Below are 57,201 nucleotides of genomic sequence, written 5' to 3'. Positions count from 1 at the left end.
GCTCGCCCGACAGGACGCCGCCCCGCTCGCGGCCGCGCTCGCGGACCGGCCCGCTCTGGCCCGGGGCAACCAGTGGGGCAACTTCGTCCGCAACCACGACGAGCTGACCCTCGACCAGCTGAGCGAGTCCGAGCGGGCAGAGGTGTTCGAGGCGTTCGCCCCGCTCGAGTCCCAGCGCATCCACGGCCGCGGCATCGTGCGCCGACTGCCGCCGATGCTGGACGGCGACCCCCGCCGTGTCCGCATGGTCTACAGCCTGATGTTCTCGACGCCCGGGGCGCCCGTGCTGTTCTACGGCGAAGAGATCGGGATGGGCGAGAACCCGGAGGTGTCGGGTCGCGGGGCGGTGCGCACTCCCATGCAGTGGACCGACGAGCCCGGTGGCGGGTTCTCTCGCGCCGACGCCGACGACCTGGTCGCGCCCGTCGCCGCCGAAGGGTGGGCGCCCGAGCACGTCAACGTCTCGCGGCAGCGACACGAACCCGATTCGATGTTGCGCTTCGTGCAGAACCTGATCCGGCACTACCGGGCCTCGCCCGAGATCGGCTGGGGCGAGCTTGTCGTGCTCGAGTCCGGGCACAGCTGTGTACTGGCCCACGCCGTCTCGGGCAGCACGGGGACGCTGGTCGCGGTGCACAACTTCGCCCCCGACGGCCGATCGGTCGATCTCGACCTCGAGGTGTTGGGTCTCGACGACACCGTGCGCACCGTCGACCTGCTCGCCGACCTGGCCACGCCCGAGCCGGTGACCGCCGACGGTCACGTGCGCATCGAGCTCGAGGGCTACGGGTTCCGCTGGCTGCGCGTGCTGCGGTCGGGCGAGAAACGGCTCGTCTAGGCCTGCGGGTCGCTCCGCTCGGCCTCGGCGATGGCGTCACTCGGTACCGGCTTCCCCCGGCGCGACAGGAACGTCACGAGCCAGAGGACGATGCCGATCGCGAGCAGCCCGCCGGCGATCGTGTACTGCTCGGCGCCGCGACCGGAGGACACCGGCAGCACTAGCCACAGGCACGCCACCACGCCGATGATCGGCAGCACGGTTCCCGCTCGGAAGTGCCCGTGCGACACCGTGTCGCGGCGCAGCACGAGGACGACCACGTTCACCAACGCGAACACCGTCAACAGCAGCAGCGAGGTCGTGCCACCGAGCACCGCGACGATCGGCGACTCGGGCGACAGCGAGACGTAGCCGATCAACACGAGGCTGAGTGCGGTGGTGAAGACGATCGACGCCCAGGGGGTCCGACGCTTCGGGTGCACCCTGCCGAGGAATCCGGGCAGCACACCCTGCTTGCTCATGCCGTATAGCAGCCGGCTGGCCATCATCATGTTGATCAGGGCGCTGTTGGCGACGGCGAACATCGAGATGTAGGGCAGCAGCTGTCCGATCGGGAAGTCCGGGGCGGCCGTGTTCACCACCGTGACCAGCGGCGTCTCGTTGTCGGCCAGCTCGCCGATCGGGACGATCGCCACGGCGCAGATCGAGACGAGCACGTAGATCACCGCGGTGATGCCGAGGCCGGTCAACATGACCTTCGGGAAGATCCGGCTCGGGTCCTTCGTCTCCTCCGCCATGTTGACCGAGTCCTCGAAGCCCACCATCGCGAAGAACGCGAGGGACGTCGCCGTGCTGACGCTCAGCAGCAGCGACTTGTCGCCCGGTGTCTCGAACAGCACGACCTGCCCCCAGTCGGCGTTCCCGCCGGCGATGAACCAGAAGCCGATCAGGATCACCATGACGAGGCCCGACAGCTCGATCAACGTCAACACGACGTTCGCCTTGACGCTCTCGCTCACGCCACGGAAGTTGACGGCCATCACGAGCAGCATGAACGCCATCGCGATCAGCATCACGACCGAGTTCGACAATTCCACGCCGAGGCCTGCCGCCAGGTTGGCGGCGAACGCCCGCGACGCCGTCGACGCGCTCGTGATGCCCGAGCACATCACCACGAAACAGACGATGAACGTCACGAAGTGGATGCCGAACGCCTTGTGCACGTAGAGGGCCGCACCGGCGGTCTGCGGGTACTTCGTCACCAACTCGAGGTACGAGAACGCCGTCACGAGTGCCACGGCGAACGCAATCGTGAACGGCAGCCACGCGGCCCCGCCGACCTCGGCCGCGACCTGCCCGGTCAGGGCGTAGACACCCGTGCCGAGGATGTCGCCGACGATGAAGAGCAACAGCAGCTTCGGTCCGATCGCCCTCTTCAGCTCGGTCGGATTCTCACCCGTGTCGGTCGTGGGCTGCTGGTTCGTCGTCGACATGCTGACCTCCGGGGCGCATCGGTGTGTCTCGGGCGTTCCGGTCATCCTGCCCCCGTCGCGGCCGGGGCGGAAGAGCCGGGAGCACATCGTCACGGCCCGGACGCACCGGCCCCGGCCCGCCCCGAGGACGCAGGCGGTTCACGAACACCGCGACGTACCCTGGGCCCATGTCGGTCCGTCTGTCCCCACCCCCGTCGTCGACGCCCGGTCCCGCCCCGACTCCCGGTGCCACCGACCCGATGACCCCGCGGGCCGCCGGCCTCTGGGCCGCCCTCGCCGGCATCGTGTCGATGGCCGCGTTCCTCGCCGCCGCCGAGGTCGTCGCCCTGGCCACCGGCCCCACCGGCAGCCCGCTCTTCGCCGTCGGCTCGGCCGTCATCGACCTCGCCCCCGCCGGGGTGAAGGACACCATGGTGTCGCTGTTCGGCACCGGCGACAAGGTCGCACTCTTCGTGCTGATGGGCGTGCTGCTCGTGGTCATCACCGGCGCCGCCGGCTACGGCGAGTACCGCCGCCAGCCGATCGGCAAGGTCGCCTTCGTCGCGGGCGGGGCGCTCGCCGTGGTGGCGGTCCTGACCCGAGCGGATGCCGGCCAGGTGGACGCCATCCCGAGCCTCGTCGGCACCTTCGCAGCCGTCGTCCTGGTCGACAAGCTGGCCTCGCGCCTCCGTCGGTGGGCCCGCTCGACCTCGCCGGGGTGGGCCGAGCAGACGCAGCCCGTGCCGCCGTTGCGCGGGTCCGGCCTCGAGCGCCGGTCGTTCTTGACCTACACGGTGGTCGCCGGTGTCGCGGCGGTCGTCGTGGGCACGGGGGCCCGGGTCGTCAACGCGGGCCGAGCGAACGCGGCGGCGCTGCGGCGTGCCCTGACGCTGCCGCGGGCGAGCGTGACCGAGGCCGCGGTGCCGGCGGGCGCCTCCCTGGACGTCGAGGGCATCACCCCGTACGTGACGCCCAACGCCGACTTCTACCGGATCGACACGGCCTTGCAGGTGCCGTCGATCGACCCGGCCGACTGGAGCCTGCGCATCCACGGCCTGGTCGACCGTGAGGTCACGATCTCGTTCGACGAGTTGCTCGCGCTGCCGCTCGAAGAGCACATGGCGACCCTCAGCTGCGTCTCGAACGACGTGGGCGGTGACCTCATCGGCAACGCGCTGTGGCTCGGCTACCCGATCAGGTCGCTGCTCGAACGCGCGGGGCCCAACGGCGGGGCCGACATGGTGCTCTCGCGCAGCATCGACGGCTTCTCGGCGGGAACGCCGCTCGACGTGCTGCAGGACGACGGCACCGACGCCCTGCTCGCGGTCGGCATGAACGGGCAGCCGCTGCCGATCGAGCACGGGTTCCCGGTGCGGATTGTCGTGCCGGGCCTGTTCGGCTACGTCTCGGCGACGAAGTGGGTCGTCGAGATGGAGGTCACGCGCTTCGCCGACGCCCAGGGGTACTGGACGCCGCGCGGCTGGGACGCCCTCGGTCCGGTCAAGCTCGAGTCGCGCATCGACGTGCCCCGCGACGGCGGTTCGGTCGACGCGACGACGGTGTCGATCGCCGGCGTGGCCTGGCAGCCGCACACCGGGGTCGAGGCCGTGCAGGTGCGCATCGACGGCGGGTCGTGGCTCGACGCGACGCTCGCCGACTCGGTCTCGGCCGACACCTGGCGCCAGTGGGTCTACCGGTGGGATGCCGCGGCCGCCGGGTCGGGGTCGCACACGATCGACGTCCGGGCCCGGGGCGCGGACGGCACCTGGCAGGCCGAGGAGTACGTCCAGCCGGCACCGAACGGCGCCGAGGGCTGGCACCGGGTGACGGTCGACGTCGCCTGACCCGTCGGCTGACGGGTCGGCTGAGCCGCCAGGCTGTGGGGACGTCAGGAGGCGCGGGTGCCAGGGTGGGAGGGCGCGGCCCGTCCGCCGCGCGGCCCGCCCCCCCCAGGGCCGCCGCCCGATCGAAGGAACCCCCATGCCCACCACCGTCCACCTCGAACTGCACGTCGACCCCGCCCGCCTCGACCTCGCCCACGAGATCGCCCGCGAGACCCTCGTCGCCACGCGCGCCTGGCCCGGCTGCGAGGGGCTCGAGGTGCTGATCGACGACGCCGACCCCTCGGTCATGATCGTCGTCGAGAGCTGGGCCACCTCGGCCGACCACGACGCCTACGTGGCGTGGCGCGCGACGCCCGAGGGAGCCAACCGCCTGCCCGAAGTGCTGCTCGCCCCGCCCACCACCCGCACGTTCGCCGAGACGGTGCCGCTGGGCTGACGCCAGGGGCGCCGGCGCCTGCCGCCTGCCGTCAGGCGCCCGCCGCCTGCCGTCAGGCGTCGAGCAGACCTCGGATGTCGTCGGCCGTCAGGGCCGCGCTGAACACGGCGTCGTCGTCCATCACGGCGTCGAAGAGCTGTGACTTCTGCGCCTGGAGGGCGAGCACCTTTTCTTCGATGGTGTCGTTGGCGATCATCCGGTAGACCATGACGTTGTCGGTCTGGCCGATGCGGTGTGTGCGGTCGACGGCCTGGGCCTCGGTCGCGGGATTCCACCAGGGGTCGAGGATGAACACGTAGTCCGCCTCGGTGAGGTTGAGCCCGAAGCCGCCCGCTTTCAGACTGATCAAGAACGCCGGGGCGTCGCCCGTCTTGAAGCGGTCGATGACGTCGCCGCGCCTCCGGGTCGAGCCGTCGAGGTACTCGAAGGCGACGCCGCGTTGCTCGAGCCGGGCGGCGACCTTGTGCAAGAACGTCGTGAACTGGCTGAAGATCAGGGCGCGGTGCCCTTCGGCGACCACGTCGTCGAGTTCGTCGAGCAGCTGGTCGAGCTTCGCCGACGGGATGTCGGCGTAGGCCTCGTCGACGAGCGAGGCATCGAGCGAGAGCAGCCGCAGCAGCGTCAACGACCGGAACACGATGAACCGGTTGCGGTCGAGGTCGTCCATGAGCCCGAGCAGCTTCTGCCGCTCGCGCTGCAGGAAGGCGTCGTAGAGGTCGCGGTGCGCGGGGTCGAGGTCGACGCGGAGCACCTGCTCTTGCTTGGCGGGCAGGTCGGAGGCGACCTGTTCTTTGGTCCGTCGCATCATCAGCGGGCGGATGCGGCGGCGCAACCGCTGCAGCAGCTCGGGCGCCTCGCCCGTGGCGATCGGTTTGACGTAGTCGTCGGCGAAGCGGACGCTGCTGCCGAGCAGGCCGGGGGCCACCACGTGCAGCAGCGACCACAGGTCGGTGAGGCTGTTCTCGAGCGGCGTGCCCGTGATCGCGAGCTTGAACGGCACGTCGAGGTCGACCGCGCAGCGGTGCGCCTGCGAGGAGCGGTTCTTGACGAACTGGGCCTCGTCGAGGATCAGCCCGGCCCAGCGTTCGGTCTGGTAGGCAGCGAAGTCGAGGCGGAACAGTGCGTACGAGGTGACCACGACGTCGGCCCCCTGGGCGAGGTCGTGCACCGACCCGCGACCGCTCTTCGCCTGCGTCGTGGTCACGGCGCGGACGGTCAGACCCGGGGTGAACCGGGCGGCCTCGGCGACCCAGTTCGACACGACCGACGTCGGGGCGACGACGAGGAAGGGTGCGGGACGGGTGCTCGCACCCTCGGAGCTCGCCGGGGCGTGGGCCGTGGCGTCACCGGCCCGGGCCCCGTCGACCTCGCGCACGTGCGCGACGAGCGCGAGCGTCTGCAGCGTCTTGCCGAGCCCCATGTCGTCGGCGAGGACGCCGCCGAGCCCGTGCTCGTGCAGGAAGGCCAACCAGGCGAAGCCCTCGTGCTGGTACGGGCGGAGGGTCGCGTCGACCGTGGCCGGCACCGGGGTGGCCGTGGCGGCCTCGAGCCCGTCGGCGTCGGCGAGGGCCAGCAGCCCGCCGACGGCCCGCTGCCACTCGGCCGAGGGGACGGTCTCGTCGGCGAGATCGTCGAGCTCGGACCACAGGCTCGCCTGGTAGCGGTTGATGCGCGGGGCGACCTGCCACTCGTCGAGTGCCGAGGCCTCGTCGATGAGCCTCTTGAGTTCGTCGAAGGCGGGGTGGTCGAGGGACAGGTACGAGTGGTCGACGAGCAGCAGCTTCTTGCGCCCCTTCGCGAGGGCGGTGATGAGGGGTGTGAAGGGGACCGTCCGTCCCTCGACCGTCACGAGCACGCCCAGGTCGAACCAGTCGCGCTTGTCGGTCGGCATCGTGGTGATGGTCAGCCGCGGTTCGTCGGTCAGCTCGCGGTAGTCGGGTCGCGTGCCGACGAGGTCGAGCAGGAGGTCGGGTCGTGCCTCGAGGGTCGGGAGCGTGCCGGTCGCGAATTCGGCCGCCGTCACGCCCTTCAGCACCTGGTCGCGGGGAACGACGTCGAGCTCGCCCAGGTCGGGCAGGGGGGAGTGCGCCGTCAGCGGTCGCTTCACCCCGTCGATGGTCCACCCCCACGACAGGCGGATCGTCTGCCCCTTCTCGAAACCGACCGTGAGGGTCAGCACGGGAGGCACGATCGTCGGGAACTCGATCGAGGAGTCCGAGCTGACCACGTCGACGCTCCGACGCAAGGTCGGGTAGTAGTCGCGCAGGAACTCGTCGGAATCGGCGGCCGGGACGACCACCTCGGGTGTGACGGTCAGCAGCCGTCGCTGCTCGTCGTCGAGAGGAGCAACGGTCGGCGCGAGGGTGAACGTCAGCACCGGTTCGCGGGCGATGCACCACACTCCGTGGTCGGCGATCACGCCGGTCGACTCGGCTCGACGGGCCACGCCGTCGACGGTCACCCCTGCGGTCAACACCACCGAGCCGTCGTCGGCGCGCACGGCGTCGACCGTGACGCGGGCCTCGTCACCGACGACGACGTCGGTCGAGCGCTTGCCGGTCACGAGCGAGATGCCGAGACGCTCGGCCTCGGCCAGCAGGGGCCAGAGGAGCGGACTGGCGAAGTCGTCGACGATGAGCCAGTCGGCGTCACCGGGCGTGTAGGTCGAGACCGCCGACCGGTGCAGGGCCGCGAACTGGCCGAACCACGCGTGCTGGTCGGGCTCGATGGCGAGCCGGTTGAGCTGGTACGGCAGCGACGACCAGGTCAGGTTGCCCCGCACCCAGTTGCCCGTACCGCTCAGGGTCACCGGCCGCACGCCGAGTCGCTGGACCGTCGGCCCGCCCTGTCGACGAGCGGAGGGGGCGACCGCGCGCCCCCGGGTCGAGTGTGCCCGGTCGCGCAGTTCGAACAGCAGGCCCATGCGCGTCGTCCGAGCGGAGGAGGCGCGGGTCGGCCGCCCGATCGCCCCCACCGATGACCGCCAGTCGCCCCCACCCGGGCCGGGACGTGCAGCGCCCAGCGCGGTCACGCCCCCGGCCGTCAGGTCGTCGATGGTGGGCGAGAGGTCGCTGCGTTCCGCCACGGCCCGGGAATTGCTCTGCAGCAGCGTGGCCGCCACGTGCTTGCAGTCACCGCCGATCGGGCAGCTGCACCGGCTGTGGACCGGTCGGCTGTACTCGCCGCGGGTCGCCCGCAGGTCGACGACGACCTGGTACGGCGCCGACTCGGCGCCCTGGACGGTGCCCTCGAGTCGCTCGTCGGCCGGGTGCCACACGGTACCGAGCACCGCGCCGTCGCGGACGTACTCTTTGGCGCGGTTGAAGGCGCGGGGCCCGACGAGCCGGATGACGTCGACGGCGTCGACCAGCGGCACGGCCGTGGAGTGGACGGGGCCGTCGTCGGCGTCGCGCGTCGCGGCACCGTCACCGGGGACGAATCCGCCGTGCACGTCGAACTCGTCTCCCAGGTCCATGCCGTTCATGATGTCAGCCGTCACCGACACCTCGGGCCTCGTCCACAGGGGGCGGGACCGTCCACCACGCCGGGTGGCCCGTCCGGTCGTCTCCTCCCCAGGGGTCGGCTGCTCCACACCGCGGACGCGTGGCTAGGTGTGGGGGCGGAGCGGTGCCACACTTGACCCGTGCGGTTCACCCCGCACCACCTCGTCGAAGCAGCAGCTGGCTCGCATCACCCCCGCTCGTCCCGTCGCCCCGCTTCATCGCCCTGCCCCGAAACGTCACCGCCTCACCGGCATCGGGCCGCCGTCGCCCCGATGCCGCTCACCCTGCCCCCACGCTCGAAGGGATCGGCACCCCGTGTCCTCCGCCACGCCCCGCGACGCCTCGCGACTCGCCCACCTCGACGCCCTCCTGTTCGACCTCGACGGCGTGCTGACGCCGACCGCCGAGGTCCACATGCGCGCGTGGTCCCGACTCTTCGGCGAGTACTTCGCGGCGCACGACCTCGCGCCCTACACCGAGGCCGACTACTTCGAGCACGTCGACGGCCGCCCCCGCTACGACGGCGTCCGCGCCATGCTCGCCGCCCGCGACGTGGTCCTCCCCGAGGGCTCGCCCGACGACGGTCCCGACGTCGAGACCGTCTGCGGCCTCGGCAACCGCAAGAACGCGGCGTTCGCCGCCGAGCTCGCCGAGAACGGCGTGACGCCGTACCCGGGGTCGGTGGCCTTCCTCGACCGGGCCGTCGCCGAGGGCGTCCGCGTCGCCGTGGTCTCCAGCTCGCGCAACGCCGTACCGGTGCTCGAGGCGGCCGGACTGCGTGACCGCTTCGAGGTGATCGTCGACGGTGTCGTCGCCGCCGCCGAGGGCATAGCCGGCAAGCCCGCGCCCGACACCTACCTCGAGGGCGCCCGACGCCTGGGGCTCACGGCCGCCGACTGCGTCGTCGTCGAAGACGCCCAGTCCGGCGTCGAGGCCGGCCGCCGTGGCGCCTTCGGCCTCGTGCTCGGGGTCGACCGCGGCACGGGCGCGCAGGCCCTGCTCGATTTCGGCGCCGACCTCGTGGTCGACGACCTCGGCACGCTGGTCGGTGCACTCGACCGAACCCACGCCTCCTCGGCTCCGAACCCCGGCCAGGAGACACCGGGCACACCCACGAACACCAGCACCGGCACCACGGAGGCACACTCGTGAACCACATCACGTCCGACCCGCTCGACCGCTCGCGGTTCCCCGTCGACGAGTGGGCGCTCGTCGAGGACGAGTACATCCAGGGCGACGAGGGCCTGACCGAGACCGTGTTCGCGGTCGGCAACGGCTACCTCGGCCTGCGCGGCAACCCCGACGAGGGTCGAGGCGGCCACGCGTTCGGCACCTTCGTCAACGGCTTCCACGAGACCTGGCCCATCCGCCACGCCGAAGAGGCCTTCGGCTTCGCCCGCGTCGGTCAGACGATCGTCAACGTGCCCGACGCGAAGGTGATCCGGCTCTACGTCGACGACGAGCCGTTCGTGCTGTTCGAGGCCGACATCCTGCGCCACACCCGACGCCTGGACTTCCGCGACGGCGTGCTGGTCCGCGAGATCGACTGGCGCACGCCCTCGGGCAAGCGGGTCCTCGTGACGAGCCGTCGCCTGGTCAGCTTCGAGGACCGTCACCTCGTCGTGATCGAGTACGAGGTCACGATGCTCGACTCGTCGGCGTCGTTGCTGATCTCGAGCCAGATCCTCAACCGACAAGACCTCGGCGACCAGTACCACGCCGGCATGCGAGCCGCGGCCGAGGCGTTCGACCCGCGCAAGGCCGAGTCGTTCGACGACCGCGTCCTGCAGCCCGTGCTCAAGCGCAACGGTGGCACGCGTGCCGTGCTCGGCTACCGCACGACGAACTCGGGCATGACCATCGCCGTCGGTGCCGAGCACCGCATCGAGACCGACGCCGAGTGGGACCAGTCCTCGCAGATCGACGACGACATCGCCAAGCACGTCTACCGGGTCAAGGCACAGGCCGGTCAGAAGGTCCGCGTGGTCAAGACCATCACCTACCACACGAGCCGTGGCGTGCCTCCGCGTGAGCTGGCCGATCGCTGCGACCGCACCCTCGATCGGGCGGCCGAGACGCCGACGGCCGAGATCTTCGAGCACCAGCGCGCCTGGCTCGCCGACTTCTGGCAGCGCAGCGACGTCCAGGTCGCCGGACAGCCCGAGATCCAGCAGGCCGTCCGCTGGAATCTCTTCCAGCTCGCGCAGGCCACCGCCCGCACCGACGGCCAAGGCGTCGCGGCCAAGGGCGTGACGGGGTCGGGTTACGGCGGCCACTACTTCTGGGACACCGAGATCTACGTCCTGCCGTTCCTCACGTACACGTCGCCCAACGTGGCGCGCAACGCCCTGCGCTTCCGGCTCGGCATGCTCGACGCCGCCCGTGACCGCGCCGTCGAGCTGAACCAGAGGGGCGCGCTCTTCCCGTGGCGCACGATCAACGGGCTCGAGTCGAGCGCCTACTACGCGGCCGGCACGGCGCAGTACCACATCGACGCCGACATCAGCCACGCGCTCAGCCAGTACGTCCAGGCGACGGGTGACGAGGACTTCCTGCAGCGCGGGGCGGTCGACATCCTCGTCGAGACCGCCCGCCTCTGGGCCGACCTCGGCTTCTGGCGCTCGAACGGCGACCAGCGGTTCCACATCGACGGGGTCACCGGGCCCGACGAGTACACGACCGTCGTCGACGACAACCTCTACACGAACGTCATGGCACGGGCGAACCTGCGTGCGGCCGTTCGGGCGGTCACCCGGCTGAAGGACGACTCGCCGGTCGCGTTCGACCGCATGGTGGCCCGCCTCGGTCTCGAGGAGCACGAGATCACCGGCTGGCAGCTCGCCGCCGAGGCCATGCACATCCCGTACGACGACCACCGGGGCATCCACCCGCAGGACGCCCAGTTCCTCGACAAAGAGCTCTGGGACCTCGAGGCGACCCCGGCGAACAAGCGGCCGCTGCTGTTGCACTACCACCCCCTGGTGATCTACCGCTTCCAGGTGCTCAAGCAGGCCGACGTCGTGCTCGCGCTGTACCTGCAGGGCGACGAGTTCACGCCCGAGCAGAAGCTGCGCAACTTCGAGTACTACGACGCGCTGACGACGGGGGACTCCACCCTCTCGGGCGTGGTGCAGTCGATCATCGCGGCCGAGGTCGGCCACCACCAGCTCTCGCAGCAGTACTTCCTGTCCTCGCTGTACGTCGACCTGGCCGACCTGCACAAGAACACCTCCGACGGCGTGCACGTCGCGTCGACCGGCGGCATCTGGAGCGCGCTCGTCAACGGCTACGGCGGCATGCGGGACTGGCTCGGCTCGTTCAGCTTCGACCCGCGCCTGCCCGCCGACTGGGACGAGCTTTCGTTCCGCGTGTCCATCAAGGGCAGTCGGGTGCGGGTCGATCTCGCCCAGCACGAGATCGTCTTCACGATCGAGACGGGCGACGCGGTGACGCTGTCCGTCCGCGGCGACGAGGTCGACGTGTCGCCCGACGCCCCGGTCCGCGTCGCCCTCGACGGTCAAGGCCCGCGCATCACGACGCGCGTCCCCACGACGAGCGACCTGCGCGGTCTCATGCGCGCCGACGGATCGGTCATCACGGCGTCGATCCCGACGATCAGTGTGGACCGCTACGACGAAGACGAAGCCGCGTCCTGACCGACGCGAGGCCCGTCACCCGGACGACCCGCGCCTCCCCGTCCCCGAGGGGCAGAGGAGGCGCGGGTCGTCTGCGCGAGGGGGCGCGTCAGCGCACCGCGACGGGCGTCTCGGGGGTCGAGGCCGGGCCCACCGGCTCGACCTGGTCGGCCTGCGGGACGCGGCGGCGGAACAGCAGGGCGGCCACGACCGCACCCACGGCGAAGAACCAGGCTCCCCACCAGTAGGCCGTGGCGTAACCGGTGACGGCCGCCTCGGCTGCGACGGCTCCGGTCGCGGGCAGGTGGTCGGCGACGTAGTTCGCCGCGGCGGTCGCGGCCAGCGTGTTGAGCAGGGCCGTGCCGATCGACCCGCCGACCTGCTGGCTCGTGTTCACCATGGCCGAGGCGACGCCCGCGTGTCCGCGGTCGACGCCGAGCGTGGCGGTCTGGATCGACGCGGGCATGATCGAGCCCATGCCGAAGCCGAGCACCATCAGTGCCGGCAGCACGTTCGCGGCGTAGGTGCTCTCGAGGTCGAGTCGGGTGAGCAGCAGCATGCCGATCACGCCGAGGGTCATGCCGAAGGGCACCATGATCTTCGGGCCGAAGCGCGGCACGAAGAGGTTGGTCGACAGCTGGGCCGCGAGAACGAGCATGGCGATCATCGGCAGGAAGGCGAGGCCGGTCTTCGTCGGCGTGTAGCCGAGAGAGGTCTGCAGGTAGTAGGTCACGAACAGGAAGATGCCGAACATGCCGGCCCCGGCGATCGTCACGGACGCGTAGGCGGCCCCGCGGTTGCGGTCGAGCACGATGGACAGCGGCAGCAACGGGTGTTCGGCACGACGTTGCCAGGCGACGAACGAGCTGAGCAGGACGACGGCCGCCGCGAGGAAGCCCCAGGTCAAGGGCGAGTCCCACCCCTGGGTCTCGGCGTTAGAGAACCCGTAGACCAGCGAGAACAGGGCGCCGGACACGAGCAGTGTTCCGGGCACGTCGAGCTTCGGGCGCGGGCCGGTGCGGGTCACGTGCGACACGAAGATCGCGGCCCCGACGATCGCGACGGCGGCGATGACGACGTTGATGTAGAGGTTCCAGCGCCAGGAGGCGTACTGGGTCAGGAACCCGCCGAGCAGCAGGCCGATCGCGCCGCCGGCCCCGGCGATCGCGCCGAAGACGCCGAACGCGCGGGCACGCTCTCTCGGGATCGTGAAGGTCGTGGTCAGCACGGCGAGGGCGGTCGGGGCGAGCAGTGCGCCGAACGCCCCCTGCAGGGCGCGGGCGAAGACGAGCAGCCCGAAGGTACCCGCCGCGCCGCCGAGGGCCGAGGCCAGGGCGAAACCGATCAGGCCGATGATGAACGTGCGCTTGCGGCCGATCAGGTCGCTCACGCGGCCGCCGACGAGCAGCAGGCTGCCGAAGGCGAGCGAGTAGGCGGTGATGATCCACTGCCGGTCGCCGTCCGAGAAGCCGAGGTCGGTCTGGGCGGCCGGCAGGGCGATGTTGACGACGGTGGAGTCGAGCACGACCATCAGCTGCGCGAGCGCGACCGTGGTGAGGGTCCACCAACGCCGTGACGACGGCGGGGTGGGCGATGACGAGGAGGCGCGGGTCGCGCCGTCACGGGAGGTGGAGGCCTGAGACATGAGCGCGAGCATATACGAGTCTTGCCAGTTTCGGATACAAGCGGTTTCGTAAACATCCGAGGTAGAGTCACCCCATGATCGACAGGGAAGGCACGGCGACGACGCCCGCCGAGACGGGTCCCGCGACGCCCGGGCGTCCCGGTCGGAAGCGCGACCACAGTCGCGACCCCGAGATCCTCCGCTGCACCATCGACGTGCTGGCCGAGACGGGTTTCGAGGGCATGACCATCGAGATGGTCGCCGCCCGGGCCAAGGCCGGCAAGGCCACGCTGTACCGACGGTGGGCCTCGAAGGGCGAGCTCGTCGTCGACGCGGTGGCCTGCCTCAAGCAGGGGGCCGTCGACCTCGACGGCCTGCCCGACACCGGCACGCTGCGCGGCGACCTCGTGGCGATGATCAAACCCCACAGCATCGAAGACGCCGAGAAGAAGATGCGGGTCATGGCGGGCGTCGTGACGATGCTCTCGACCACTCCCGAGCTGGCCGAGGCCGTCGACGCCGCGATCGTCCAGCCCCGCGCCGAGGCCAATCGACTGCTGCTGCGGCGAGCCCTCGAGCGAGGCGAGATCGCGGCGGACACCGATATCGAGACGCTCGCGCTCGTCACCCCGTCGATGGTGTCCTACCGTGTTCTCGTCCTGCGCAAGCCGGTCGACCGCGACTACCTCGTCGGGTTGATCGACGGCGTGCTGCTGCCCGCCGCGGGGGTGCGTCAGACCGCTCGGGTCTGACTCGGCGGGGGACCGGGGTCGCGCCTCCCGTGTTCCGATCGTGTGAATTCCTCATGAAGGGGGCGGCGGGGGCGGGGCGCGCCCGTACTGTGCAGGCATGAGCGCAGAGCTGACGCTGGGGGCAGAAGAAGAGCTGCACCTGATCGACCTCGAGACGAAGCGGCTGTCGGCCCGGGCGCCCCACCTGCTGGCCCGGCTGCCCGCCGACCGCTACGGCGCCGAACTGCAGCGCACGACGATCGAGACGAACGTGCCGGTCGTGACCACGCTCGGCGACCTGCGCCGCGAGATCCTGACGCTGCGCCGGGACCTGGTCGAGGTGACCACCGCCGAGGGGCTCGCGATCGGTGCGGTCGGCACGGCCCCGCGCAGCGAGTTCGCCGACTTCGAGCTCACCACGACGGGTCGCTACGGTCGCATGCACGAGCAGTACCGGTTGCTCGTCGACGAGCAGCTGATCTGCGGCCTGCAGATCCACGTGGGGGTGGCCGACCGCGACCTCGCCGTGCAGATCGCCGGCCGCGTCGCCCCCGTGCTGCCGGCCCTGCTCGCGCTGAGCGCCAGCTCGCCCTACTGGAACGGCCAGGACACCGGCTACGCGAGCATCCGCTCGATCATCTGGCAGCGCTGGCCGAGTGCCGGGGCGACCGGGCCGATGGCCGACGCCGCCGAGTACGACCGGCTGCTCGCCGATCTCATCGACACCGGCGTGATCGCCGACAGCAAGATGGCCTATTTCGACGTCCGACCGTCGAGCCACGCGCCCACCCTCGAGCTCCGCACCTGCGACGCCTGCCCGCTGGTCGACGACGCCGTGCTGATCGCCGGCCTCTTCCGTGCGGCCGTCCGTCGGGCGGAGACCGACATCGAGGCCGGCCGCCCGGCCGAGCACCGGGCGGCTCCGCTGCACCGTGCCGCGATGTGGCAGGCGGCACGTGGCGGACTCGGGGGCGAACTGCTCGACCTCGAGCAGCACCCGTCGCGACTGCCGGCGGCCGAGGCGGTCCGGCAGCTCGTGGCCCGGCTGCGCCCCCAGCTCGAAGAACTCGGTGACTGGCAGACCGTGACCGACCTCGCCGAGGCCACGCTCGCCCGGGGCAACTCGGCCGATCGCCAGCGAGCCGCCTTCGCCGAGCGAGGGCGGCTCGACGACGTGGTCGACCTCGTCGTCCACGAGACCCACGGCCCCGCCGCCGGCCTGGACGCACCGTCGCCGACCCTCGTGGGGTACCGGTTCCGCGCCGGTGACGAAGCGATCGGCCCCGGCCTGAACCCGCGCCCGGCGTACCGCGACGTCGCCCGGTTCTTCCGCGAGCTCGACGCGACCGAGGCCCGCGCCCGGGGCATCGCCCGGGACACCTGGTGCGAGGGGGACGGACTGGGGTTCGGCGTGGGCGGCGACCACCGGGTCCTGCACTGCGACCTCGTGCCTCGCATCGTGACCCACCACGAGTGGAGCCGGCTCGCGGCCGGTCTCACGCAACGGGCCCGGGCCGTCGAGTCGTTCTTGCGCGACGCGTACGGCGAGCGTCGCATCGTCGCGGACGGTGTGCTCGGTCACGAGCAGGTCGTGGGTGCGGCGGGCTGGCGGGAGGAGGCCACGCGGTTGCCGGCGGACGCCGTGCGGGCCGCGGTGCAGGGCTTCGACCTCGTCCGCGACGAGCTGGGCGGCTGGCGCGTGCTCGAGGACAACCTGAGGTCGCCCAGCGGCGCCGCGTACTCGATCGCGGCCCGGCGGGTGCTCGACGAGGTGGTGCCGGATGCTCCGCGGCCGGCGGGGTTGCTCGACCCGACCAGCGTGTTCGCGGTGCTGCGGGCGACCCTGCTGGCCCACGCCGCGCCTCCTCGGGTCGGCGGCGCCGTGGCACGCGAGTCCGTCGGCGCGGTCCTCACCGAGGGGCCGACGAGCCCGGCCTGGTACGAGCACCGCACCCTGGCCGAGGGGGCAGGGCTCTCGTTGCTGCAGGCCGAGGACGTCGAGGTGCGGGAGGCGCGGGTCGTCGACCGCAGGACCGGAACCGTCGTCGACGCCCTCTACCTGCGCCTCGACCGCGAGCTGGTCGAGGTGCACGCGCCGCACGATCCCTTGCTCGGGGAGCACCTGATGGACGTGGCCGCGGCGGGCGGCGTCGTGCTGGTCAACGCCCCGGGAAACGGGCTCGTCGACGACAAGGCGATGTACTGCGCCGTGCCCGACCTGATCTGGTACTACCTGGGCGAGCGTCCGTTGCTCGAGTCGGTGCCGACCTACCGGGCGGGCGATCCGGCAGAGCGGCTCGCGGTGCTGGACCGGGTGGGCGAGCTCGTCACGAAGCCGGTCGGCGGCGAGGGCGGTCGGGGTGTGCTGATCGGACCGTCGGCGAGTGCGGCGGTCGTGGCCGAGAGGCGGGCCGAGATCGCCCACGACCCGGCCGGCTGGGTCGCGCAGGAGGTGGTGACGTTGTCGTCGCACCCGACCCTGACCTCGACCGGGCTGCAGCCGCGCCACGTCGACCTGCGCTGTTTCGTCTACCTGACCGGCACGGGAGAGGGCGAGAGCGTGCTGGCGGACCTCGGCCTGACCCGTGTGGCACCCGAGGGCAGCATGATCGTCAACTCGTCGCAGGGCGGGGGTGCGAAGGACACCTGGATAATGGGCGAGCCGCCCGCGGCGTCCGAGCCGCTCGAGCCGTCCGACCCGCCCGAGCCGCGGTGACGGTGTCGGTCAGAAGGGGCCGGCGGCCCTGGCGACGGCCTCGAACAGCGCGGTCGTGTCGTCGTCGCGGCGCTTGACCGACGTGCCGATCGTGCCCCCGGGGGAGTGGATCTCGGCCGAGACACGGCTGCCCCGGTCGGACGCGGTGAAGTCGAGCCGGACGGCGTCCCCGTCGCCCGCCGAGGCCGAGCGGCGCCGCAGCGTGGCACCCGTCTCGTCGGCGTCAGCCAGCGAGAACGTCGGGCTCGCCTGCAGAGCCCGGCGCACCAGGCCGGGCAGCATGGCCACCGGCAGCTTGAGGTCGAGCGTCGCCCGGGTCACCTCGGGGTCTCCTCGGACGATCTGGGGTCCCTGCGTGTCGGCCATGGTCGGAGCGTAACGCCCCCGGGGGCTCCGTCGATCCAGAAGAGGCGCCTCCAGGAGGATCTCTCGCCCGAGCTCGTCGTCCTCCTACGCTGTGGCCACGAGTGAACCGGCCCCTCTGCCTGCTTCGAGCGCCCCCGTCCTGCCTCCGCCTCCCTCCGCCGACGAGATGCGGGCGACGAGCGAGCGCATCGACGAGCTGACCCCGACCCTCGCGACGCCCTCGCTGCCGGCGGACGCCGCGCACGCCTACGTCGTCCTCACCGACGTCCTCGGGTCGAAGGACTTCGCCGCCATGACCGAGGTGCTGCATCGCCTGGTCGAGGCCCGCGGGCTCGGCTGGTCCCGCGCGGCCGAGTAGCCCGCACACCCACGGCAGGCACCGCCCGGGCACCCGGACGACGCCCGGGCGGCCGCCCTACGCTGGGGCGATGCCGCGCTCCGACCCGTCCGACCCCCGCCGCCCGTCCGGCACCGCCGCGCTCACCTGGGGCATCGTGCTGCTCGCGATCGCCGTGGTCGGGTCGCCCATCGGTGCGTCGGTGCTGCTCGTCGGACTCGTGGCCCCCGGTCGCCAGTCGTCCGTCGACGTCGTCGTCGCCCTCGTCGTGGTGGCCGTGCTCGTCGCCGGCGGTGTTCTGCTCGTCCGCAGAGGACTGGGCCGACGGAGGCGCTCGCGCCTCGAGGAGGTCGTCGACCGGGCCGCCTCGCCGGCGGGACCGACACCGTCGACGCGCCCCGCGCCTCCTCGGGTCGCTCCCGGCACCGGGTCGCCGGTCGTGGTGCCGCCGACTCCGGTCGACGCGGCTCCGGTACGGACCACGGCCGTCGTGGTCGACGATCCGGTCGCCCTCTGGCGCTCGGCCTTCCGGCTCGAGGCCTGGTGGTTCGTCGACCGTGGCACGGCAGGGGCCTCGAAGCCCTTCGCCGTCGTCGACGACGGCACACCGACCCTGCTCGCCTTCACCTCACCCGACCGCGCCCGGGACGCCGCTCTCGCCCGGGGTCTCGACGCGTCCTCCGCCGACCGGCTGGTCTGGCGCGCACCCGCCGACTTCGTGGCCGACGTCGGCACCTACACCCGCGCCGGGCTGAGGCGCCTCGCGCTCGACCCCGACCAGCACGGAGCCTCGGGCACCCTCGTGGCGCTGCCCGAGATCGCCCGGCTCGTCCGACGCTGAGGGAGGGGCGACCGGTCAGTTCCAGCGATAGCCGTGCTCGGGTCGACCCGGGCTGCCGTACCGGGGTTCGCGGGTCGCCGCGCCCGTGTCGGCGAGGTGTTCGAGGTACCGACGTGCGGTCACCCGCGACACCCCGGCGGCGTCGGCCACCTCGCCCGCGGACGGGGACCCGCCGAGGCGGAGCACCGCCACGACCTGCTCGAGCGTGGCCGGGGCGAGGCCCTTCGCCAACCGGGGCGCCGGCGCCCGACGCAGGGTGGCGAACCCCGAGTCGACGTCGGACTGGGTCACCTGGCCCTGTCCGGCGGCGAGCGACTCACGGAACGACCGGTAGGCCTCGAGCCGGTCGGCGAACGTCGCGAACGTGAACGGCTTGATCAGGTACTGGACGATGCCGAGCGACACCGCCGTCCGCACGACCGAGGCGTCGCGCACGGCCGTGATCGCGATGACGTCCACGGTCGAGCCCGCCGCACGCAGGGCCCGGCAGAGCTGCAGGCCGTGCGTGTCGGGCAGGTTCATGTCGAGCAGCACGAGGTCGAGTCCTGTTCCGTCGGGACCGCCGGCCCCCCGGACCGCATCGAGCGTCTCGCGTCCGTCGCGGGCCCGACCGACCACCTCGAAGCCGCCCAAGCGCTCGAGGTAGGCGACGTGCGCCTCCGCGGTGAGGGGCTCGTCCTCGACGACGAGCACGCGGACCCTGTCGCCGGACGAGGAGGCGCGGGTCACGACCGCACCCCGCCCGGATGCCGGGTGGGGGGATCGGCGTCGTCCGGCCGCCGGTCGGGCAGCAGCACCGAGAAGGTGGTCCCGTCCGGCCCCGTGGTGACGTCGAGCCGGCCCCCGACCCGACCCACGGCCTGACGCACGAGCGCCAGGCCGATGCCGCGCCCGCCCGCCCGCGCCGGTTTCGTGCTGAACCCTCGGCGGAAGGCGAGCTCGACGTCGTCGAGCCCCGGACCGTCGTCCTCGACGTCCAGCTGCACGCCGTCCTCGACCCGGGCGACGGTGACCTCGACCCGAGGCGGTCGCGCCGGGCGTGCGGCGGGGTCGAGGGTCGGTGCGACCGCGTCGAAGGCGTTGTCGACCAGGTTGCCCACGATCGTCACGAGGTCGCCGGGCTCGAGGTCGATCGGCCCGAGCCCCGGCTCGACGTCGACGCGCAGGTCGATCGACCGTTCGCGGGCCTGGGCCGCCTTGCCGAGCAGCAGGGCGGCGAGTGTCGGCTCGTCGATCGAGGCGACCACCCGGTCGGCGAAGCTCTGACCGAGATCCAGTTCGTCGGCCGCGAACCGGAGCGCCTCGTCGCCACGACCGAGCTCGATCAACGACACGATCGTGTGCAACCGGTTCGAGAACTCGTGGGTCTGCGACCGCAACGCGTCCGACAGCGTGCGCATGGTCTCGACCTCTCCTGTCAGGTGGGTGAGCTCGGTGTGGTCGCGCAGGGTCGTCACCGTCCCGAGGGTGCGCCCGGCACGGGGGTGGACCGCACCGGGCGCCGCCGGGGCGGCTCCCGCCGCCGCGCCTCCCCTCGCCGCGCCTCCTCGTCCGGCCGCCGACGTCGAGCGCCCCGGACCGCCGGTGGGCTCCGTGGCCTCCTGGTTGACGACGAGCACGCGATCGTCGGTCACGTGCATCTCGTCCGAGGCGCGGCGCCCCGAGGCCAACAGCTCGCGCAGGGACGCGGGCAGCTGCAGCTCGGCCAACGGGACAGGCGCCGCGATGCCCCCGGGGGGCAGATCGAGCAGTTCGGCGGCCTGGTCGTTGTAGAGCGTCAGGCGTCCCCGCTCGTCGACGAGCACGAGCCCCTCGCGCACCGAGTGCAGGACCCCCTCGTAGTAGGCGAACATCCGGGCGAGCTCTTCGGGGCCTCGACCCCAGGTCACCCGGCGCAGGTACCGGCTGAGCAGCCACGAGACCACGCCACCGAGCAGCACGGTCGCTCCCGCGGCCGCGAACACGAGCGGAAGGCGCTCGCCGAGGGACTGCGTGATGTTGTCGACCGTGACCCCGGCCGAGACGAGGGCGACGACCTGGCCGTCGCTCTCGATCGGCACGACCGCCCGTACGGACGGGCCGAGAGTGCCGGCGTAGGTCTCGGTGAACGACTCCCCGGCGAGCGCCGGGGCGATCGTGCCGACGAAGGGGCGGCCGATCTCGTCGGGGTCGGGGTGGGTCAGGCGGGTGCGGTCGGGGCGCATGACGGTGACGAAGTCGGTCGAGGTGTCGCTCATCAGGGCGACCGCGTAGGGCTGCAGCAGGCTGCTCGGGTCGGACGTCTCGAGGGCGTCGAGGACGTACGGGTTGTCGGCGATCGAAGTGGCGAGGGCCAGGCAGGCCCGCGCCGCCGAGCGGTCGGCGTCCTCGCGGGCCGAGCGGAGGGTCCAGGCCGTCCCGAGCACGGTCACGGCCACGACGAAGACCACGAGCAAGGCGAACAGCCGGGTGGCGATGCTCCACCGGGTGGGATCGACGGTCATCTCGGACGTGCTCCTCGCTGCGCGGCGGCCGGGGTCCATCATGACGTACGACCGGCGCGACCGGCGCGATCGACGACCGGCGCGACCAGTATGACCACAACGTCGACGCCCGTCGGGCGAGCGGCCAGAGTCGCCGCAACGAACCCCGCACGACCGTCGACGACGACGCCGCCGGTCACGAGCTCGAGGAAGACCCCCATGGCAAAGACGCACAAGGGCCGGCAGACCCCCACCCCCGGCGGAACGACGATGACGAACGGCGTCCGCGCCCGGCGTCGCATCGACCGCTCGCACTGGCTCTACATCGCGGTGATCGTCGCCGTCGCGGCCGGCATCGTCGTCGGCCTCACGGCACCCGAGGTCGCGGTGCAGCTGAAACCGATCGGCACCGCCTTCGTGTCGCTGATCTCGATGATGATCGCGCCGGTGATCTTCTGCACGATCGTGCTCGGCGTCGGATCGATCGCCAAGGCCGCGACCGTCGGCAAGGTCGGCGGGCTCGCGCTCGGCTACTTCATCGCGATGTCGACCTTCGCCCTGGCGATCGGCCTGGTCGTCGGCAACCTGATCCACCCCGGCGAGGGCCTCATGGTCGGCTCGACCGGCTACGAGGCACCCGCCGCCGCCGAGGAGGCCGGCGGCACGGCGGGGTTCCTGCTCGGCATCATCCCCGAGACTCTCGTGTCCTCGCTGACCAGCGGCTCGATCCTGCAGACCCTGTTCGTGGCCCTGCTCGTCGGATTCGCCCTGCAGCGCATGGGTGACCGCGGCAAGACGATCCTCGAGGGAGTCCGCAACCTGCAAGTGCTCGTGTTCCGCATCCTCGCGATGATCATGTGGGTCGCCCCGATCGGCGCGTTCGGCGCCATCGCCGCGGTCGTCGGCGAGACCGGCGTGGCCGCCATCGTCGCGCTCGGCACCCTGATGGTCGCGTTCTACATCACCTGCATCCTGTTCGTCGCCGTGGTGCTCGGCACCATCCTCAAGCTCGTGACGGGTGTCAACATCTTCCGGGTGATGAGGTACCTCGGCCGTGAGTACCTGCTGATCGTCTCGACCTCGTCGAGCGAGGTCGCCCTGCCCCGTCTGATCGCCAAGATGGAGCACCTCGGCGTCTCGAAGCCCGTGGTCGGCATCACGGTGCCCACCGGATACTCGTTCAACCTCGACGGCACGGCGATCTACCTGACGATGGCGTCGCTGTTCATCGCCAACGCCATGGGCACGCCGCTCAGCGTCGGCGAGCAGGTGTCGTTGCTGCTGTTCATGATGATCGCGTCCAAGGGCGCCGCGGGCGTCACCGGTGCGGGCATCGCGACGCTGGCCGGTGGCCTGCAGGCCCATCGCCCCGACCTCGTGGACGGCGTCGGCGTCATCGTCGGCATCGACCGGTTCATGTCCGAGGCCCGCGCCCTGACGAACTTCACCGGCAACGCCGTCGCCACGATCCTCGTCGGCACCTGGACCAAGCAGATCGACAAGGACCGCGTCGAGACCGTGCTCTCGGGTCGCGCGCCGTTCGACGAGGCGACCATGAACGCGGACGGGCACGGCGCCTCCTCGGACTCCGGCGCCCGTCTGCTCGACGGCCGCACGGGTGGGCTGGGTTCGCTCGAGGGCACCTCGCCCGACCGCATCTCGACGGGCTCGCTGCACGCCATGGTCGGCACCGACGGGCGCCGGGCCGACGAGCACCTGGCGGACGCGCCCGCCGGTGACGCTCGCACGGACGACGAACCGCGCCTCCGGTAGCGCCGCGCCGCGACCCCAGGACGTCGCCGAGACACCCGTCCGCACGCGGGTGTCCCGGTGACTTCCTGGGGTCTCGCCGTGTCCGGGCGGTGCAGCGTGCAACATCGTCGGGGGCGGCGTAGCGTCGCACCGGATGTGCGGTCTCGCCCCGCGGTCAGAGCCGACCGACCGGGCCCCGCAGGACGGAGCCACCATGCTCGCCGGACGCCTCGACGTCAGCACTCGCCGCTTCTCGGTCACCGAGGTGCCCACCCCCGACGCCGGGCCGGGTCAGGTCCGCATCGCCGTCGCCGCGGCCGGCGTGTGCCTGAGCGACGTGCACCTCATCCAGGGCTCGCTCACGCCGCTGCACCTGCCGGGAGACACCGTCACCCTCGGCCACGAGGTCGCGGGCACGATCGATCAGGTCGGCGAGGGCGTCACACGCCTCGCCGTCGGCGACCGCGTGCTGCTGCAGGCCGGCGAGGAGCGCGACGGCCAGGTCTTCACCCGGGGTGTCGACTACGACGGCGGCTGGGCCGAATACGCCGTGGCCCGCGCCGACACGGTCGTGCCGATCCCCGACTCGCTGCCGTTCGAGCAGGCCTGCTTCATCCCCGACGCGGTGTCCACGCCGTGGGCGGCGCTCACCACGACCGCCGACACCCGGCCGGGCACGGCCGTCGGCGTCTGGGGGGTCGGGGGTCTCGGCGCGCACGCCGTCCAGCTGCTCGCCCTCCTCGGGGCCGCTCCGATCGTCGCCGTCGATCCCTTACCCGGTGCTCGGGCCCGCGCCCTCGACTTCGGGGCCGACCTCGCGCTCGACCCCACCGACCCCGACTTCGCCACCCGGCTCGGCCAGGCGACCGGCGGGCGGGGACTAGCCCGGGCGTTCGACTTCGCCGGCGTGCCCGCCGTGCGCGAGCAGGCGATCGCCTGCCTCGGCTACCGCGGCCGCCTCACGCTCGTCGGCCTGTCGGACAAACCGATCACGATCACCGACGGGACGAAGTTCAGCTACCTGCAGCAGCAGGTCCTCGGCCACTACGGCTCCGAGCCCGCCGACGTCACCACGCTCGTCGACCTCGCGGCCCGCGGCAGGCTCGAGTTCTCGAAGTCGGTCAGCGCGACCGTTCCGCTGGCCGAGGCCGAGCGGGCGGTCGGCATGCTCGAACGCAAAGAAGGCGACCCGATCCGGATCGTGCTCGTCCCGTGAGCGACACGACCCGCCCCTCCTCGGCTCCCGGCGACGGCGGTGACCACGCCACCCGTCGTGACGTCGAGCACGTCGACCTGCTCGTCGTCGGTGCCGGCCTCTCGGGCGTCGGCGTGGCCGCGCAGCTGCACCGGGACTTCCCGGGTCGAAGTCTGGCGGTCGTCGAGTCACGCGACGCGATCGGTGGCACCTGGGACCTCTTCCGATACCCGGGCGTCCGCTCGGACAGCGACATGTTCACCCTGGGCTACGGGTTCCGGCCCTGGCGGGACCGCCGGGCGATCGCTCCGGGGGCGGCGATCCGGGACTACGTGCGCGACACGGCCGACGAGACGGGCATCACCGGGTTGATCCGATTCGGGCACCGCGTGGTCGCAGCCGACTGGTCGAGCGCCGAGGCCCGGTGGACCGTCACGATCGAGGTCGGCGGTGCTGCCGGGCCCGAGGGATCGCCCGCCGCCGGCGACATGTCGAGCGGAGGAGGCGCGGGTCCGGCCACGGCCCCTCGCCGGGTCACGATCACGTGCTCGTTCTTGTTCGTCTGTTCCGGGTACTACCGCTACGACGAGGGGTGGTCGCCCGCGTTCCCGGGGCTGGAGTCCTCCGCCGGCCGCGTCGTGCACCCCCAACACTGGCCGGAGGACCTCGACGTGACCGGCAAGCGGGTCGTCGTGATCGGGTCGGGCGCGACGGCGGTGACGCTCGTGCCCGCCCTTGCCGAGACCGCCGAGCAGGTCACGATGCTGCAGCGGTCACCCACCTACGTGCTGTCGCTCCCGTCGCACCGCAAGCGGGCCCGCGCCTGGCGGCGTCTGCTGCCCCGGAGCATCGACGACCGGCTCGTCCGGTGGCGGAGCATCGCCCTGGCGCTGCTCAGCTTCCAGACGAGTCGGCGCTCACCCGAGAAGATGAAAGCGTTCCTCCGCGCGCAGGTCGCGCGTCGTCTGCCCGAGGACTTCGACGTCGACCGGCACTTCCAGCCGAGTTACGACCCGTGGGACCAGCGTCTCTGCATCACTCCGGACGGGGCGCTGTTCCGGGCCCTCCGCTCCGGTTCGGCGTCCATCGTGACCGATGACGTCGACTCGTTCACGCCCGGCGGCATCCGTGTCGCGGGTCGCGACGGCCAGCGGTCGGAGGAGCTGCCGGCCGACGTCGTGGTGACGGCCACCGGGCTCAACCTGCTGCTGTTCGGTGGCATGCGGTTGTCCGTGGACGGGGTCGAGGTCGACCCGGCGACGCGTCTGACGTACAAGGGGTTCATGCTCTCGGGGGTGCCGAACCTGGCCTTCGCGATCGGGTACACGAACGCCTCGTGGACGCTGAAGATCGACCTCGTCGTGCACTACGTCACGCGGCTGTTGCGTCACGCCGATCGTCACGGGTACCGATCGGCCGTGCCGGTGGCGCCGGAGAAGCCGGGGCCGACGAGTCCGCTGATCGACCTGACGAGCGGGTACGTCTCTCGAGGGGTTCACCTGATGCCACGGCAGGGGGCGAGGTCACCCTGGCGGATGCACCAGAACTACCCTCGTGACGTGTGGTTGATGCGGCACAGCACGCTGACCGGGGACGGCGTGCGGTTCGAGCGCTGAACGGTGGCGTGCCCGTCGTCGTGCGGGGGCCCGCCCTGGACCGGGTGAGGGCCGGCTCAGCCGACCATCGCGAGGGCGAAGGGTAGGACGGCATGAGCCCCGGCACGCCGAAGTTCGCGACCGGCGACGGTGAGGGTCCACCGGCTGTCGACCAGGTCGTCGACGAGAAGCACCGGCCCGGACACCTCGGCGAGGGCCGCGGCGAGTTCGGGGCCGACCTCGAACGACTGCCAGACGTCGGCCAACCGGTAGACGCTGTTGCCACCCTGGCCGCGGCCGGCCGAGGGGCGGGCGCTGCCGAGAGTGCCGAGCAGCGGAAGACGTCCGACGGTGCTGATGGCCTCGGCCAGCGACCCGACGAGTTGGGGTCGTGAGGAAGAAGGCATCGCCACGACGCCCACGGGACGTTCGCCCCACGGCCACTCCCTGAGGACGCGCACCACCCCGTCGAGCAGATGCTTCGACAGGGCGTCGTCGGGGGCGTTCGCCGCGAAGACCTCACGCAGCGTGTTGCCCCACCCGAGGTCGGTGAGTCGGGCGAGGGCGCGGCCCGGCTCGACGCGTTCACTTTCGGGGATCTTGCCCTTCACGGCGACCCCGGCCCGGTCGGCGCCCGTTGGCCATTGGGCACGGGGGTCGATCTCGACACCGACCCGGTCGAGCGTGCTGGCTGCCGAGGTGGCCGCCTCACCGGCGATGTCGGTCGGGTACCAGGCCCCGGCGCAGACGTCGCAGCGTCCGCAGGGTTCGGCGGCCGGGTCGTCGAGGTCGAGCTGCAGCATCTGCATGCGACAGGTCTCGCCGCGTTCGAAGGCGAGCATGGAGTCCTGTTCGGCGACCCGGGCGGCGGCGATGCGGTCGTAGCGTTCGGCGTCGTAGACCCAGGGCTGGCCGGTGCTGACCCAGCCGCCCTGCACCCGGCGGACGGCACCGTCGACGTCGAGCACCTTCAGCATGAGCTCGAGCGGGGTGCGCTTGACGTCGACCCGGGCCTCGAGCGCGGGTGTCGACAGGGGCGTCTCGCCCAACTCGGCGAGCACGGCCGACGCCCGTGCCTCGGACGGCATCGAGGCCGTCGCGAAGTACTGCCAGATCTCGGCGTCTTCCGTGCCGGGCAGCAGCAACACGTCGGCGTTGTCGGTGGCCCGGCCCGCGCGGCCGATCTGCTGGTAGTACGCCACGGGGGACGACGGGGCGCCGAGGTGGATCACGAAGCCGAGGTCGGGCTTGTCGAAGCCCATGCCGAGGGCGCTCGTGGCGACCAAGGCCTTGAGGTCGTTGTCTTTGAGGCGCTGTTCGAGCTGTTCGCGTTCTTCGGGGTCGGTGCGGCCGGAGTACGACCGCACGTCGTGCCCGGCGTCACGCAGCAGCCGGGCGGTGTCGTCGGCCGCCGAGATCGTGAGCGTGTAGATGATGCCGCTGCCGGGCAGGTCGGCGAGGTGGCTGAGCAGCCAGCCGAGCCGGTCGCGCGAGGTCGGCAGCTGCAGGACGCCGAGGCGCAGGGAGGCGCGCGCGAGCGACCCGCGGATCGTCAGCACCTCGTCGCCCGGCCCCACGGCGAGTTGCTCGGCCACGTCGGCCACGACACGGGCGTTGGCGGTGGCGGTGGTGGCGAGGACGGGCACACCCGAGGGCAGGGTGCGGATGAGGTCGGCGAGGCGACGGTAGTCGGGTCGGAAGTCGTGGCCCCAGTCGGAGATGCAGTGCGCCTCGTCGACGACGAGCATGCCGAGGCGGGCGATGAGGACGGGCAGCTGCTCGTCGCGGAACCGGGGGTTGTTGAGTCGCTCGGGCGAGACGAGCAGCACGTCGATCTCGTCGTCGACCAGCTGCTGTTGCACGTCGGACCACTCGTGGGCGTTGGCCGAGTTGACTGCGACGGCGCGCACACCGGCACGCGCGGCGGCGGCGACCTGGTCGCGCATCAGGGCGAGCAGGGGGGACACGAGCAGGGTCGGGCCGGTGCCGCGTCGGCGCAGCAGCAGGGTGGCGATGAAGTAGACCGCGGACTTGCCCCACCCGGTGCGCTGCACGACGAGGGCCCGGCGGCGGTCGGCGACGAGGGCCCGGATGGCTTCGAGTTGCCCGTCGTGGAAGACGGCGTCGTCGCGACCGGTCAGGGCGCGCAGCAAGTCGAGGGCCTCGGCATCGATGTCGGTCGCGGTGCTCGTCGGTGTCATGGGTTCATGGTCGCAGAGGCCACCGTCACCCGGCGGACGCACGACGGGCGCGGCCACCCGTCTCCGGGTGGTCGCGCCCTGGGGACGAGACGGGGAAGCGGGGGGCTCAGCCCGCCGAGGGGTCCGTGTCCGGCTCGGCCGGGGGTGTCGCGCGCTTGCCCAGCTCGACCGCGACGAACGAGGCGACGACGCCCGCGACCAACGCGAACACCGTTCCGCCCGCGCCCCACGACTTCTTGCCGAAGAGCTGGTCGACCGAGGGACCGCCGGGGCCGGAGGCCACCGCCGCTGCCGCCGCGATCAGGACGGCGTTGTACTCGTAGCCGCCTTCGGTGTTCCAGGGGCCCTTGGCGAGGTGCACCTTGCGGACGGCGGTGACCATCGTGCCGACGAGGCCGGCGGCGGCGAGCGGGGTCGCCACGCCGAGGGCGAGGGCGGCGCCCCCGGCGGTCTCGGTGACGGCGACCAGGCGGGCGTTCCGGGCGGCGGGGTGCATGCCGGTGCCGGCCATCATCTGCTCGGTGCCGGCGAGACCCGGCCCGTCGAAGGCGCCGGTCAGCTTCTGAAGTCCGTGGCCGACGAAGAAACCGCCGACGGTCAGGCGGAGGAGGGTGGATGCGAGGCTCATGCACCGTTCCTACCCGCTGCCGGTGCTCACCGTCCGGCGGAGGAGCATCCGGTTCGCCGGCTCGTGTCAGTATCGAGGGATGCTCGCCGTCCAGTACGACCAGTTCGGGTCGATTCCGACCATCGTCGACCTCCCGTCACCCGTGCCGCCCGTGCATGGCGTCGTGGTCCGCGTCGCGGCCACGGGCGTGTGCCGGAGCGACTGGCACGCCTGGAAGGGGCACGACGACTCGGTGCGTCTTCCCCATGTGCCGGGTCACGAGTTCGCGGGCGTGGTGGCGGCGGTCGGCGAGGAGGTCACGCGGGTCGCCGTCGGCGCTCGGGTGACGGCTCCCTTCGTCTTCGCGTGCGGCACCTGCGACCAGTGCCGTGCCGGTGCCACGCAGGTGTGCACCCGTCAGCAGCAGCCGGGCTTCACCCTGCCCGGGTCGTACGCCGAGTCCGTGGTCGTCCCGCACGCGGACGTGAACGTCGTCGCCCTGCCCGACGAGGTCGGTTTCGTCGAGGCGGCGGCGCTCGGTTGCCGTTTCGGCACGGCGTACCACGCGCTGCACGCCCGAGCCCGGGTCCGGGCGGGGGAGTGGGTCGCCGTCTTCGGCTGCGGTGGCGTGGGGTTGTCCGCCGTGGCCGTCGCGGTCGCCGCCGGCGCGCGCGTGGTGGCCTCGGACATCTCACCCGCCGCTCTCGAACGGGCTGCGGCGTTGGGTGCCGAGGTCGTCGCGATGGGCGACGGCGCGGTCGCCGGCGTGCGCGCGGTCACGGGCGGAGGAGCCCACGTGGCTCTCGACGCGTTCGGCAGCAGGGTCACGTCGGCGGCGTCCGTGTCGTCCCTCCGGCCGAGGGGGCGGCACGTCCAGGTGGGCCTGCTGCTCGACGACGAGGCCGCCCCGGTGATCCCGATGGGCCGCGTGATCGCCGACGAGCTCGACCTGCTGGGCAGCCACGGCATCTCGGTCGGCGAGTACGCCGCGATGATCGACGACGTCGTCGCGGGCCGGCTGCGACCGCAGGAGTCCATCGGCCGGACGATCACGTTCGACGACCTGCCCGGGGCCCTGGCCGGCATGGACCGGCCGGCGGTCACCCCCGGCATGACGGTCGCCGTGTTCTGACGGCCGCCGACGATCAGGAGGCGCGGGACGCCTCCCCGACGACGGCGCGGGTGACCGTGTCGACGGCCTCCTCGACGAGGGCGTCCCGGGCGTCGGCGTCGTCTCGCTCGGACTCGTGCACGACGACGGTCGCGCCTCGTCGGGCGCCGACGTAGTCCACGATCCCGTGCTCGATCTGCGTCCGCATCGCCGTCTCGTAGCCGTGCCGCGCGTACGTTCCGGCCGAGTCGCCGGCCACGGCGATGAGGTGCACGGTCAACCTGCCGAGCTGGCGGCGCGTACCACCCTCGGGGGCGACCTCGAACGCCCACCCGTTGACGAAGACCCGGTCGATCCAGCCCTTCATCAGGGCCGGCATCGACCACCAGTAGACCGGGAACGCCAGGACGAGGTGGTCCGCCCGGTCGATCCGCTCCTGTTCGCGCACGACGTCGGCGGGAGTCTCCCCGTGACCACGGTAGGCCGCACGGTCCACCATGCCGAAACGTGGGTCGAACCCTTCCGCCGCCAGATCGGCCACCTCGACCGTGTCCGGGGGCAGGGCCTCTGCGAGGCGTCGGGCGACACCGGAGGTCAGTGACGCGTGATCGGGATGGGCGGTGACGATGAGCGTGTTCACGGCGACCAGTCAATCCGGTCCCGCTGGGCACCCGTCGACGGGGCAGGGCAGCCTAGCCGCCCCGGATCCACTCCGCGGCGAGCGAGACGGTGTGGGCGTAGTCCGCGAGCCGGGGCCGGTTCAAGAAGGCGTGACGCGCGCCCGGGACGACGTGGTGCCGCACGCCCGCCCCCGCGTCGGCGAGTTCCTTCGCGAACAGGTCGCCCGAGGCTCGCATGTTGTCGCGCTCGGCGTTCACCACGAGAGTCCGGGGGAAGCCCGACAGGTCGTGCCCGCCGGGGAAGGCGAGACGATCGGCCAGCACGCTCCTGGAGCCGGCGTAGTTGCGGTTCATCACGTCGAGGGCCCACCTCGCGTGGCTGAGACCGCGGTGGCCCCGCGACCGGTGGTCCCTCTCGGCAACCCGGGGGTGGGTGGCGTGGAAGAAGCCATAGGCGAAGACGGCGCCGACCGGAGGGCGACCGTCGTCGATGGTGCGGAGGGTGGCCGCCGCGGCGAGGCAGGCACCCGCGCTCGCGCCTCCCACGACGACGCCCGCGGGCGACCGGTCGGACACGTCGCCGTACGCCGCGACCACGTCGTCGAGCGCCATCGGGTACCGCCCCCGGGAGGGCATCAGCCGGTCGGCGGCGAGACCCGGCCCCGGGGGAGGCGCGAGGCGGTAGTCCACCGTGGCGACCCTCACCCCGCGTGCGGCGAGTGACCGCGCCACGTCGTGCGCCTCCGGCTGGTCGAGCCCTCCGCGGAAGAACCCGCCCCCGTGCAGCCAGAGCAGCGTCGGACCAGGGGACGCCACCGACCCCGGCCACGGCTCGTACCACCGAATCGGCACGGCCGAGCGGACGGGCACGCCCCTCCCGAGGGGCAGGACGCCGCTCACGCCCGGTCGTCACCGTCGTCGGGCAGGATCACCAGCTCGAGATAGTCACGCAGCTGGTGCACCACGTCGATGCGCCCGGGGTCGAGCAGCCACTGCAGCTGGATGCCGTCCCACAGGGCCACGAGCCCCGACGCCGCGCGATCGGGATCGACCCCGGGGCGCAACCGACCTCGCGCCTCCAGGGCTCGCAGGGCATCGCCGTACTCGACGCGCAGGCTCTCGAAGCGCTCGCGGACGTACTCGCTGCCGGGGTTGTCGGTGGTGACCGCCTCGCCGGCCAGGACGGCGTAGAGCGCGATGAGCCCGGGCACCGTCTCGTTGTGCCGTGCCTGCCCGAGGACCCTCTCGACGAGACCCCCGGAGTCCGGAGGCGCGGCGGAACGATCCGAGACCACGTCACGCCGTTCGAGGACCGCGAGCAGCAGTGCGCTCTTCGACGGGAAGTAGTGCAACAGGCTGGTCTGGCTCATGCCGACCACGTCGGCCACGTCGCGGAGCGACCCGCCGACGTAGCCCTTCGTCGAGAACACCTCGAACGCCGCGTCGACGATCGACACCCGCCGCTCGGCCGACTTCGCGTACGGCCCGCGACGCGCCGGACGACCGCCCTCGGGGGAGCCGGCAGGCCCGCGGTCGTGATCGCTCGTCGTCGAGCCGGTCGTCGTCATGATCGGCCACTCTACGACCTCCCGAGCACCCCGACAGTGAAATTCGAACGACCACTCGAATTTGTGTTAGCGTCGCTGACGCCACGGCCCCACGACGAAGTGAGATGAAGATGAGCCCGATTTCCCGACGGCAGTTGCTCGGCCTGGGGGTGACCGCCGGAGCCACCGCGATGCTCGCCGGCTGCGCCACACCCGGGACGGCCTCGGTCAACACCCTGCCGACCATCCCGCCGGCCGACGGCCCCGTCAGGCTGCAGTACTGGGCCTGGCTCAAAGGCCTCGACCAGGTCACCGCGCTCTACAACAAGAGCCAGTCACGGGTGCAGGTCGAGACCGTGTTCATCCCCGGCGGCAACGCGGGCGGGTACCAGAAGCTGTACTCGGCGCTCGCCGCGGGGGCCGGGCCCGACATCGCCCAGGTGGAGCTGCGCTCGCTGCCCGAGTTCCTGCTGGCCAACGGCGTCGTCGACCTGAAACGCTACGGCGCCGACCAGTACGCCGACCTCTACGACCCCACCCTGTGGAACCAGGTCAGCTACACGGACGGGGTCTACGCGATCCCGCAGGACAGCGGCCCGATGGGCATGTTCTACCAGCCCGCCGTCTTCGACACCGTCGGAGCCGCCGTCCCCGCCACCTGGGACGAGTGGGCCGCCGTGGGGGCCGAGCTGAAGGGTGCCGGGGTGCTGATGGACTCGTTCCCGCTCGCCGACGCCTCGCCCTTCGCCGCCTACGCCACCCAGGCCGGTGCCTCGTGGCTGCGTGCCGAGGACGACGGCTGGGTCATCGACATGACCGACGAGGCGACCCTGACCGTCGCCCGCTTCTTCGACAAGGCGATCGACGACGGCATCGTGACGACCGCGTACGGCGCCTACACTCCGGCCTGGTTCTCGGCCGCGAGCGCGGGCACCATCGCGTCGGTCGCGACGGGCTCGTGGGGCGACGCGTTGATCGAGGGCGTCAGCGGCGCCGAGGGCAAGTGGAAGTGCGCCCCGCTGCCGACCTGGCAGACGGGCTACGCCTCGAGCTTCCTCGGTGGTTCGACCGCGGCCATCCTCGCGAACAGCAAGCACCCGCAGGAGGCCCTCGACTTCGCCGTCTGGATGACCACGACGCCCGAGGGCATCAACGCCCTGATCGAGTACTGCGGCATCGGCTGGTCGCCGGCGCGTGACGTCGTCGGCACGCTGCGTGAGCAGCCCAGCCCGTTCTTCAGCGGTCAGAACTACAACCAGGAGGTCTTCGTGCCCGCCACGAAGGAGTCCTCGCAGAACCAGGACTGGAGTTGGTGGCCGATCACCCAGCAGTCCTTCAACATCTTGAGCGACGGCTTCCGTGGCAAGGCGTCGGGCGGCACGCTCGTCGACGCCGTGGTCCAGGCCGAGAAGGACATCATGGCCGTCTTCCAGAACAAGGGCCTCACCATCCGCAAGGCGAGCGCATGAGCGCCGCGACCGACACCAGGCCCGAGGCCGCGACCGACTCCACCCGCGCCTCCTCGGGGCCTCGACGCAGCAGCTCGAAGGGCGCCGTCAAGCGGGCGCCGTGGGTGCTGCTCGCGCCGTTCCTGGCGCTCTTCGCCCTGACCTTCGTGATCCCGATCGTCATCGCCGTGTTCTCGAGCTTCACCAAGGTCACCCGCAGCGGCCTGTTCGGTGAGGGTGGTGTCACCAGCGGGTTCGCCGGCTTCGACAACTACGCGCAGGTGCTCGGCGACCCCAACTTCGTCGCCTCGATCGGCCGCATGTTCCTCTTCGGCATCGTGCAGGTGCCCGTCATGCTGATCCTCTGCACGGTGCTCGCGCTGCTGCTCGAGTCGGCGTCGGCGAAGTGGCCGGGCGTGTTCCGTGCCGCGTACTTCCTGCCCTACGGCGTGCCCGGCGTCATCGCGACGATCCTCTGGTCGTTCCTCTACGTGCCCGGCCTCAGCCCCATCATCGACATCGGCGAGGTCTTCGGGGTCACGCCCGACTTCCTCGGGCCGAACACCGTGCTGTGGTCGATCGCGAACATCGTGACCTGGAGCTACACCGGCTACAACATGCTGATCATCATCGCGCAGCTCAAGTCGATCCCGGTCGAGTTGTACGAGGCGGCCAAGGTCGACGGTGCGTCGTCCCTGCGGGTGGCGTTCAGCATCCAGCTGCCGCTGATCCGCCCGGCCCTGCTGCTCACCGCCGTCTTCTCGATCATCGGCACGTTGCAGCTGTTCGCCGAGGCGCAGGTGCTGCAGCGTGTCTCGCCGGCCATCGACAGCCAGTACACGCCGAACCTCAGCGCGTACACGACGGCCTTCGCCTACAACGACTACAACGTCGCCGCAGCCCAGTCGGTCCTGATCGCCCTCGTCGCGTTCGCGCTGTCGGTCACGTTCCTCAGCATCACGAACAGGAAGCAGAAATGAGCATCTCGACGAAGGGGGCCGAGCACGCCACCGAGACCGAGTCCATCGTGACGTCGCAGGGCCGCGGCCGCGGTGCCGAGAGGCCCGCCCGCCGCCGCGCCCGCAGCGCCGGGCCGGACCGCACGGCCGGACGCTCGAAGGCGTCCACGATCATCGTCACGGCCGTGCTGGTCGTCGTGGCGCTGTACTTCCTGGTGCCCGTCTACTGGGTCGTCGTCGCGGCGACCAAGACCACGCCCGACCTGTTCGGCACCTTCGGCTTCTGGTTCGCGCCGACGTTCTCGCTCTGGGACAACCTCGGCCAGGTGCTGACCTACGGCGACGGCATCTTCGTGCGCTGGGTGCTCAACTCGGTGCTGTACGCCGGTGTCGGTGCCCTCATCGCGACGTACTTCGCCGCGGCCGGCGGCTACGCCCTCGCCAAGTACGAGTTCCGCGGGCGCAACGTCGTCTTCGGCACGATCCTCGGTGGGGTGCTCGTGCCCGGCACCGCCACGGCGCTTCCCCTCTTCCTGCTGTTCAGCCAGATGGGCATCGCCAACACCTACTGGAGCGTGCTGCTGCCGTCGCTCGTGTCGCCGTTCGGCCTGTTCCTCTGCCGCATCTACGCGCAGGCCACAGTCGACACCTCGCTCATGGAGGCCGCCCGCCTCGACGGGGCCAGCGAGCTGCGCATCTTCCACACGCTGGGCCTGCGCATCCTCACGCCGGCGCTCGTCACCGTGTTCCTGTTCCAGCTCGTGGGCATCTGGAACAACTACTTCCTGCCCCTGGTCATGCTGAGCGACGTCGACAAGTTCCCCGTCACGCTCGGTCTCAACAACTGGCTCAGCCAGACCGACCGCCTGCCCGAGTTCTACCAGCTGACGACCGGCGGCGTGCTGCTGTCGATCATCCCGCTGGTCATCGCCATGGTCGTCCTCCAGCGCTTCTGGCGCGGCGGCCTCACCGAAGGAAGCGTCAAGTGACCCCCAGCCCCGAGACCGGCTCCACCCCCTCCGTCGTCACCGTCGACTACCTCACCGACACCGGTCCCGGCCAGGGTGCGCGCACCCCCGCGCGCTCCTGGCTGCACACCGACGCCCCGACCCTCTCGCTCGACGGCACCTGGTCGTTCCGCCTGCTTCCCGGTGCGCCGGGCACACTCGGCGGACGCGGCGTCCTGCCCGAGGGCGAGCCCGTCGACGGCGTCGGCGCCCTCGACCTCGACGACTCGTCCTGGGGCGAGATCGAGGTGCCGTCGCACTGGGTGCTCGGCGGAGACGGCTCGCGCGGCGCTCCGATCTACACCAATGTGCAGTTCCCGTTCCCGACCGAGCCGCCCTTCGTGCCCGATGCCAACCCGACCGGCGACCACCGCCGCACCTTCGAGCTGCCGTCGTCCTTCGAGGGCGCCGAGCGCGTCCTGTTGCGCTTCGACGGCGTCGAGTCGCGCTACGTCCTGTGGCTGAACGGCGTCCAGATCGGCATGGGCGTCGGCAGCCGACTCGCCCAGGAGTTCGACGTCACCGACGCCGTCCGCCCCGGCGAGAACGTCGTGGCGGTGCGCGTGCACCAGTGGTCGGCCTCGAGCTACGTCGAGGACCAGGACCAGTGGTGGCTGCCCGGCATCTTCCGCAGCGTCACGCTGCAGGCCCGCCCCGTCGGAGGGCTCGACGACGTCTGGCTGCAGACGCCGTTCCACGGCACGGCCGGTCAGAGCCGAGGAGGCGCGGCCATCGTCCCCGAGATCACCGCCGCCGACGCCGCGTACCCGGTCACCCTCTCGGTGCCCGAGCTGGGCGTCGAGGTCACGTGGGCCACCCCGGCCGACGTCGCGCCGGTCGAGTTGGACGCGGTCGAGCCGTGGTCGGCCGAGACGCCGCGTCTCTACGACGCGACCGTCTCGAGCGCGGGCGGTGCCGAGACGATCTCGCTGCGCCTCGGCTTCCGCACGGTCCGCGTGGTGGGCGATCAGTTCGAGGTCAACGGCCGTCGCGTGGTCTTCCACGGCGTCAACCGCCACGAGACCCACCCCGACCGGGGCCGCGTCTTCGACGAGGAATGGTCGCGTCGTGACCTCGCGCAGATGAAGCGGTTCAACGTGAACGCGATCCGCACCTCGCATTATCCGCCGCACCCGCGCCTCCTCGACCTCGCCGACGAGCTGGGCTTCTGGGTCGTCCTCGAGTGCGACCTCGAGACCCACGCGTTCGAACGCCAGGAGTGGATCGGCAACCCCAGCGACGACCCGGCCTGGCACGACGCCTACGTGGACCGCATGGTCCGCACGGTCGAGCGCGACAAGAACCACCCGAGCATCGTCCTGTGGTCGCTCGGCAACGAGTCCGGCACGGGCCACAACCTCGCCGCGATGTCGGCCTGGACGCACGCCCGCGACGGCGGCCGTCCCGTGCACTACGAGGGTGACTACACGGGGGCCTACACCGACGTCTACTCGCGCATGTACTCGTGGATCGACGAGACACGAGCCATCGGCTCGGGCGACGAGTCCTTCACGCTGTTGGGCTGCACCCCGGCCGAGGCCGCGCGTCAGCGCTCGAAGCCGTTCCTGCTCTGCGAGTACGTCCACGCGATGGGCAACGGCCCCGGGGCGATCGACGACTACGAAGACCTGGTGGACGCCTATCCGCGCCTGCACGGCGGCTTCGTCTGGGAGTGGCGCGACCACGGGCTGCGCACCCACACCGCCGACGGCGTCGAGTACTTCGGCTACGGCGGCGACTTCGGCGAGGTCGTCCACGACGGCAACTTCGTCATGGACGGCATGGTGCTGAGCGACGACACCCCGTCGCCCGGCCTGTACGAGTGGGCACAGGTCGTCGCCCCGATCCGCCTGCGCTTCGAGACACCCACCGTCGACGGTCCACCCGTGCTGGTGGTGTCGAACCTGCGCCACTCGGCCGATGCCTCCGACCTCGTCTTCCGGTGGGTCGCGTCGCACGACGGCGAGGAGGCGCGCTCGGGCACCCTCGACGTCGTCGGCTTCGACGGCGGTGCGCTGTCCGCCCACGAGACGGTCTTCGTCTCGCTGCCCGAAGTGCCCGTGTCGCGCACCGGTGAGACCTGGTTCACGGTCACGGCCGAGCTCGCCGACGCCACCGTGTGGGCGGACGCCGGTCACGTGATCTCGACCCAGCAGCTCGACCTGACGCCGGCACCGGTGCAGGTCGCGACGCCCCGCCCCGCGGTCGTCGGCGACGGGCGCGACCGCTCGGCCCGCGCCTCCTCGGGGCGCGTCGAGCTCGGACCGGCCGTGTTCGACGACGGGCGACTGGTGTCGCTGGCCGGACGTCCGGTCGACGGTGCTCGCCTCGAGCTGTGGCGCGCACCGACCGACAACGACCGTGGCGAGTGGCTGACGCCGAAGGACCGCGACCGCGACGTGATGCGCAACCGGCACCGCGTCGACCTGTACGAGGTCGGCGTGCTGCCCAGCTCGCAGGACACCTGGCTGCTCGCCGGGCTCGACCGGCTGACCGCGCGTGTCGAGTCGGTGAGCGTCGCGCCGGGCTCGGTCCGGGTGAGGACCCGCTACGCCGCCGCAGACACGCGAAACGCCGTGACGACCGACGAGCAGTGGCGGCTCGTCGGCGACGACCTGTGGCTGTCCGTCGACATCGTGCCGACCGGCTGGTGGGACATGGTGTGGCCCCGCGTCGGCGTGCGCTTCGACCTGCCGGGTGAGGTCGACCACGCCTCGTGGTTCGGCACCGGCCCGCGCGAGTCGTACCCGGACAGTCGCCACTCGGCGTTCGTGGGGCGCTACGAGTCCGGCGTCGACGAGCTGTCGGCCGGGTACGCCCGTCCGCAGGAGACCGGGCACCGCAGCGACCTGCGCACGCTCGACCTCGGGTCGTCGGGGCGGCCCTGGCTTCGGGTCGAGGCCGTGCCCAGCGCCACGGGCGAACGCCCCGGCTTCACGCTGAGCCGCCACACGGCCCAGCAGATCGGCGTAGCCGAGCACCCGCACGAGCTGCCTGCGAGCGACCGCACCCATCTCTACCTGGACGCCGCCCAGCACGGCGTGGGGTCGCGGGCGTGCGGGCCGGACGTGGCATCGCGCCATGTGCTGCGCCCCGGGGCGCACCAGCTGCGACTGAAGTTCAGCGCGCTGTAGCCGGCTGCCACCGCCGAGGACGGGCGGGTCCGTGTCGGACGGGCGTCTCAGGACGCCCGGTCCGGCCGGACCCGCCCGTTCTGCGGGCCACCGGGCCGGCCTGCCGACGTGCTCAGCCGGCGCGGCGGGTGGCGCGGACGATCACGTCGGCCACGTGCCGGACCTCACCGTCGGGGCCCGTCATGTCGCGTGGCCGCACCTCGGCCACCTCGACCTGCCAGGCGTCGGGCGAGAGCCTGCCGACCATTTCGTCGACGGTGAAGAGCATGCCGGGGTCGCCGTGCTTCCCCGCTCCGAGTGGCAGGGCGTCGGCGTCGTGCCCGACGACGAGCAGGGTGCCGCCGGGTGCCACACCGTCGGCCAGTGCGGGGAACAGCCGCTCGCGGTCGGCGAGCGGTAGGTGCATGAAGTGCGCCGTGACCAGATCGAAGGAGGCGCGGGTCGGGCTCCACCTCGTCAGATCCGCCTGCTGCCAGGTGACGAGCGCGGGGTCGACGTCCTCCCGCTCGCGGGCCAGGGCGGCCGCCTTGTCGAGGGCGTTCTGCGAGATGTCCACGCCCGTGACCTGCCAGCCCCGCGAGACGAGCCAGAGGGCGTCGCCGCCCTCTCCGCTGCCGACGTCGAGCGCACGACCGGGGGCCAGGGGAGCGGCCTCGGCGACGAGGGCGGCGTTGGGGCGGCCGCTCCAGGCGCGGCCGGGCTGCCCGTAGCGGTCCTCCCAGTAGTCGCGGTCGTAGACGGGGTGGCGGTGCCCGTCGTGCTGGTGCCGCTGCTCCGACTCGCTCATGCGTCGATCCTCTCTCCGGCGCGGAGGGCTGCGACGGACGCCGCCACCTCTGCCGTGATCAGGTCCATGTTGATCGCTGCGCCGGCCATCGTGCCCGCGGCGGCCGCCGCAACGACCTGCGCCATCGGCTCGGTGACGTTGCCCGCGAGCCAGACCCCCGGAACGGCCGACCGGCCGGTGAACGGCTCGACGGTCGCGAGGTGCGTGCCGACGCCGGCGGGGTGCTCGGTCGCCTCGAGTCCGAGGTCGGCCACGAAGCCCGCCCGGGAACGCACCCGGGCCACCACGGCCAGCGCGCCGACCTCGACCGTACGACCGTCGACGAGCGTCACACCGGTCAGAGCGTCGTCCTCGGCCCGCACGCGCGCGACCGGGCCGTCGACCACCGTGACGCCCCGGGCGCGCAGCTGCTCTGCCTGCTCGTCGTCGAGGGTGAACGAGTCGTTCGTGAAGAGCACGATGTCGCGGCTCCATTGCCCGAAGAGCAGGGCCTGGTGCATCGCGAAGGGACTGGTGGCGAGCACGCCGATCACGCGGTCCCGGACCTCCCAGCCGTGGCAGTAGGGGCAGTGGACGACGTCTCGGCCCCAGCGCTCGGCGAGCCCGTCGACGGCGGGCAGTTCGTCGACGAGTCCCGAGGTCACGAGGAGGCGCCGGGCCCGCACCTCGCGGTCGTCGGTGCCCGGGGTGGTGACCGTGACGACGAAGGGCGCGTCGGGGTCGTCGTCGCGGTGGACGCCGGTCACGGTGCCCGAGGTGATCGCGCCTCCGTGGGCTTCGACCTCGGCTCGGCCGAGGCGGGTCAGCTCGCGGGGCGCGACCCCGTCGCGGGTGAGGAACGCGTGGACGCCCTCGGCGGGGGCGTTTCGGGGCCGGTCGTCGTCGACGACGAGCACGTCGCGGCGGGCGCGGGCGAGCGACAGGGCGCCGCTGAGCCCGGCGGCGCCACCGCCGATCACGACGACGTCGTGGACCTCGTCGGTCGGGCGGGTGTTCTGATTCGTCATGGTGTGACCTCCTGACTCGATCCTGCGACTCGGAGCATCGGTCTGGCAATCTCTCTTGCCGATATGGCAAAGTGTCGGGCATGAGCCACTCCACGAACACCGCCGCTGCCGACACCGCGAGCACCGACGACGTCCTCGCATCGGTCGGTCCGCGCCTCCGGGCCCTGCGCACGCGGCGTGGCGTGACCCTCACCGAGCTGGGGGAGCGCACCGGCATCTCGGTCAGCACCCTCTCGCGGCTCGAGTCGGGGCAGCGGCGGCCGACCCTCGAGCAGTTGCTGCCGCTCGCGCGCGAGCACGGGGTACCCCTCGACGACCTCGTCGGGGCGCCCGAGACCGGCGACCCCCGGGTCCACCTCAAGCCGCGGCAGCAGCACGGCATGACGATCGTGCCGCTCTCGCGCGGCGGGGGCGCGATCCAGGCGTTCAAGATGGTCATCCCGGCCGACTCGCCCCGGACCGCGCCCGTGCTCCGCACGCACGAGGGCTACGACTGGTTGTACGTGCTGCGCGGTCGCGTCCGACTCGTGCTCGGCGACCTCGACCTCGTGCTGCCCGCGGGCGAGGCGGCCGAGTTCGACACGCGCACGCCGCACTGGTTCGGCCGCGCCGACGAGCACGCGGTCGAGGTGCTCAGCCTGTTCGGTCGCCAGGGCGAGCGGCTGCACCTGCGGACCGCGCCCGGCACGCCCGCGGCCGACTGACGTCGACCGTGGCGTTCCCGGGCGGGTTCGTCGGAGGCGGGCGTCCCCAACGGCCCGTCTCCGACGAACCCGCCCGGTGTCCGTGTCACGGCGCCCGGTTCGCCCGGCTCGTGAGGCGTGCCAAACCCGACCTCCGAGCCGCCGCAGGGTGTACCGAATCCGACCACGGGCGGCGCCGAGAGGGCTTCCGACCGGAGATGAGCGGCGTGTCGGCCGTCGGGTGTCGCGAATTGCGCACCCCATGGCGGGGCAGGCGACCTCGGCCGCGTGAGGCGTCCCGGGGTGTCGGTGGCGCCTCCTAGGCTCGGGTCGGGCGTCCAGGCCGCGTCCCGACAGAAGGAGTCCGTGTGTACCTCGACGACGACCGGGTGGTCACCAGCCCGTCCGACCTGACGACCTGGGCCGCGTGCGAGTGGTCGTTCCTCCGACGGCTCGACGCGAAGCTCGGCCGGGTCGACGTCGTCCCCGACGCCTCCGACGACATGCTCGACCGTACGGCCCGACTCGGCGACGCCCACGAACTGCGCTACCTCGAGGCGCTGCGGGCGACCCGCCAGGTGGTCGAGTTCGAGCGACCGGCACCCTCGGGCTACGCGGCCGCCGCCGAGGAGGCACGGCTCGCCATGGCCTCCGGGGTCGACGTGCTCTTCCAGGCGACCTTCTTCGACGGCTCGTTCATCGGTTTCAGCGACTTCGTGGTGCGCACCGACACCGGTGCGTACGAGGTCTACGACACCAAACTGGCTCGCCACGCCAAGATCCCGGCCCTGTTGCAGGTGGCGGCCTACACCGACCAGATCCGGGCCCTCGGGCTGCCGTCGGCCGACACGGTGCGACTCGTGCTCGGCGACGGCCGCGAGAGCGTCCACGACGTCGCCGACGTCCTGCCGGTCTACCGTGTGCAGCGTGACCGGCTGCGCGCCGCCCTCGCCGAGCGGGTCGCCGCCGCCGCGCCGCTGGCCTGGGGCGACCCGACCGTCACGGCCTGCGGTCGGTGCGCGGCGTGCCAGGCGCAGGTCGACGAGCACCGCGACCTCGTGCTCGTGGCCGGCCTCCGCGGCGAGCAACGTCAGCGGCTGCATCGGGCGGGGGTCGTCACGATCGACGAGCTCGCCGGGTCGGACGGGCCCGTCGCCGGAATCGGGGCGACGGCCCTCGCCCGGCTGCGGGGGCAGGCGCGCGTGCAGCTCGCCACCGAGCGCGACCACACCGGGGCGCCCGCGGTCGAGGTCGTCGACGCCGACGCCCTGCGGACGATCCCGCGGCCCGACGCCGGCGACGTGTTCTTCGACTTCGAGGGCGACCCGCTCTACACCGAGGGCGACGGTCGGGCCTGGGGTCTCGACTACCTCTTCGGGCTGGTCGAGGCCGACGGCACGTTCCGGGCCTTCTGGGCCCACGACTTCGCGGGCGAGCGGCAGGCGCTGGTCGACTTCCTCGACTACCTCGCCGAGCGACGTCGGCTCTTCCCCGACCTGCACGTGTACCACTACGCCTCGTACGAGCGCAGCCACCTGCTCTCGCTGGCGGCCCGCCACGGCGTCGGCGAGGACGCGGTCGACGACCTGCTCCGCGACGGTGTGCTCGTCGACCTGTACCCGGTCGTGCGGCAGGCGTTGCTCGTCGGGTCGCACAGCTACTCGCTCAAGAAACTCGAGCCGCTCTACATGGGCGACGACCTCCGGCAGAGCGACGTCAAGACGGCCACCGCGAGCATCACGATGTACGTCGACGCGATCGCCGAACGCACCACGGGCGACCCCGAGCGTGGTGACCGCATGCTCGACGAGGTCCGCGACTACAACGAGTACGACTGTCGGTCGACCCTGCGGCTGCGCGACTGGTTGCTCGAGCTCGCCGACCGGCACGGCACCCGGGGCGACGACCCCGACGGCCCGACCGCACCCGACCCGCTCGAACTCGCCCGGGTGCCACGCGAGCCGAACCCGGTCGCCCTCGGCCTCGCGGCGCACGTGGCCGACGTCGACCCGCTCGACCGCACGCCCGACCAGACCGCGATCGCCCTTGCGGCGTCGGCCATCGACTACCACCGTCGCGAGGCCAAGACGTTCTGGCAAGAGCACTTCGACCGCCTGCGCAACCCGGTCGACGACTGGGCCGACACCCGCGACGTGTTCGTGGTCGAGACGGCCTCGGTCGAGCGCGAGTGGCAGAAGCTGCCCCGGGCCCGCAAGCTCAGCCGCGAGCTGCGGCTGCGCGGGCGACTTGCCCCCGGCAGCCGCCTCACCGAAGGAGGCGCGCCCTACGCCGTCTACGACGCCCCCGTCCCGACCGGGGTCGCCTCGCTCGGCCCGGGGCTCCGCGGTGCCGTCGGGTCGACCGTCGTCGAAGCCGGAGCGAACGGCGACCGGCACGAGGTCGTGCTGCTCGAACGCGTCGCCGGCGAGGACGACCGGCACGACGCGTTCCCGGTCGCGCTGACGCCCGCCGCGCCTCCCCGGGCCACTCCGCAACCCGAGGCGATCGCCGAATGGGGTGGGCGCGTGCTCGACGCCCTGCCCGAGATGCTGCCCGATCCGGCGTTCGACCTGCTGCGTCGGCAGCCACCGCGTCGGCGGTCGGGCGGCGGGCCCGCACCCGTGGTCGGGCACGACACCGTCTCGGCCGTCGTCGAGACCCTGCTCGACCTCGACCGGTCGTACCTCGCCGTCCAGGGCCCTCCCGGCACGGGCAAGACCTACGTCGGTTCGCGGGTCATCGCCCGGCTGGTGCGTGAGCACGGCTGGCGCGTCGGTGTCGTCGGGCAGTCGCACGCGGTGGTCGAGAACGTGCTGCGGGCGGCGATCTCGGCGGGGGTCGACCCCGAGCGGGTCGGCAAGGTGCCGAAGTCCGGCACCACCGCCGAGCAGGTCGACGAGCAGCCCTGGCGTGCCCTGAAGTCCGGCGGTGAGGCCGCGTTCCTCGCCGAGGCCGACGGCGGGGCGGGCGGTGCCGGGGCCGACGGCGGCGGGCAGGCCGTGGGGGCGGTGTTCGGGGCGACCGCCTGGGGGTTCGCGAACGCCGACAAGGTGGCCCGCGCCTCCCTCGACCTCCTCGTCGTCGACGAAGCCGGCCAGTTCTCGCTCGCGTCGACGGTGGCGGCCTCGGTCGCGGCCACGCGCCTCCTACTGCTCGGCGACCCCCAGCAGCTGCCGCAGGTCAGCCAGGGCAGCCACCCCGAGCCGGTAGACGAATCGGCCCTCGGCTGGTTGGCCGACGGCCACGACGTGCTGCCGGCCGAGTACGGCTACTTCCTGGCCACCACCTGGCGCATGCACCCGGCACTCTGCGCCCCGGTCAGCGAGCTGTCCTACGGCGGGGCGCTGACCGCCCACGCGTCAGACCGCCGCCTCGAGGGCGTCACACCCGGCCTGCACGTCGAACCGGTGACTCACGTCGGCAACACGACCTCGTCGGTCGAAGAGGCCCGGGCGGTGGTCGAGATCGTGCGCTCCGTCGTCGGGCTCGACTGGTCGGACGCCGACGGCACCCGGCTCTTGACCGCGGCCGACGTCATCGTCGTCGCGCCGTACAACGCCCACGGTGCCGTGTTGCGCGAGCACCTCGACGCCGCCGGGTTCGACGAGACACCCGTCGGCACGGTCGACCTGTTCCAGGGGCAAGAGGCGGTCGTGTCCGTCGTGTCGCTGGCCGCGTCGAGTGCGGCCGACATTCCGCGCGGCCTCGACTTCCTGTTGATGCCGAACCGGCTCAACGTCGCGTTGTCGCGGGCCAAGTGGGCGGCCTTCCTGGTGCACTCCCCGCTGCTCGCGACGGGGTTGCCCACGTCGATCGCGGGGCTCGGGCTGCTCAGCGGCTTCTTGCGGCTGACCGGGCAGGGCCAGCCGGCCGCTCGGGGCTAGTTCCTTGCTACCCGAGATGTCACGACTTGCCGCTCATGTCCGAACCTGAGCGGCAAGTCGTGACATGTCGCGCGACGTGCCCTGGGCCGCAGTCGGCACCCAGCCCGAGGACCGGGCCCGGCTCAGCGGCCGGGCCGCAGCGTCAGCACCTCGGCGCCGTCCTCGGTGATGGCGATCGTGTGCTCGCTATGCGCGGTGCGGCAGCCGGTCACGCTGCGCAGGGTCCACCCGTCGGCGTCGGTGACCAGCTCGTCGGTGTCGGTCATCACCCAGGGCTCGAGAGCGAGCAGCAGGCCGGGCCGCAGCCGGTAGCCGCGGCCGGGTCGCCCGGTGTTCGAGACGTGGGGGTCCTGGTGCATGGTCGAGCCGATGCCGTGGCCACCGAACTCGACGTTGATCGGGTAGCCCGCCTCCGACAGTACGCTGCCGATGGCGTGCGAGAGGTCACCGATGCGCGCCCCCGGGCCGGCGGCCGCGATCCCGGCTTCGAGCGCCCGTTCGGTGGTCTCGATCAGGCGGACGCTCTCGGCCGGCCGGGAGTCGCCCACGATGAAGCTCACTGCCGAGTCGGCCGCCACCCCGTCGAGCACGACGGCGAGGTCGAGGGTCAGCAGGTCGCCGTCGACGAGCCGCCGGTCGTGCGGCAGGCCGTGCAGCACCGCGTCGTTCACAGCCGTGCAGACGTAGTGGCCGAACGGGCCCCGCCCGAACGAGGGTGCGTAGTCGACGTAGCACGAGACCGCGCCGGCCTCGTCGATCATCGTCTTGGTCCACGAGTCGACGTCGAGCAGGTTCGTGCCGACCGTCACGCGGTCGCGCAGCGTCTGCAAGATGGTGCCGACGAGGGCGCCCGTCGCCCGGGCCCGCTCGATCTCGGAGGGGTTCAAGATCTCGATCATGGGTGTCCTGCCGTTCTCGTGCCGAAGATCATCCCGGTAAAGGTATCCCACTCGATGCCCGTCCGCACTACGCTCGGGTCATGGTCCGACTGCCGCTCACCCCTGCCGAGATCGAGCGCGGTCGTCGTCTCGGAGCGCTGCTGCGGCGGGCCCGGGGCTCCCGGCCGATGCTGCAGGTCGCCCTCGACGCCGGTCTCTCGCCCGAGACCCTTCGGAAGATCGAGACCGGCCGCGTCGCGACCCCGGCGTTCTCGACCATCGCCGCGATCGCGAGCGTGGTAGGCCTCTCGCTCGACGACGTCTGGGCCGAGATCACCCACGACCGGGTCGGGGCGACGACCGACGCGCCGTCCCTCGTCGCCGCGGCCCGCGCCTCCTGACCCCGTCGGGGTGTCGAGACTCGCCGCTCACACGCCGAGATGAGCGGCACGTCGTGACGCCTCGGTCACCATAGGAGGCGCGGTGTCAGCCCCGCGGGCGCGCCAGTGACCCGAGGTCGAGCCGGGTCGAGACCTCGTGCCAGACGGCGTCGGCGAGTTCGTCGGTCGAACGGTCGGCGTCGACCATGACGACGACCTCGTCGGCCCGCTCGATGGCCTCGGCGTAGCGTTCGCGGGCTGCCCGGAGCCGCTCGTCGACCTCGAACCGGTCGGTCGTCGTGCGTCCGCTGGCGAGGCGCTCGAGGGCGACCTCGGGCGAGACGTCGAGGTAGATCGTCAGGTCGGGCAGCATCAGGTCGGTGCTGATCGAGTTCGACGAGGCGATCCAGTCGCTGCCCACGTCGGACGCCTGGTAGGCCTGCGACGACAGGTGGTACCGGTCGCAGAGGACGGTCGTGCCCCGCTCGACGATGCCGAGCATGCCGTCGTGGGCGTTGGTGATGTGATCGAGCCGGTCGGCGACGAAGAGCGACGCGATCACCCGGTCGTCCAGGTCGACCCGGCGGTTGAAGCCGTTGCGGATCAACGTGCCGACGGGGCCGTTGGTCGGCTCGGCCGTCTGGTGCACGGGCACGCTTGCATCGCCGAGGCGAGCGGCGAGCAGTCGGGCCTGCGTCGACTTGCCGGACCCGTCGATGCCCTCGAACACGATGAACGCCCCACGGGCTGACTGATCGGTCACCCGTCGAGCCTACCGAGCGTCGGGCGCGACGCAGGACCCGCCGTGACGCGCGAGCGCGACGACGGCGACCCGAGGAGGCGCGGTGAGGTCCCCGATCCCGCCCTCGACGTCTCCGGTCAGCACACGGTGGTGAACAGTGCAGGGTGCGCGGTCACCGGTGATCGGTGCGGGGCTGAGTGGTGACGACGTGAGTCGTGGCGCTGCCCTCCGCGCCTGCAGGGTGACCGGGATGACCGCCGGTCTCGGTTCGTGCTCGCCCCGGTGACGTCTACCGACTCACCGCGCAGGTCAGTTCTGCAGCTCGGCCTCCCAGTTGGTCTTCTGAATCTCGACGTCCAGTTCGCGGAGGTCCTTGGCGACGGCGTCGGCACGGTCCCGCAGCTCGGCGACCGGCAGGGCCGAGAACATCCGTAGCTCGCTGCGCAGCTGGCGGTAGCCGCCCGACGCACCGCGGGCCGCGTCGGAGGCGGTCACGAGCAGGGCGTGCGTGGCGCGCAGCGTCTCCCGGCGGGCCAGGGCGGCGGTCATCGTGTCGCCGCTCGGCAGGGTCGTCCGGGCGTTGGTGAGGTTGATGCGGACGACGAGCGACTCGAGCGTGGCCAGGGTCTCGACGGCCTGGGCGAGCAGGTCGGAGGCGGCCTCGGTGGGCTCCTCGCCCTCTTGGTAGCGCGCGTTCGCCGTGACGCGGTCACGCAGCTGATCGACCCGTCGCTGGGCGTCGGATCGCTGCAGGAGGGCTTCGGCGAGCTTCATGGTGAGAAATCCTACGCAGGTCGCGGGCGCCACGCGTCGTGCGTGTCGCTGGCGTCCGGTTACCGGTCGTTCATCGGGACACCTGCTCGGGCCCGTTTCGGCTGGCTGAGGTCAAGTGGCGCCTGGCCTGCGGATTCGCGTATGCCTGTCCCGCAAAAATGCCCGATGACGGGGGTTTAAACGCTACAGTCGTCGGATGCTCATCGGATACGCCCGTGTGTCGACCTCGGGACAGGATCTTGCAGCACAACGTGATGGTCTTGCAGCGCTCGGTGTTGACGACCAACACGTGCATGTTGACCACGGGCTCTCGGGCACGACTCGAGCGCGACCCGGGCTCCGCGAAGCACTGGCCGCGTGCCGTGCCGGCGACGTGCTCGTAGTGACGAAGCTCGACCGTCTTGCTCGCTCGCTCCGCGACGCAACCGACATCGCGGACGAGCTGACCAAGAAGGGTGTCGCCTTGAACCTCGGGGGAGCGGTCTATGACCCCACCGACCCTGTTGGCCGGCTCCTGTTCAACGTCCTCGGCATGGTCGCCGAGTTCGAAGCCGACCTCATCCGTGCCCGCACCCGCGAGGGCATGGCGATCGCCAAGGCCGCCGGCAAACTCAGAGGCCGCAAGCCCAAGCTCACTGCCTCTCAAGAGAAGCACCTCGTGCAGCTGCACCGCACCGGCGCCCACACGACCAGCGAGATCGCGGAGCTCTTTGGCGTCGCCCGCTCGACGGTCTACCGTGCCATTCAGCGGGCAGCGCCCGAATAGGCCTAGCGAGCCGATCGGCCGCTCAGGATACCTAGCACCACGAAGAGGCCTGAGAGGCCGAAAAGAGCTGCGGCCCCGATGAGGGCGGCACTCGTTGGTAGCCCGGGAGCGGTGGAGTAGCTCACGAGGATCAACGTCGCGCCCAGGACCATGGCTAGGAAAGCCAGGACTGCATATAAGCGCCAGTGGGGTCTCCGAGTCATGGTGGGGACTCTATATGTCTTGTTCGCACTGGATCGATAGGCGATCGTCTGCCGGCGCGAAGTTCAGTCGTCGCTCTCGGTTTTGGCGAGGGGCCCGAATTGATCGAAAGGCCTCGGAACACGCAGAGCGAGCTGGCCACACTTCTCACGCTGATCAACATGCTCACCCAGGGTGTCGAGTGGTCAAACACGAATGCGCCGGATCCACGGCCGACTCGGGGGAGCGGCCGAGGTGGATTCTTCGTCGTTAGCCCTCGCCACGCGGGTTGGTTCCACGCCTACGGGAGGTGCGTGGGGGAGGTGCCGGTCTACGGTCAGTGGATGACCAAGGAAGTGCATGCGCCGGGCGGCAAAATCGTGGGGCCCTCTTCGCAGGTGATGGTGATCCCCTTTTCCGTTTTCGGCGGACTTCTTGCCACATTTGCAGCTTCGGGAGACGGTGTCACTGGCGTCACATTTGGCGTGTCCGTGACTCTTGCTGCTGTTGCTGTGGTGTCCGCGATCTTGGGGTGGCGAAGAGCCAGGTCCGTCGAGGCTCTGTCACCGTTCCTCTTTTGGAGCAGCGCCGACTATCCCTTTCCGCAACTCGACCCGGACAGGCGACGACTCCTGGTCCGACAAATGGTCGGACGGGAACCGGTGACATCCGAGAACGCGGAGTCCGTTCGTTTCTTGATTCGGCGCAAGCGGCGTCGTGCGACCGCGCTGATGCCGTCGCTTGTGGTTATGTTCCTCATCCTGGCTGCGCTGGCGATCGCCGCTGGCTATCCGGGGTGGGGTTTGCTTGGAGCAGTTCTCCTACTTGCAGTGTTGGTCACGGCTACCCAGTACGAGAAGCGACGTGAGGATCGCGTGCTCAGGCTCGCGGAGGAGGCCAATCCAGATAAGGAGTGACGTACTCCGATGCCGACTCTCGCAACTCTGCAAGCTGTTCTTTTTCGTCGACAAGGAGCGACTGATGCCGTCCAAGATGCCTCGCTGGCGAAAGCGCATGGGGGTGGCCACGATCTTCTACACGCTCGGCGCCACGCTGTTCATTCTCAATGTGTTCATTGACCTGCCCAAGGCACTGAGTCTGCTGGGCGTGGCGCTCATCGCAGTCGGCCTTTACTTCAACATTCGCGCTATGGCTGAGATGCGTCGCTGACATCCGTCATTTAAACGGGCCGGTTCCAAGGCCAAGTTCATCGTCCCGGTGAGGGATCGGTCTGCGGGCAGCCAGTGTCGATCTCGCAACCAACCTCGGAGACGCTTGTCGTGGCTGCTGCTTGGGAGACATGGCTGCGTCACGTGCTCATCTTAAATACTGCGGGGGAGTGGCCGGCCGTCGAGACGTCTCGTATTCGTAGGGTTGCGAGATGCGCCAGGGAGGCTTGTCGGTTGTGCGGTGACCTCGGCTATCAGGGCGAATTGCAGGGGTGAGGCACTTCGCCCGCGAGAGCGAGTCATACGCTTCCTTTATGGCCAATAGTCCAAACGAGCGCATCGTACGAGCCATGCACTTGGCGAGCGAGATATCCACCGCCACCGAGCATCTCGCCCTCGGACTGAATCAAGCAGCGAACCCTGCCTGGCAAGCGCGCCAGCCGGGTGCGGTGTTCACGCAGCTATCGCAAGGTGTCGAGCGATTACTCAAGGTCACCTATTTACTCAGCGAGGAGAGCGCTGGGCGCGCAGTCGATCCGAAGTTCGGCGCCGGAGCCGGAGGGCATGCCATCAGCGCCCTAAATACCCGAGTCCTGTCGACTCTCGCCGCCGCGTCCGAGTCGGCCGCTCCGTACCTACGCGAACTACTCGCAGATACGATGAACGACCCGTTCTGGCGTGACGTCGTCGCCGCATTGGACGCGTGGGCCGCGACCTCCGGCCGCTACGGCGATCTCGACGCACTTCGTGGGAAAGCGTCCCAGGTAGATCTAGCTTGGGCACCGTGGGAAGAAGCGGAGCACCGAGCGATAGCGGAAGGGGAAGGATGGGGAAACTTGTCGGAGGAGGCGCTGACTGCCAGCAGACGTCTCGTTCTGCACAGCGTCATGCGCTGGTGGCACACCCTCTACAGGTGTTGGCAGCATGGACTCGTCGGGGCGGACGGAAAGACGTTCGCTAGCGAAGTCAGTCCGCAAAACCTCCACTTGGACGCAGTGCTCGCAGGTCTGGTGGCCCGACGTTAGGCCGTCTTGCTCGATCGAGTAAGACCTGTAGACCATCGGCTACCGAACAGCCTCACGGCGCGCTAATCGCTGCCCTTCTGGAGGGCGTATCGCACCACGGCGAGGTCCTCGTCGTGACGCTGCACAATGTTCGACCGGCGCACCTCGAAGTCGCTCATCGAGATAATTACGAGCCTGATCCCGTGCGCTGGAATCAGCTCGCGTCGACGGTCGTCGTAACGCTTCCGCTGCATGCCCCGGTGCATACCCGAGACGGTCATCACGTCTGGCTTGTCGAAGTGCCGCACCTGCTCGGTGTGCTGCCTTTCGTGGAACTCCACCACGAGCGCACGGTCGGGCCAGTACGCATCGACGGGCAGGGTCATCCGTCGCCCGGTGCTAGGCGAAGGGTCTCCTTCGAGCCACTCGAACCGATGCTGCCGACGGCCCGTGCTTCCGAGCACCTCGTCGCACAGCCCCAGCACGTACTCCTCGTTCTGCCTCGCCATGCCCTGACAGTAGCGGCCGCGCTCGTGGCTACTTCGCCTTGCGCTGAGCCCTGAGCCGCGCCTTCAGCTTCGCGTTCTGTTCCTTCAGCCGCTTCTTCTGCTCGCGGAGCTTGCGCTTCTGGTCGGCGTTTTTGCTGTCCTTCGCCTTCTCACGCGGTGTGCGGTTGAGCGCGCCTTTGGTGCGGGGCATATCCGGGTCCTCCCGACGGGTACTGGTGCTCGGAGCCTATCGAGCAACGCTCGACTCGGCGTATGGCGCGCACTGGACCGCCACTGCGCCGAGCGTCGCGCTTGGGACGTTGAAACTGGCGGAGGCTACGACCGTGGGCTGTCTGCCGGAGGCCCGCTGGAGCGCATCAGGTGCCGCCATTGCGCGCCCTTTCAATGAGCGTCGCGATGTAATAGCGAATGGCGCAACTGATTCTTCGCTTGAACGGACTCGTGGACGGCGCCCGATAGGGGATCGCTCATCGGTGATCGATCGACGGCAAGGGAGGTGCTGGCCAACGTTGCCTGTAGTTCCCTTGGGCAGCCCGGCGCGACTGTCCATGACAGCATTCGTTCATGCGGCTCTGGCCTAAGCGCTCTCGAATCACACCTCCGCGCGAGGAGGTCGATCCCAGGGTTCCGAAGCTTGCGGACTGGGATCAGCACGGCATCGTCGGCACACTCGGCTCTGGACCTGCTGCGGGAACGACCGTGGTAGCCCACAGCTATAGGACAGAGACGGGTGGCCTCGACTTCTACGAGCTGGAGTTCTGGGACGGCCCCGACCAGGTCTTCGACGCGGCCGGCCGGTTCGTCATGAGCGATTGGGTCACCGACAATCGAGTGCCCGGCGAAGAGGGTGGCCTTATCGACGCGCTGACCCGTGATGTCGATGTCACATGGTGGACCGACCGGGAACGGATCGACGCGTTTTGGTCGACGCACTGGGACCCACGTTAGGGACTCGCCTGACCAGCTTCAGCGTCTCACTTGCCGATCGACCACCGGGGCGAGGTCCAGTAACTAGCCTGAGCGCGTGAGAGGTGTCGGCAAGCTGAGATGGCTCGGGGTCGTTGTGTCGGTTCTGGGCCTGGTCTTGGCGACCTTGTGCTTTGCGTTAGCGGACGGCGACGGGGCCGCGATTTTCGTCGGTGTGCTTGCCGCTGCGTCAGGCCTGCTCGGGTTCGCGACGTTCTTCCTGAGCAAAAGGCCTAGATCGCCGTCCGATGACATCGATGAGACTGCCCGGTAGCCGATCGTTGACCGCGACCCATCCCGCTGGGATGCTTCTCGGAACCGAGGGAGGTCATCGTGTTCGAAGAACGCGGGTGGTTCGCCGAGGCTGACGCGAGAGCGCTCAGGCCCGCCGAGTCGGTGAACGATGTGGATCATCGTGGTGATGCTCCCCAAACCGAGCACCGGCCTGAACCGATCCGCCTCCGTCCAATTGATCGCCTCTTGCGCGGCTTTCCTTGGCATGACGGCATTCAGCGGCCGCGCCGTTAGCTAGCAGCCCGCGTCCGCCCGGTAGTCGACCGCTCAGCGGGTCTTCGAGCGGCCATCGAGGAGGGCCTTGCCCCCGTCGATGGCAAGGAACGCGCCAATGATGAGTACGAGAGTGTTCCCGAGGTTGACAACTTGCTGCAGGTCGAACGCTGCGATGGCGATGAGGCATATCCCTGCCATCACTTTGCCGAAGGCAATCACCAAGACTCGCCACCTCTCTTTATCGCTGTGACCGATCAACCCAAACCGCCTCCTTGCAGGTGAAGGTGTCGGTCACATCAAAGCATCCCGACTGTCTCACTGGGGGATCGGCTGCTAAACGCCAGGGTTGGCCAAGCGCAACTTAGGGACCGACCCCTTCTTTTATGGCGCCGAGCATTACTATTGAGGTGCTTTGCCGAGATTCACCCACACGACCGTGCCACTCGCAAGAACGACGATGGTTGCCACCAGAGGGGGCAGCCAGGCAACGAAGCCCGTGATCGCGGCGAAGACGGTGAACCCAAGGAACAACACGGCTACAGGCCCGAGAACCCAAACCAAAATGCGTCTGCACTTGTTCAAGCTCAGCCCCTTAAAGATGCTTTAGATCGACCAGCATTGTCGCGATCACTTTAACCGCCGGTGTACCGGGGGTGGCAGGTGCCGCCCGGTAGGGGATCTGCCACCGGGCCGCTCCTAGACTGGCGCGGTGACGGCGGTGGGTGCGGTTGGCTTCGACCTCGATGGGACTCTGTTCGATCACCACGGCTCAGCGCGATCCGCAGCAGTCCAATTCCTCGGCTCGCTCGGCGTCGTCACGTCGGAACCCACCCTCGCGAGATGGTTCGACGCCGAGGAGGAGCACTTCGAGCGCTGGCGGTCAGGCGAGATCAGCTTCTCGGAGCAGCGCCGTGAGCGGCTGCGTTCGGTCCTCCCGCCGCTCGGGGTCGGTGTCCCTGCCAGTGACGTCGATGTCGATGAGTTGTTCGGCCGTTACCTGCGGGCGTACGAGTCGTCGTGGCAGGCATTCCCCGATGCGCTGCCGCTTCTTCGGAGCCTGCGCTCGGCCGGTCACCGCATCGGGCTGCTGACGAACGGGACGGAGGCTCAGCAGCGAGCGAAGCTCCGGCGCACCGGTCTCCTGGACGAGTTCGACGTCGTCTGCACGTCCGAGCGCATCGGCTTCTCGAAACCCGACGCACGGGCCTTTGCCGCTCTCGCATATGAAATCGGAGTCGAGCCTGGGGCGTGCTTGTTCATCGGTGACGACCCGGCAAAGGACGCTGACGGAGCCAGGGCAGCAGGAATGCAGGCGCTACTGGTCGACGACCGCCGGCGCCGAGGTCTCCCGATCGGTGAGCTGGTCGAATCCGTGATCGCCGCGTCTGTGGGTGCCCGGTAGACGATCGGCTAGGGGTCTTCTACGGTGGAGCGCATGCGGCCTGATAGAGATCGACGACAAGGCAAGGTGGCCCTTGTTGTGGCTCTTGTCGTCGCTACGGCCGCGGCCGCAACCTTGGTTTGGTTCGTCGCTTCGACCGGTGGCGTCAGCGCGCTCTGAGTCGGCTCACGTTCTCCAGGGTCTTAATTGGGAAAGCGTCCGGTTGGGGATCGTTCACCGAGAACAGTTTCGGACTGACTTATCGAGATAGCCGGAGCCTTGTAGCTGCGGGGGAGCGGCTAGCTTCCGCCGGTGGCCCCTTCAACTGAGCCCTGACTCACACACTCGGGTCCCCGACATGCAACGCTCCGGAGGTGGCCGGCCATGTCTTCTGCAAACGCCTCATTTCCAGAACGGTGGCCCTTTCATGACGAACGCAAACCTCGACGAGATCCTGAGCAGGAGCCGCCCGGCGACTGCCGAGAACGATCCGGACCTCCTGGCCCTTATTGCACCGATGTCGGCCGCTGCACGCACCGAGGCGAGGGAGGCGCCACGCAGAGCGACAGGGCTCCGCCGACCAAGACGGCCTCTGCTCGCGGTGGTGCTGGGAGGATCGCTGCTCCTCGGAGGTGGTGCCCTCGTCGAGAGTGTGCAGCCGGACTACGAAGCTCACGCCACGATCGCCTTCGCTCTCCCCGGCGACCCGTTCATCGACAATGGTGACAGCGCCCCGACCAGGTGCCTGGCCGAAGTTCGCTTCGACGTCTCAGGCGGTACGGCAGCCCAGGACCTGGTGGAAGAGGTTGTTGAGGGCAGCGACTGGTCGGCGCTCGAGTCCCGTCTCGCAGCCCTCGTGCAAAGCGACCGGGGCGAGACCGACCTCGGCCACAGTGTCGTGAAGACCCTCGACACAGGAATCCGCTCGACACTCGATCCTCGACTCGTGGGCTCTGCCCGGTACGGCGGCGTCTCCCTGACGTGCGGGGTCACCGAGTGACCCTCGGACGGAGTGCCGCCTCGACGAGACAGCCCGGAGATTCGCAAGCACGCGTGACGGCAGTGATCGAGGCGACGTCGAGAGATCTGCTCGGTTACTTCCTGCGCAGGGTGAACTCGGCTGAGGACGCAGCCGACCTGCTTGGGGAGACACAGCTAGTCGTGTGGCGCCGCGTCGATCAGTTGCCGGTTGAGCCGCTCGAGGCCCGCTTGTGGATGTTCGGCATCGCTCGCCGGGTTGTCTCCACGTACCGGCGCGCTGGTGCCCGTCGTGTCGCCCTCGCCGACCGGCGCCGGCAGGAGATCGATGTGCGCGGTCCTGTTGCTCAGCCTGCAAGCGATGGTGAGGAGCTGCGTGCTCTGTTGCTCAAGCTGAGCTACCTCGATCAGGAGATCATCCGCCTCGTGCACTGGGAGGGCTTCTCCCTTGCCGAAGTCGCGACCATCTTGCATAAGAGACCTGGCACGATTCGGAGTCGATACTCGCGCGCGCGCACGTCTCTTCGTCAAGCCATCGACGATCACGGCAATGACATCTGATTCCGACCCACAGACCATCCTGCGAAGCGCCCTGCTACCGCCCGATAGGGGATCGTCTTCCGGGCTTCCGCGCCAAATCTCGTTCATGTTGATCGGGGTGGATGAATGGACCTTCCGCACCCATGCCTCGGAGGCGGCTCCGCATCCCCGGCCCGGCCCGAACGGGCAGCCACTCCTCCGTGTCGCGGGCAACGCGCCTTTGTCGCGGATGGGGACGCCTTCTGTCGGCGTCAGAGGCGGGTGGTGATCTCGTCGATGCCCGACACGGTGAGGGTAGGTGGCGAGAAGTGCGTCGGGTAGTCCCGCCCGGACCGATTGATCCAGATCGTGGAGAGACCGGCGTTGGCTGCGCCGTGGATGTCCCAGGGGTGGACGGCGGCGAGGTAGAAGGGGTCGGAGCCCCCGATGCGTCCGCGGGCGTCGGTGTAGGCGGATCGGGCGGGTTTCCAGGGCGAGTGGCCGTCGACTGTCAGCAGTCCTTCCATGGTCTGTCGGGCGCCGGCTTCGTCGAGCAGTCGTTCGGCTGTGGTGGTGGGACCGTTGGACAGGGTGAACAGCCGATGTCCGGCAGCGTGGAGCGCCTGCAGCCCGCCGGCGACGTCGGGGTGCGGTGGCGCGTGGGTGAACGCGGTCATCACGGTGTTCACGCTCTCGTCGAGGTCCCGGGGCAGCACCCACGTGCTCAGTAGGTCGCGGGCGTTGTTCGAGGCGATGTCGGGGAACGAGGCGTCGCCGCCAGAGGTCGTGAGAGCGAAACCGTCTCGGAGGACACTGGCGAACCACGTCGTTGCCAGCTCTCCGCTTGCTCCGAGGTGTTCGAACGAGGCGGCCACGGGGCTGAGGTCGGAGAGGGTCTCGTTGACGTCGAAGACGATGGTCGCTTGCTGCCGGGTCATCTCACCACTGTGCTCTCGTCGCTCGGGTGCACGGCCCGGATCGGGGTTTCGCGGTGGTGTCCGACCGGATCTCTCGGTCGGTCAGGCCGCTTCCGTTTCTGCGATCAGTCGACGGAGGGTGATCAGGGCATCGCGGATGCGGGTCTTCATCGTCCCGATGGCGACGCCGGCCTCGCGGGCAGCCTCGCTGTGGCTCAGCCCGCCGAAGTACACCAGTTCGAGGGCTTCCTGCTGCAGGTCGGTCAAGGTGCGCATGGCCTTCGTCACTCGCTCGTGCTCGACCCGGGTCTCGGCGGTCTCCGCCACGTCCTCTCGTGCGTCGACGAATTCCTTCGCGCCGACCGCGAGGTCGCGGTCGCGTGAGGACTGGGAGGCGCGCACCCGGTCGACGGCGCGGCGGTGCGCCATCGTGAGCAGCCACGACGATGCCTTGCCACGCGCGGGATCGAAGCGCCCGGCGGTCTGCCAGGCCTCCAGGAAGATCTCCTGCGTGACCTCCTCGGACTGTGCCGGATCGATCAGGATGCGACGGACCAGTCCGAGGACACGGGCAGCCGTACGGTCGTAGAAGACCGCGAAGGCTTGCTGGTTGCCTTCGGCGACGAGGACGAGGAGGTCGTCGTCGGAGCGCTCGGTCCCCAAGGGTGGCGCAGGTGCAAGAGACATGACGGTCAGTCCAGGTGGCTCGATGGTCGGGGTGGCGTGCCCCCGACGGCACCTAGTGGACTCTATGCGCCTGAATCGAAAGTGGTGACCCCAGAACGAGGCACAGAAGTTCTGTCTGCGCCGATCGTCAACTGCCGCGCAGGGGTGTTGGGTAGCGGCACCTCGCCACGAGTGTCCGAGAGGAGTCGTGCCAGCCGCCGTGCGGACGAGAAAGCGGGCGGCGCGATAGGCAAGGCGCCCGATGCCGGCGAGCTGCCCCAGGAGCAAGGGCGACGCGGTCGACGACGTGGCAATCGACACGGTGGCGCTTGCCTCGTCTGTTGGCCTGCCCGGACAGAGGAAACCCCCTCCTGCACGGATGCAGGAGGGGGCCCACCGGGATCACCGACCCTCGAGGCAGGGTGAGGGCCGGTGCGTCGTCACGGAGACGACCCGGGTTCCAGGCCGCACCTCACGAGGCGGGGTGCGGCCTCGGGTACTACTCCGTGGCGGCGGTGATCTTCGCGACGCCGACGAGCATCTCGTCCTGGACGGCGTCGGTGTTGAAGGTCTGGTTCAG

49 protein-coding genes (1 of these 49 only partly in view) are annotated in these 57,201 nt (G+C 70.7%); 28 read left to right on the top strand and 21 right to left on the bottom strand.

Annotation, left to right across the window (positions count from 1 at the left end):
- A protein-coding gene (locus tag HRF36_RS13885; protein ID WP_173210876.1) for an alpha-amylase family protein crosses the window boundary here: on the top strand, positions 1-838 show its 3' portion. 824 nt of this gene lie to the left of the window's left edge; the window shows 838 of its 1,662 coding nt (coding positions 825-1,662); its start codon lies beyond the left edge, outside the window; it ends in the stop codon at positions 836-838.
- Here the strand turns inward: HRF36_RS13885 and HRF36_RS13880 are convergent.
- Entirely contained in the window at positions 835-2,271 is a 1,437-nt protein-coding gene (locus tag HRF36_RS13880; RefSeq protein ID WP_173210874.1) for an APC family permease, read from the bottom strand. The genes HRF36_RS13885 and HRF36_RS13880 overlap by 4 nt on opposite strands.
- 167 nt (positions 2,272-2,438) lie before the next feature.
- On the opposite strand from HRF36_RS13880, the gene HRF36_RS13875 reads away from it, so the two are divergent.
- Together HRF36_RS13875 and HRF36_RS13870 are read left to right on the top strand one after the other, a co-directional pair.
- On the top strand, positions 2,439-4,094 hold the full coding sequence (locus HRF36_RS13875; RefSeq protein ID WP_371740199.1) for a molybdopterin-dependent oxidoreductase: 1,656 nt from the start codon (positions 2,439-2,441) through the stop codon (positions 4,092-4,094).
- Between the two features lie 136 nt (positions 4,095-4,230).
- The gene (locus HRF36_RS13870; RefSeq protein WP_173210872.1) at positions 4,231-4,530 is read left to right on the top strand and encodes a putative quinol monooxygenase; all 300 of its coding nucleotides are present in this window, start codon (positions 4,231-4,233) and stop codon (positions 4,528-4,530) included.
- A 52-nt stretch (positions 4,531-4,582) separates the two neighbouring features.
- Here the strand turns inward: HRF36_RS13870 and HRF36_RS13865 are convergent, their stop codons facing one another.
- Positions 4,583-8,029 (bottom strand): DEAD/DEAH box helicase, encoded by a 3,447-nt coding sequence (locus HRF36_RS13865; protein WP_217271327.1) that lies wholly within the window; start codon positions 8,027-8,029, stop codon positions 4,583-4,585.
- Between the two features lie 319 nt (positions 8,030-8,348).
- Between HRF36_RS13865 and HRF36_RS13860 the strand changes: the two genes are divergently transcribed.
- Together HRF36_RS13860 and HRF36_RS13855 are read left to right on the top strand one after the other, a co-directional pair.
- Complete coding sequence (locus HRF36_RS13860) at positions 8,349-9,185, top strand: beta-phosphoglucomutase family hydrolase (protein ID WP_173210870.1); 837 nt, start codon at positions 8,349-8,351, stop codon at positions 9,183-9,185.
- Complete coding sequence (locus tag HRF36_RS13855; protein ID WP_173210868.1) at positions 9,182-11,689, top strand: glycoside hydrolase family 65 protein; 2,508 nt, start codon at positions 9,182-9,184, stop codon at positions 11,687-11,689. Before HRF36_RS13860 ends, HRF36_RS13855 begins: the two co-directional genes overlap by 4 nt.
- A gap of 88 nt (positions 11,690-11,777) precedes the next feature.
- On the opposite strand, the gene HRF36_RS13850 is transcribed toward HRF36_RS13855, so the two are convergent.
- Complete coding sequence (locus tag HRF36_RS13850; protein ID WP_173210866.1) at positions 11,778-13,313, bottom strand: MFS transporter; 1,536 nt, start codon at positions 13,311-13,313, stop codon at positions 11,778-11,780.
- 74 nt (positions 13,314-13,387) lie between these two features.
- On the opposite strand from HRF36_RS13850, the gene HRF36_RS13845 reads away from it, so the two are divergent.
- The gene (locus HRF36_RS13845; protein ID WP_173210864.1) at positions 13,388-14,044 is read left to right on the top strand and encodes a TetR/AcrR family transcriptional regulator; all 657 of its coding nucleotides are present in this window, start codon (positions 13,388-13,390) and stop codon (positions 14,042-14,044) included.
- 97 nt (positions 14,045-14,141) lie between these two features.
- Positions 14,142-16,739, top strand: coding sequence for a carboxylate--amine ligase/circularly permuted type 2 ATP-grasp protein (locus HRF36_RS13840; RefSeq protein WP_173210862.1), 2,598 nt, complete (start codon positions 14,142-14,144; stop codon positions 16,737-16,739).
- Positions 16,740-16,748: 9 nt separating this feature from the next.
- Here the strand turns inward: HRF36_RS13840 and HRF36_RS13835 are convergent, their stop codons facing one another.
- Positions 16,749-17,105: a hypothetical protein gene (locus HRF36_RS13835; RefSeq protein WP_173210860.1), complete on the bottom strand. Its 357-nt coding sequence runs from the start codon at positions 17,103-17,105 to the stop codon at positions 16,749-16,751.
- Positions 17,106-17,271: 166 nt separating this feature from the next.
- Here HRF36_RS13835 and HRF36_RS13830 point away from each other — a divergent pair, with 166 nt between their 5' ends.
- Positions 17,272-17,463, top strand: coding sequence for a hypothetical protein (locus tag HRF36_RS13830; protein ID WP_173210858.1), 192 nt, complete (start codon positions 17,272-17,274; stop codon positions 17,461-17,463).
- Positions 17,464-17,533: 70 nt separating this feature from the next.
- On the top strand, positions 17,534-18,283 hold the full coding sequence (locus HRF36_RS13825) for a hypothetical protein (RefSeq protein ID WP_173210856.1): 750 nt from the start codon (positions 17,534-17,536) through the stop codon (positions 18,281-18,283).
- A 15-nt stretch (positions 18,284-18,298) separates the two neighbouring features.
- On the opposite strand, the gene HRF36_RS13820 is transcribed toward HRF36_RS13825, so the two are convergent.
- Positions 18,299-19,012, bottom strand: a complete 714-nt coding sequence (locus tag HRF36_RS13820; protein WP_173210854.1) for a response regulator — start codon at positions 19,010-19,012, stop codon at positions 18,299-18,301.
- Positions 19,009-20,766, bottom strand: a complete 1,758-nt coding sequence (locus HRF36_RS13815) for a sensor histidine kinase (protein WP_173210852.1) — start codon at positions 20,764-20,766, stop codon at positions 19,009-19,011. The genes HRF36_RS13820 and HRF36_RS13815 overlap by 4 nt, the downstream gene beginning before the upstream one ends.
- 249 nt (positions 20,767-21,015) lie before the next feature.
- Here HRF36_RS13815 and HRF36_RS13810 point away from each other — a divergent pair, with 249 nt between their 5' ends.
- The 3 genes from HRF36_RS13810 (at position 21,016) to HRF36_RS13800 (ending at position 25,308) form a co-directional block, all read left to right on the top strand.
- Positions 21,016-22,518, top strand: coding sequence for a cation:dicarboxylate symporter family transporter (locus tag HRF36_RS13810; protein WP_173211010.1), 1,503 nt, complete (start codon positions 21,016-21,018; stop codon positions 22,516-22,518).
- A gap of 193 nt (positions 22,519-22,711) precedes the next feature.
- Entirely contained in the window at positions 22,712-23,713 is a 1,002-nt protein-coding gene (locus HRF36_RS13805; RefSeq protein WP_173210850.1) for a zinc-binding dehydrogenase, read from the top strand.
- Positions 23,710-25,308 carry an NAD(P)/FAD-dependent oxidoreductase gene (locus tag HRF36_RS13800; RefSeq protein ID WP_173210848.1) on the top strand — a complete coding sequence of 533 codons (1,599 nt, stop codon included), beginning with the start codon at positions 23,710-23,712 and terminating at the stop codon, positions 25,306-25,308. Before HRF36_RS13805 ends, HRF36_RS13800 begins: the two co-directional genes overlap by 4 nt.
- Before the next feature lie 56 nt (positions 25,309-25,364).
- Here HRF36_RS13800 and HRF36_RS13795 read toward each other — a convergent pair whose 3' ends face one another.
- Positions 25,365-27,488: an ATP-dependent DNA helicase RecQ gene (locus HRF36_RS13795; RefSeq protein ID WP_173210846.1), complete on the bottom strand. Its 2,124-nt coding sequence runs from the start codon at positions 27,486-27,488 to the stop codon at positions 25,365-25,367.
- Between the two features lie 106 nt (positions 27,489-27,594).
- Positions 27,595-28,116 carry a DoxX family protein gene (locus tag HRF36_RS13790; protein ID WP_173210845.1) on the bottom strand — a complete coding sequence of 174 codons (522 nt, stop codon included), beginning with the start codon at positions 28,114-28,116 and terminating at the stop codon, positions 27,595-27,597.
- A gap of 79 nt (positions 28,117-28,195) precedes the next feature.
- On the opposite strand from HRF36_RS13790, the gene HRF36_RS13785 reads away from it, so the two are divergent.
- The gene (locus HRF36_RS13785) at positions 28,196-29,227 is read left to right on the top strand and encodes an alcohol dehydrogenase catalytic domain-containing protein (RefSeq protein ID WP_173210843.1); all 1,032 of its coding nucleotides are present in this window, start codon (positions 28,196-28,198) and stop codon (positions 29,225-29,227) included.
- 13 nt (positions 29,228-29,240) lie between these two features.
- Here the strand turns inward: HRF36_RS13785 and HRF36_RS13780 are convergent, their stop codons facing one another.
- Genes HRF36_RS13780 through HRF36_RS13770 form a run of 3 tightly spaced genes read right to left on the bottom strand, consistent with a single transcriptional unit; the run spans position 29,241 to position 31,394 of the window.
- Entirely contained in the window at positions 29,241-29,846 is a 606-nt protein-coding gene (locus tag HRF36_RS13780) for an NAD(P)H-dependent oxidoreductase (protein ID WP_173210841.1), read from the bottom strand.
- 52 nt (positions 29,847-29,898) lie between these two features.
- A complete protein-coding gene (locus HRF36_RS13775) occupies positions 29,899-30,726 on the bottom strand; it encodes an alpha/beta hydrolase (RefSeq protein ID WP_173210839.1) in 828 nt (275 codons plus the stop codon).
- The gene (locus HRF36_RS13770) at positions 30,723-31,394 is read right to left on the bottom strand and encodes a TetR/AcrR family transcriptional regulator (RefSeq protein ID WP_173210837.1); all 672 of its coding nucleotides are present in this window, start codon (positions 31,392-31,394) and stop codon (positions 30,723-30,725) included. Before HRF36_RS13770 ends, HRF36_RS13775 begins: the two co-directional genes overlap by 4 nt.
- A 110-nt stretch (positions 31,395-31,504) precedes the next feature.
- On the opposite strand from HRF36_RS13770, the gene HRF36_RS13765 reads away from it, so the two are divergent.
- The 4 genes from HRF36_RS13765 to HRF36_RS13750 are packed head-to-tail and all read left to right on the top strand — an operon-like array spanning position 31,505 to position 37,921.
- Complete coding sequence (locus HRF36_RS13765) at positions 31,505-32,842, top strand: ABC transporter substrate-binding protein (protein WP_173210835.1); 1,338 nt, start codon at positions 31,505-31,507, stop codon at positions 32,840-32,842.
- Positions 32,839-33,801 carry a carbohydrate ABC transporter permease gene (locus tag HRF36_RS13760; protein ID WP_173210833.1) on the top strand — a complete coding sequence of 321 codons (963 nt, stop codon included), beginning with the start codon at positions 32,839-32,841 and terminating at the stop codon, positions 33,799-33,801. The genes HRF36_RS13765 and HRF36_RS13760 overlap by 4 nt, the downstream gene beginning before the upstream one ends.
- On the top strand, positions 33,798-34,769 hold the full coding sequence (locus tag HRF36_RS13755) for a carbohydrate ABC transporter permease (RefSeq protein ID WP_173210831.1): 972 nt from the start codon (positions 33,798-33,800) through the stop codon (positions 34,767-34,769). The genes HRF36_RS13760 and HRF36_RS13755 overlap by 4 nt, the downstream gene beginning before the upstream one ends.
- Positions 34,766-37,921: a glycoside hydrolase family 2 TIM barrel-domain containing protein gene (locus HRF36_RS13750; RefSeq protein WP_173210829.1), complete on the top strand. Its 3,156-nt coding sequence runs from the start codon at positions 34,766-34,768 to the stop codon at positions 37,919-37,921. Before HRF36_RS13755 ends, HRF36_RS13750 begins: the two co-directional genes overlap by 4 nt.
- Before the next feature lie 112 nt (positions 37,922-38,033).
- Here the strand turns inward: HRF36_RS13750 and HRF36_RS13745 are convergent, their stop codons facing one another.
- Positions 38,034-38,708: a bifunctional 2-polyprenyl-6-hydroxyphenol methylase/3-demethylubiquinol 3-O-methyltransferase UbiG gene (locus tag HRF36_RS13745; RefSeq protein ID WP_173210827.1), complete on the bottom strand. Its 675-nt coding sequence runs from the start codon at positions 38,706-38,708 to the stop codon at positions 38,034-38,036.
- Entirely contained in the window at positions 38,705-39,715 is a 1,011-nt protein-coding gene (locus HRF36_RS13740; RefSeq protein ID WP_173210825.1) for an NAD(P)/FAD-dependent oxidoreductase, read from the bottom strand. Before HRF36_RS13740 ends, HRF36_RS13745 begins: the two co-directional genes overlap by 4 nt.
- 80 nt (positions 39,716-39,795) lie before the next feature.
- Here HRF36_RS13740 and HRF36_RS13735 point away from each other — a divergent pair, with 80 nt between their 5' ends.
- Complete coding sequence (locus HRF36_RS13735; RefSeq protein WP_173210823.1) at positions 39,796-40,419, top strand: helix-turn-helix transcriptional regulator; 624 nt, start codon at positions 39,796-39,798, stop codon at positions 40,417-40,419.
- Between the two features lie 347 nt (positions 40,420-40,766).
- Positions 40,767-44,282: a TM0106 family RecB-like putative nuclease gene (locus tag HRF36_RS13730; protein ID WP_173210821.1), complete on the top strand. Its 3,516-nt coding sequence runs from the start codon at positions 40,767-40,769 to the stop codon at positions 44,280-44,282.
- A 122-nt stretch (positions 44,283-44,404) separates the two neighbouring features.
- Here the strand turns inward: HRF36_RS13730 and map are convergent, their stop codons facing one another.
- On the bottom strand, positions 44,405-45,181 hold the full coding sequence (gene map / locus HRF36_RS13725; RefSeq protein WP_173210819.1) for a type I methionyl aminopeptidase: 777 nt from the start codon (positions 45,179-45,181) through the stop codon (positions 44,405-44,407).
- Positions 45,182-45,261: 80 nt separating this feature from the next.
- On the opposite strand from map, the gene HRF36_RS13720 reads away from it, so the two are divergent.
- Positions 45,262-45,561 (top strand): helix-turn-helix transcriptional regulator, encoded by a 300-nt coding sequence (locus HRF36_RS13720; RefSeq protein ID WP_173210818.1) that lies wholly within the window; start codon positions 45,262-45,264, stop codon positions 45,559-45,561.
- 85 nt (positions 45,562-45,646) lie between these two features.
- Here HRF36_RS13720 and tmk read toward each other — a convergent pair whose 3' ends face one another.
- Complete coding sequence (gene tmk, locus HRF36_RS13715) at positions 45,647-46,303, bottom strand: dTMP kinase (protein ID WP_173210816.1); 657 nt, start codon at positions 46,301-46,303, stop codon at positions 45,647-45,649.
- 288 nt (positions 46,304-46,591) lie between these two features.
- A complete protein-coding gene (locus HRF36_RS13710) occupies positions 46,592-47,056 on the bottom strand; it encodes a DIP1984 family protein (protein WP_173210814.1) in 465 nt (154 codons plus the stop codon).
- 196 nt (positions 47,057-47,252) lie between these two features.
- Between HRF36_RS13710 and HRF36_RS13705 the strand changes: the two genes are divergently transcribed.
- From HRF36_RS13705 to HRF36_RS13690, 4 genes are all read left to right on the top strand, one after another.
- The gene (locus tag HRF36_RS13705; protein WP_173210813.1) at positions 47,253-47,822 is read left to right on the top strand and encodes a recombinase family protein; all 570 of its coding nucleotides are present in this window, start codon (positions 47,253-47,255) and stop codon (positions 47,820-47,822) included.
- 524 nt (positions 47,823-48,346) lie between these two features.
- Positions 48,347-48,919: a hypothetical protein gene (locus tag HRF36_RS13700; RefSeq protein WP_173210811.1), complete on the top strand. Its 573-nt coding sequence runs from the start codon at positions 48,347-48,349 to the stop codon at positions 48,917-48,919.
- Between the two features lie 64 nt (positions 48,920-48,983).
- A complete protein-coding gene (locus tag HRF36_RS13695) occupies positions 48,984-49,172 on the top strand; it encodes a hypothetical protein (protein WP_173210809.1) in 189 nt (62 codons plus the stop codon).
- Between the two features lie 313 nt (positions 49,173-49,485).
- The gene (locus HRF36_RS13690; protein ID WP_173210807.1) at positions 49,486-50,196 is read left to right on the top strand and encodes a hypothetical protein; all 711 of its coding nucleotides are present in this window, start codon (positions 49,486-49,488) and stop codon (positions 50,194-50,196) included.
- Between the two features lie 62 nt (positions 50,197-50,258).
- Here HRF36_RS13690 and HRF36_RS13685 read toward each other — a convergent pair whose 3' ends face one another.
- On the bottom strand, positions 50,259-50,561 hold the full coding sequence (locus HRF36_RS13685) for a hypothetical protein (RefSeq protein ID WP_217271326.1): 303 nt from the start codon (positions 50,559-50,561) through the stop codon (positions 50,259-50,261).
- A gap of 151 nt (positions 50,562-50,712) precedes the next feature.
- The gene (locus HRF36_RS13680) at positions 50,713-50,874 is read right to left on the bottom strand and encodes a hypothetical protein (RefSeq protein ID WP_173210803.1); all 162 of its coding nucleotides are present in this window, start codon (positions 50,872-50,874) and stop codon (positions 50,713-50,715) included.
- A 374-nt stretch (positions 50,875-51,248) separates the two neighbouring features.
- On the opposite strand from HRF36_RS13680, the gene HRF36_RS13675 reads away from it, so the two are divergent.
- Entirely contained in the window at positions 51,249-51,632 is a 384-nt protein-coding gene (locus HRF36_RS13675) for a hypothetical protein (RefSeq protein WP_173210801.1), read from the top strand.
- A gap of 579 nt (positions 51,633-52,211) precedes the next feature.
- Here HRF36_RS13675 and HRF36_RS13670 read toward each other — a convergent pair.
- Positions 52,212-52,382 (bottom strand): hypothetical protein, encoded by a 171-nt coding sequence (locus HRF36_RS13670; protein ID WP_173210799.1) that lies wholly within the window; start codon positions 52,380-52,382, stop codon positions 52,212-52,214.
- 487 nt (positions 52,383-52,869) lie between these two features.
- Between HRF36_RS13670 and HRF36_RS13665 the strand changes: the two genes are divergently transcribed.
- From HRF36_RS13665 to HRF36_RS13655, 3 genes are all read left to right on the top strand, one after another.
- Complete coding sequence (locus HRF36_RS13665; RefSeq protein ID WP_173210798.1) at positions 52,870-53,562, top strand: HAD family hydrolase; 693 nt, start codon at positions 52,870-52,872, stop codon at positions 53,560-53,562.
- A 406-nt stretch (positions 53,563-53,968) separates the two neighbouring features.
- On the top strand, positions 53,969-54,541 hold the full coding sequence (locus tag HRF36_RS13660; protein WP_173210796.1) for a hypothetical protein: 573 nt from the start codon (positions 53,969-53,971) through the stop codon (positions 54,539-54,541).
- Positions 54,542-54,594: 53 nt separating this feature from the next.
- A complete protein-coding gene (locus tag HRF36_RS13655) occupies positions 54,595-55,080 on the top strand; it encodes a sigma-70 family RNA polymerase sigma factor (protein ID WP_173210794.1) in 486 nt (161 codons plus the stop codon).
- Positions 55,081-55,310: 230 nt separating this feature from the next.
- Here HRF36_RS13655 and HRF36_RS13650 read toward each other — a convergent pair whose 3' ends face one another.
- Complete coding sequence (locus HRF36_RS13650) at positions 55,311-55,976, bottom strand: haloacid dehalogenase type II (protein ID WP_173210792.1); 666 nt, start codon at positions 55,974-55,976, stop codon at positions 55,311-55,313.
- A gap of 81 nt (positions 55,977-56,057) precedes the next feature.
- Positions 56,058-56,642, bottom strand: coding sequence for an ECF RNA polymerase sigma factor SigK (gene sigK / locus HRF36_RS13645; RefSeq protein WP_173210790.1), 585 nt, complete (start codon positions 56,640-56,642; stop codon positions 56,058-56,060).
- Between the last annotated feature and the right edge of the window lie 559 nt (positions 56,643-57,201).

This window comes from Frigoribacterium sp. VKM Ac-2836 (assembly GCF_013248995.1).
Classification (GTDB): domain Bacteria; phylum Actinomycetota; class Actinomycetes; order Actinomycetales; family Microbacteriaceae; genus Frigoribacterium.
This window is presented reverse-complemented; position numbering and strand designations above follow the sequence as displayed.

Bases quoted from the DNA above. Each gene is read 5' to 3' on its own strand.
- HRF36_RS13880 (WP_173210874.1), bottom strand. From the start codon at position 2,271: ATGTCGACGACGAACCAGCAGCCCACGACCGACACGGGTGAGAATCCG.
- HRF36_RS13875 (WP_371740199.1), top strand. From the start codon at position 2,439: ATGTCGGTCCGTCTGTCCCCACCCCCGTCGTCGACGCCCGGTCCCGCC.
- HRF36_RS13870 (WP_173210872.1), top strand. From the start codon at position 4,231: ATGCCCACCACCGTCCACCTCGAACTGCACGTCGACCCCGCCCGCCTC.
- HRF36_RS13850 (WP_173210866.1), bottom strand. From the start codon at position 13,313: ATGTCTCAGGCCTCCACCTCCCGTGACGGCGCGACCCGCGCCTCCTCG.
- HRF36_RS13845 (WP_173210864.1), top strand. From the start codon at position 13,388: ATGATCGACAGGGAAGGCACGGCGACGACGCCCGCCGAGACGGGTCCC.
- HRF36_RS13840 (WP_173210862.1), top strand. From the start codon at position 14,142: ATGAGCGCAGAGCTGACGCTGGGGGCAGAAGAAGAGCTGCACCTGATC.
- HRF36_RS13835 (WP_173210860.1), bottom strand. From the start codon at position 17,105: ATGGCCGACACGCAGGGACCCCAGATCGTCCGAGGAGACCCCGAGGTG.
- HRF36_RS13830 (WP_173210858.1), top strand. From the start codon at position 17,272: ATGCGGGCGACGAGCGAGCGCATCGACGAGCTGACCCCGACCCTCGCG.
- HRF36_RS13825 (WP_173210856.1), top strand. From the start codon at position 17,534: ATGCCGCGCTCCGACCCGTCCGACCCCCGCCGCCCGTCCGGCACCGCC.
- HRF36_RS13815 (WP_173210852.1), bottom strand. From the start codon at position 20,766: ATGACCGTCGATCCCACCCGGTGGAGCATCGCCACCCGGCTGTTCGCC.
- HRF36_RS13810 (WP_173211010.1), top strand. From the start codon at position 21,016: ATGACGAACGGCGTCCGCGCCCGGCGTCGCATCGACCGCTCGCACTGG.
- HRF36_RS13805 (WP_173210850.1), top strand. From the start codon at position 22,712: ATGCTCGCCGGACGCCTCGACGTCAGCACTCGCCGCTTCTCGGTCACC.
- HRF36_RS13795 (WP_173210846.1), bottom strand. From the start codon at position 27,488: ATGACACCGACGAGCACCGCGACCGACATCGATGCCGAGGCCCTCGAC.
- HRF36_RS13790 (WP_173210845.1), bottom strand. From the start codon at position 28,116: ATGAGCCTCGCATCCACCCTCCTCCGCCTGACCGTCGGCGGTTTCTTC.
- HRF36_RS13785 (WP_173210843.1), top strand. From the start codon at position 28,196: ATGCTCGCCGTCCAGTACGACCAGTTCGGGTCGATTCCGACCATCGTC.
- HRF36_RS13770 (WP_173210837.1), bottom strand. From the start codon at position 31,394: ATGACGACGACCGGCTCGACGACGAGCGATCACGACCGCGGGCCTGCC.
- HRF36_RS13765 (WP_173210835.1), top strand. From the start codon at position 31,505: ATGAGCCCGATTTCCCGACGGCAGTTGCTCGGCCTGGGGGTGACCGCC.
- HRF36_RS13760 (WP_173210833.1), top strand. From the start codon at position 32,839: ATGAGCGCCGCGACCGACACCAGGCCCGAGGCCGCGACCGACTCCACC.
- HRF36_RS13755 (WP_173210831.1), top strand. From the start codon at position 33,798: ATGAGCATCTCGACGAAGGGGGCCGAGCACGCCACCGAGACCGAGTCC.
- HRF36_RS13745 (WP_173210827.1), bottom strand. From the start codon at position 38,708: ATGAGCGAGTCGGAGCAGCGGCACCAGCACGACGGGCACCGCCACCCC.
- HRF36_RS13740 (WP_173210825.1), bottom strand. From the start codon at position 39,715: ATGACGAATCAGAACACCCGCCCGACCGACGAGGTCCACGACGTCGTC.
- HRF36_RS13735 (WP_173210823.1), top strand. From the start codon at position 39,796: ATGAGCCACTCCACGAACACCGCCGCTGCCGACACCGCGAGCACCGAC.
- map (WP_173210819.1), bottom strand. From the start codon at position 45,181: ATGATCGAGATCTTGAACCCCTCCGAGATCGAGCGGGCCCGGGCGACG.
- HRF36_RS13720 (WP_173210818.1), top strand. From the start codon at position 45,262: ATGGTCCGACTGCCGCTCACCCCTGCCGAGATCGAGCGCGGTCGTCGT.
- HRF36_RS13710 (WP_173210814.1), bottom strand. From the start codon at position 47,056: ATGAAGCTCGCCGAAGCCCTCCTGCAGCGATCCGACGCCCAGCGACGG.
- HRF36_RS13705 (WP_173210813.1), top strand. From the start codon at position 47,253: ATGCTCATCGGATACGCCCGTGTGTCGACCTCGGGACAGGATCTTGCA.
- HRF36_RS13700 (WP_173210811.1), top strand. From the start codon at position 48,347: ATGACCAAGGAAGTGCATGCGCCGGGCGGCAAAATCGTGGGGCCCTCT.
- HRF36_RS13695 (WP_173210809.1), top strand. From the start codon at position 48,984: ATGCCGTCCAAGATGCCTCGCTGGCGAAAGCGCATGGGGGTGGCCACG.
- HRF36_RS13690 (WP_173210807.1), top strand. From the start codon at position 49,486: ATGGCCAATAGTCCAAACGAGCGCATCGTACGAGCCATGCACTTGGCG.
- HRF36_RS13685 (WP_217271326.1), bottom strand. From the start codon at position 50,561: ATGACCCTGCCCGTCGATGCGTACTGGCCCGACCGTGCGCTCGTGGTG.
- HRF36_RS13680 (WP_173210803.1), bottom strand. From the start codon at position 50,874: ATGCCCCGCACCAAAGGCGCGCTCAACCGCACACCGCGTGAGAAGGCG.
- HRF36_RS13675 (WP_173210801.1), top strand. From the start codon at position 51,249: ATGCGGCTCTGGCCTAAGCGCTCTCGAATCACACCTCCGCGCGAGGAG.
- HRF36_RS13660 (WP_173210796.1), top strand. From the start codon at position 53,969: ATGACGAACGCAAACCTCGACGAGATCCTGAGCAGGAGCCGCCCGGCG.
- HRF36_RS13650 (WP_173210792.1), bottom strand. From the start codon at position 55,976: ATGACCCGGCAGCAAGCGACCATCGTCTTCGACGTCAACGAGACCCTC.
- sigK (WP_173210790.1), bottom strand. From the start codon at position 56,642: ATGTCTCTTGCACCTGCGCCACCCTTGGGGACCGAGCGCTCCGACGAC.